At 43.3% G+C, this 57,671-nt stretch carries 47 protein-coding genes (2 of these 47 only partly in view); 33 read left to right on the forward strand and 14 right to left on the reverse strand.

Features of this window, described 5'->3' with window-relative positions; all coding sequences use genetic code 11:
* From R7O13_RS06030 to R7O13_RS06040, 3 genes are all read left to right on the forward strand, one after another.
* A protein-coding gene (locus R7O13_RS06030) for a TonB-dependent receptor (RefSeq protein WP_115386763.1) crosses the window boundary here: on the forward strand, positions 1–574 show its end. Its footprint begins 1,607 nt before the window's first position; the window shows 574 of its 2,181 coding nt (coding positions 1,608–2,181); its start codon lies beyond the left edge, outside the window; it ends in the stop codon at positions 572–574.
* A gap of 74 nt (positions 575–648) precedes the next feature.
* Positions 649–3,777 (forward strand): amino acid adenylation domain-containing protein, encoded by a 3,129-nt coding sequence (locus tag R7O13_RS06035; RefSeq protein ID WP_318303284.1) that lies wholly within the window; start codon positions 649–651, stop codon positions 3,775–3,777.
* Positions 3,774–4,532 carry a thioesterase II family protein gene (locus R7O13_RS06040; protein ID WP_235429172.1) on the forward strand — a complete coding sequence of 253 codons (759 nt, stop codon included), beginning with the start codon at positions 3,774–3,776 and terminating at the stop codon, positions 4,530–4,532. Before R7O13_RS06035 ends, R7O13_RS06040 begins: the two co-directional genes overlap by 4 nt.
* 89 nt (positions 4,533–4,621) lie before the next feature.
* Here R7O13_RS06040 and angU read toward each other — a convergent pair whose 3' ends face one another.
* Positions 4,622–5,947: an anguibactin biosynthesis histamine N-monooxygenase AngU gene (gene angU, locus R7O13_RS06045; RefSeq protein WP_047101766.1), complete on the reverse strand. Its 1,326-nt coding sequence runs from the start codon at positions 5,945–5,947 to the stop codon at positions 4,622–4,624.
* A 145-nt stretch (positions 5,948–6,092) separates the two neighbouring features.
* A complete protein-coding gene (locus R7O13_RS06050; protein WP_213885200.1) occupies positions 6,093–8,957 on the reverse strand; it encodes a condensation domain-containing protein in 2,865 nt (954 codons plus the stop codon).
* Between the two features lie 668 nt (positions 8,958–9,625).
* Between R7O13_RS06050 and R7O13_RS06055 the strand changes: the two genes are divergently transcribed.
* The 6 genes from R7O13_RS06055 (at position 9,626) to R7O13_RS06080 (ending at position 18,625) form a co-directional block, all read left to right on the forward strand.
* Positions 9,626–10,786 (forward strand): histidine decarboxylase, encoded by a 1,161-nt coding sequence (locus R7O13_RS06055; protein ID WP_318303286.1) that lies wholly within the window; start codon positions 9,626–9,628, stop codon positions 10,784–10,786.
* 119 nt (positions 10,787–10,905) lie between these two features.
* Positions 10,906–12,516 carry an ATP-binding cassette domain-containing protein gene (locus tag R7O13_RS06060; RefSeq protein ID WP_115386765.1) on the forward strand — a complete coding sequence of 537 codons (1,611 nt, stop codon included), beginning with the start codon at positions 10,906–10,908 and terminating at the stop codon, positions 12,514–12,516.
* Entirely contained in the window at positions 12,513–14,186 is a 1,674-nt protein-coding gene (locus R7O13_RS06065) for an ATP-binding cassette domain-containing protein (protein ID WP_258497808.1), read from the forward strand. Before R7O13_RS06060 ends, R7O13_RS06065 begins: the two co-directional genes overlap by 4 nt.
* A gap of 156 nt (positions 14,187–14,342) precedes the next feature.
* Positions 14,343–15,419: a 3-deoxy-7-phosphoheptulonate synthase gene (locus tag R7O13_RS06070; protein WP_047101776.1), complete on the forward strand. Its 1,077-nt coding sequence runs from the start codon at positions 14,343–14,345 to the stop codon at positions 15,417–15,419.
* Between the two features lie 395 nt (positions 15,420–15,814).
* Complete coding sequence (locus R7O13_RS06075; protein ID WP_318303534.1) at positions 15,815–17,002, forward strand: isochorismate synthase; 1,188 nt, start codon at positions 15,815–15,817, stop codon at positions 17,000–17,002.
* Between the two features lie 18 nt (positions 17,003–17,020).
* Entirely contained in the window at positions 17,021–18,625 is a 1,605-nt protein-coding gene (locus tag R7O13_RS06080) for a (2,3-dihydroxybenzoyl)adenylate synthase (RefSeq protein WP_047101857.1), read from the forward strand.
* A 35-nt stretch (positions 18,626–18,660) separates the two neighbouring features.
* On the opposite strand, the gene R7O13_RS06085 is transcribed toward R7O13_RS06080, so the two are convergent.
* From R7O13_RS06085 to R7O13_RS06095, 3 genes are all read right to left on the reverse strand, one after another.
* Entirely contained in the window at positions 18,661–19,548 is an 888-nt protein-coding gene (locus R7O13_RS06085) for an isochorismatase family protein (protein WP_047101780.1), read from the reverse strand.
* Between the two features lie 701 nt (positions 19,549–20,249).
* A complete protein-coding gene (locus tag R7O13_RS06090; RefSeq protein WP_139831997.1) occupies positions 20,250–20,591 on the reverse strand; it encodes an MFS transporter in 342 nt (113 codons plus the stop codon).
* 1,286 nt (positions 20,592–21,877) lie between these two features.
* Positions 21,878–22,666: an AraC family transcriptional regulator gene (locus R7O13_RS06095; RefSeq protein ID WP_005385013.1), complete on the reverse strand. Its 789-nt coding sequence runs from the start codon at positions 22,664–22,666 to the stop codon at positions 21,878–21,880.
* Positions 22,667–22,764: 98 nt separating this feature from the next.
* Here R7O13_RS06095 and R7O13_RS06100 point away from each other — a divergent pair, with 98 nt between their 5' ends.
* The 3 genes from R7O13_RS06100 (at position 22,765) to R7O13_RS06110 (ending at position 24,718) form a co-directional block, all read left to right on the forward strand.
* On the forward strand, positions 22,765–23,670 hold the full coding sequence (locus R7O13_RS06100) for a DMT family transporter (protein ID WP_047101784.1): 906 nt from the start codon (positions 22,765–22,767) through the stop codon (positions 23,668–23,670).
* Positions 23,671–23,815: 145 nt separating this feature from the next.
* On the forward strand, positions 23,816–24,301 hold the full coding sequence (locus tag R7O13_RS06105) for an acyl-CoA thioesterase (RefSeq protein WP_005375279.1): 486 nt from the start codon (positions 23,816–23,818) through the stop codon (positions 24,299–24,301).
* A 171-nt stretch (positions 24,302–24,472) separates the two neighbouring features.
* On the forward strand, positions 24,473–24,718 hold the full coding sequence (locus R7O13_RS06110; protein WP_005375277.1) for a hypothetical protein: 246 nt from the start codon (positions 24,473–24,475) through the stop codon (positions 24,716–24,718).
* A gap of 367 nt (positions 24,719–25,085) precedes the next feature.
* On the opposite strand, the gene malG is transcribed toward R7O13_RS06110, so the two are convergent.
* The 3 genes from malG to malE all read right to left on the reverse strand — a co-directional run bounded on the left by malG (position 25,086) and on the right by malE (position 28,821).
* Complete coding sequence (gene malG, locus R7O13_RS06115; protein WP_005375275.1) at positions 25,086–25,976, reverse strand: maltose ABC transporter permease MalG; 891 nt, start codon at positions 25,974–25,976, stop codon at positions 25,086–25,088.
* 12 nt (positions 25,977–25,988) lie between these two features.
* Positions 25,989–27,563, reverse strand: coding sequence for a maltose ABC transporter permease MalF (gene malF / locus R7O13_RS06120; protein WP_158173200.1), 1,575 nt, complete (start codon positions 27,561–27,563; stop codon positions 25,989–25,991).
* Between the two features lie 79 nt (positions 27,564–27,642).
* On the reverse strand, positions 27,643–28,821 hold the full coding sequence (malE, locus tag R7O13_RS06125; protein ID WP_005375272.1) for a maltose/maltodextrin ABC transporter substrate-binding protein MalE: 1,179 nt from the start codon (positions 28,819–28,821) through the stop codon (positions 27,643–27,645).
* Positions 28,822–29,493: 672 nt separating this feature from the next.
* Between malE and malK the strand changes: the two genes are divergently transcribed.
* From malK to R7O13_RS06210, 17 genes are all read left to right on the forward strand, one after another.
* Complete coding sequence (gene malK / locus R7O13_RS06130; RefSeq protein ID WP_005375271.1) at positions 29,494–30,612, forward strand: maltose/maltodextrin ABC transporter ATP-binding protein MalK; 1,119 nt, start codon at positions 29,494–29,496, stop codon at positions 30,610–30,612.
* Between the two features lie 422 nt (positions 30,613–31,034).
* Positions 31,035–32,435 carry an undecaprenyl-phosphate glucose phosphotransferase gene (locus tag R7O13_RS06135; RefSeq protein ID WP_033906767.1) on the forward strand — a complete coding sequence of 467 codons (1,401 nt, stop codon included), beginning with the start codon at positions 31,035–31,037 and terminating at the stop codon, positions 32,433–32,435.
* Between the two features lie 10 nt (positions 32,436–32,445).
* The gene (locus tag R7O13_RS06140) at positions 32,446–33,651 is read left to right on the forward strand and encodes an outer membrane beta-barrel protein (RefSeq protein WP_017635284.1); all 1,206 of its coding nucleotides are present in this window, start codon (positions 32,446–32,448) and stop codon (positions 33,649–33,651) included.
* Positions 33,652–33,663: 12 nt separating this feature from the next.
* On the forward strand, positions 33,664–34,197 hold the full coding sequence (locus R7O13_RS06145; protein ID WP_017635285.1) for a polysaccharide biosynthesis/export family protein: 534 nt from the start codon (positions 33,664–33,666) through the stop codon (positions 34,195–34,197).
* 15 nt (positions 34,198–34,212) lie between these two features.
* Entirely contained in the window at positions 34,213–36,393 is a 2,181-nt protein-coding gene (locus R7O13_RS06150; protein WP_225478242.1) for a GumC family protein, read from the forward strand.
* On the forward strand, positions 36,371–37,180 hold the full coding sequence (locus R7O13_RS06155; protein WP_005375261.1) for a putative capsular polysaccharide synthesis family protein: 810 nt from the start codon (positions 36,371–36,373) through the stop codon (positions 37,178–37,180). The genes R7O13_RS06150 and R7O13_RS06155 overlap by 23 nt, the downstream gene beginning before the upstream one ends.
* Positions 37,181–37,182: 2 nt before the next feature.
* Positions 37,183–38,235 (forward strand): glycosyltransferase, encoded by a 1,053-nt coding sequence (locus R7O13_RS06160; protein ID WP_318303292.1) that lies wholly within the window; start codon positions 37,183–37,185, stop codon positions 38,233–38,235.
* Positions 38,201–39,448: an O-antigen ligase family protein gene (locus tag R7O13_RS06165; protein ID WP_169628852.1), complete on the forward strand. Its 1,248-nt coding sequence runs from the start codon at positions 38,201–38,203 to the stop codon at positions 39,446–39,448. The genes R7O13_RS06160 and R7O13_RS06165 overlap by 35 nt, the downstream gene beginning before the upstream one ends.
* 15 nt (positions 39,449–39,463) lie before the next feature.
* Positions 39,464–40,297 (forward strand): putative capsular polysaccharide synthesis family protein, encoded by an 834-nt coding sequence (locus R7O13_RS06170; RefSeq protein WP_005375258.1) that lies wholly within the window; start codon positions 39,464–39,466, stop codon positions 40,295–40,297.
* Positions 40,294–41,325: a glycosyltransferase family 4 protein gene (locus R7O13_RS06175; RefSeq protein ID WP_005385852.1), complete on the forward strand. Its 1,032-nt coding sequence runs from the start codon at positions 40,294–40,296 to the stop codon at positions 41,323–41,325. Before R7O13_RS06170 ends, R7O13_RS06175 begins: the two co-directional genes overlap by 4 nt.
* A gap of 8 nt (positions 41,326–41,333) precedes the next feature.
* Positions 41,334–42,641 (forward strand): oligosaccharide flippase family protein, encoded by a 1,308-nt coding sequence (locus R7O13_RS06180; RefSeq protein WP_258469939.1) that lies wholly within the window; start codon positions 41,334–41,336, stop codon positions 42,639–42,641.
* A 2-nt stretch (positions 42,642–42,643) separates the two neighbouring features.
* Positions 42,644–43,039: a VanZ family protein gene (locus R7O13_RS06185; RefSeq protein ID WP_213903453.1), complete on the forward strand. Its 396-nt coding sequence runs from the start codon at positions 42,644–42,646 to the stop codon at positions 43,037–43,039.
* A 67-nt stretch (positions 43,040–43,106) separates the two neighbouring features.
* The gene (yqfB, locus tag R7O13_RS06190) at positions 43,107–43,427 is read left to right on the forward strand and encodes a N(4)-acetylcytidine aminohydrolase (protein WP_206953498.1); all 321 of its coding nucleotides are present in this window, start codon (positions 43,107–43,109) and stop codon (positions 43,425–43,427) included.
* Between the two features lie 50 nt (positions 43,428–43,477).
* The gene (locus R7O13_RS06195; RefSeq protein WP_017635293.1) at positions 43,478–44,077 is read left to right on the forward strand and encodes a TetR/AcrR family transcriptional regulator; all 600 of its coding nucleotides are present in this window, start codon (positions 43,478–43,480) and stop codon (positions 44,075–44,077) included.
* Positions 44,078–44,228: 151 nt separating this feature from the next.
* Positions 44,229–45,263 carry an NADP-dependent oxidoreductase gene (locus R7O13_RS06200; RefSeq protein ID WP_258624763.1) on the forward strand — a complete coding sequence of 345 codons (1,035 nt, stop codon included), beginning with the start codon at positions 44,229–44,231 and terminating at the stop codon, positions 45,261–45,263.
* 14 nt (positions 45,264–45,277) lie between these two features.
* Positions 45,278–45,895 (forward strand): glutathione S-transferase family protein, encoded by a 618-nt coding sequence (locus R7O13_RS06205; protein WP_222711954.1) that lies wholly within the window; start codon positions 45,278–45,280, stop codon positions 45,893–45,895.
* 290 nt (positions 45,896–46,185) lie between these two features.
* Positions 46,186–47,625 carry a catalase gene (locus tag R7O13_RS06210; protein ID WP_205391386.1) on the forward strand — a complete coding sequence of 480 codons (1,440 nt, stop codon included), beginning with the start codon at positions 46,186–46,188 and terminating at the stop codon, positions 47,623–47,625.
* A 194-nt stretch (positions 47,626–47,819) separates the two neighbouring features.
* On the opposite strand, the gene R7O13_RS06215 is transcribed toward R7O13_RS06210, so the two are convergent.
* The 4 genes from R7O13_RS06215 to norV form a co-directional block, all read right to left on the reverse strand.
* Positions 47,820–48,698, reverse strand: coding sequence for an NAD(P)-dependent oxidoreductase (locus tag R7O13_RS06215; protein WP_318303299.1), 879 nt, complete (start codon positions 48,696–48,698; stop codon positions 47,820–47,822).
* A 184-nt stretch (positions 48,699–48,882) separates the two neighbouring features.
* Positions 48,883–49,221: a DUF1971 domain-containing protein gene (locus tag R7O13_RS06220; RefSeq protein WP_005375231.1), complete on the reverse strand. Its 339-nt coding sequence runs from the start codon at positions 49,219–49,221 to the stop codon at positions 48,883–48,885.
* A 42-nt stretch (positions 49,222–49,263) separates the two neighbouring features.
* The gene (gene norW / locus R7O13_RS06225; protein ID WP_065275445.1) at positions 49,264–50,412 is read right to left on the reverse strand and encodes an NADH:flavorubredoxin reductase NorW; all 1,149 of its coding nucleotides are present in this window, start codon (positions 50,410–50,412) and stop codon (positions 49,264–49,266) included.
* Positions 50,413–50,420: 8 nt separating this feature from the next.
* Positions 50,421–51,923, reverse strand: coding sequence for an anaerobic nitric oxide reductase flavorubredoxin (gene norV / locus R7O13_RS06230; protein ID WP_412125713.1), 1,503 nt, complete (start codon positions 51,921–51,923; stop codon positions 50,421–50,423).
* Between the two features lie 190 nt (positions 51,924–52,113).
* On the opposite strand from norV, the gene norR reads away from it, so the two are divergent.
* The 4 genes from norR to azu all read left to right on the forward strand — a co-directional run bounded on the left by norR (position 52,114) and on the right by azu (position 56,271).
* Positions 52,114–53,646, forward strand: coding sequence for a nitric oxide reductase transcriptional regulator NorR (gene norR / locus R7O13_RS06235; RefSeq protein ID WP_318303301.1), 1,533 nt, complete (start codon positions 52,114–52,116; stop codon positions 53,644–53,646).
* A 398-nt stretch (positions 53,647–54,044) separates the two neighbouring features.
* Complete coding sequence (locus R7O13_RS06240; protein WP_318303303.1) at positions 54,045–54,563, forward strand: transcriptional regulator; 519 nt, start codon at positions 54,045–54,047, stop codon at positions 54,561–54,563.
* 269 nt (positions 54,564–54,832) lie between these two features.
* Positions 54,833–55,483, forward strand: a complete 651-nt coding sequence (locus R7O13_RS06245) for an HAD family phosphatase (RefSeq protein ID WP_308387850.1) — start codon at positions 54,833–54,835, stop codon at positions 55,481–55,483.
* Between the two features lie 335 nt (positions 55,484–55,818).
* Positions 55,819–56,271, forward strand: a complete 453-nt coding sequence (azu, locus tag R7O13_RS06250) for an azurin (protein WP_005375211.1) — start codon at positions 55,819–55,821, stop codon at positions 56,269–56,271.
* Positions 56,272–56,497: 226 nt separating this feature from the next.
* Here azu and R7O13_RS06255 read toward each other — a convergent pair whose 3' ends face one another.
* Both R7O13_RS06255 and R7O13_RS06260 read right to left on the reverse strand, forming a co-directional pair.
* Complete coding sequence (locus tag R7O13_RS06255; protein ID WP_053303838.1) at positions 56,498–56,848, reverse strand: ethanolamine utilization protein EutQ; 351 nt, start codon at positions 56,846–56,848, stop codon at positions 56,498–56,500.
* Positions 56,845–57,671, reverse strand: partial view of an NAD(P)/FAD-dependent oxidoreductase gene (locus R7O13_RS06260; RefSeq protein ID WP_005385877.1) — the 3' portion only. It continues 490 nt past the right edge of the window; 827 of the gene's 1,317 nt are visible here — the last part of the coding sequence; its start codon lies off the right edge, out of view — the gene reads right to left on this strand; it ends in the stop codon at positions 56,845–56,847. Before R7O13_RS06260 ends, R7O13_RS06255 begins: the two co-directional genes overlap by 4 nt.

A 57,671-nucleotide genomic window follows, 5' to 3' on the forward strand; every position in this document is an offset into this window, starting at 1 on the left:
CAAACAGACTGAAGCAGGCGTGAAGCTTGACCTGGACGGCTTTGCTCATACGTTCAGTTTATTTGAGATTAAAAAGCCAAATGGGTACCAAGATCCGGATACCAACATTTTTTCTTTCGGTGGTGAACAGCGCAATCGCGGTATTGAATGGGGGTTCTACGGCACACTATCAAAGGACTATACGCTCATCGGTGGTATCGCCTATACAGATGCAGAGATTACAAAAGCAACAGATGTGACAGAGGAGGGGAAACAAGCAACTAAGCTACCCGATTTACAAGCTAAACTCGCATTAGAATGGAACCTCCCTGCGATGCGTGATCTCACGCTTATCGGCCAAGCGAACTATATGTCTGAACAGTACATTGATGCACAAAACACTCAGGCATTACCTGCACAGACTATTCTTGATCTTGGCGCACGCTACAACTCAAAAATTGCTGAAACAAGCGTGGTTTGGCGCCTTAGCGTAAACAATGTACTGGATGAAGATTACTGGACAACCACCCACTATGCGGACCTAGCTCTAGGCGCACCACGCACAGTGATGCTGTCAGCTACTGCGGATTTCTAATCCCTCTCACCGCCCCCTTAGGCTTCCATCTTAGGGGGTTCACTCCTCCACTTGGCTATTTACGAGAATTCACAATGAACCAAAGCAAGTATTTATCTCCTAGCAATAACACAATATTGCCCTTAACTTCTTATCAAAGCTGGCAGTTATCGACCCAAAGGCAACGTAGTGAACAGCAAGCCATCACCAACTTTATCTATCAAGAATTCGAATACAATGATACATCAAAGGAAGCACTAGAACGTTGTCTCGTAACACTTATAAACCATCACCCTATGCTGCATGCCAGAGTCAGTGATGATTTTTACTTACATATTGCTAAAAATAACTACACTAAAGCGTTCAATGTGAACGAGTTAAGCGAGGTATCGGAAGAAGAAATAGAAAAGCAACTGGCACTTACTCGTACCGCGCTAATCAAAAGTAATTCACAAGCGATTCTCTGCATCTCAATTAGTCTATTGCCACTAAATAGAATTCGGCTTCATGCTCGCTTCAACTCTGTCGTTGTTGATACGCAAAGTGTTTCGATATTTTTTGAACAACTGGATCAAATGTTAGCAGGAAACCTACCCTCATTTTCCTGCCAAACAGAAGCTCTCACTGCACATCACGATTTGGTCACTAGCGAGTTAACAAGCATGACTTTTAGTTCTTCCGAATGGGAAGAACATATATTAAAACTACCTAAGTCCGTAAACCTCCCAACAGTTTGTGAACCAGACAAATTGTCTGAGACAGGCATAAGCAGACGAACTGTGAGTATTCCGTCTGAAAAGTGGCAACAGCTAGCAACAAGAAGCAAAAATCATAGCGTAACACCAGAGCTAACGCTGGCGACCATTTTTGCTGCAGTTTTATCTCAATGGGGGCATCAAGAGACTTTCATGTTAAGGTTTGATACTAGCCCCAAAAATAGAACAAAGGGGATTATCGGCCAATTCACGCAGCCTCTACTTGCCAACTTATCTGGTTTCGGTCATAGTTTTCTTTCTCTTGTTCGAGAAAACCAAAAACACTTCAAACACACGTACCCTCGTCAACTGAAACCTATTTTTTCACTTGTTCATCAGCTATCTCGGCTTTCAGACGCTCATCGCGCCCCCGCCAATATCGCTTTCTCTAGCCAGCTTACAGAAACCAATCGAAGAGAGTTGTGGGGGTGCCGCCAATCAGCCAATACTTGGCTATCGTTACATGCGGAGTTAAAGAAAGACGAACTTGTTCTGTATTGGGATAGCCATGATGCATTATTCCCAAAAAATATGATCCAAGAAATGTTGGTTAGCTACACAGGTCTCCTTGACTCTCTCAGTCAAAGAGACAGTGATTGGACACACTCCCTACCAATCTTGCTACCAGAAAATCAAATTTCTACTCGTAATGCGTTCAACTCATCTGAAGCCCACAAATTGCCAGAAGGCTTACTTCATCATGGTTTTTGGAAAAACGTTGAGACCTTCCCAAACGCAATAGCGGTTATTCATGGTCATGAGTCTCTCAGCTATCAGACTTTAGCAAGCTATGCGCAAAGCTGCGCAGGGGCGCTAGCAAAGGCTGGAGTTGCACCTGGGGATAGGGTTGCTGTGAGTATGAACAAAGGAGTCGGCCAAATCGTCGCTGTATTAGGCATATTATACGCTGGTGCTGTTTATGTGCCAGTTTCACTCGATCAGCCACAAGAAAGGCGCGAGGGTATTTACCAATGCGCTGGTATAAACGTAGTTCTTACAGATAAGTCTGATGCAAAGGACTCAATGCTATCTAGCCAATTATCGTATTTAGATTGGCAAGCAACAATTAAGAGCATACCAATGACCGCTTCACCAGAAATTGAGCCGAATAAGCCTGCTTATATTATCTATACCTCAGGCTCAACTGGCACACCGAAGGGAGTTGTCATCTCTCACCAAGGCGCCCTAAATACCTGTATAGCCCTCAATCAGCGTTACCAAATCAATAGCAATGATCGAGTATTAGCTCTTTCTGCTCTCCATTTTGATCTCTCTGTATATGACATTTTTGGTCTACTCTCTGCCGGAGGTGCAATAGTACTAGTGAATGAGTCTGAAAGAAGAGACCCAAGAGCTTGGTGTCGAGTCATAGAGAAGAATAACGTCACCATGTGGAACAGCGTACCTGCACTTTTCGATATGTTATTGACTTATGCGTCTAGCTTTAGGTCCTCTGCGCCTTCTGAACTGCGCTTAACAATGCTTTCTGGAGATTGGATCGGATTAGACTTACCAGACCGCTATCGTCAGTATCGACCTGACGGGAAATTTATCGCGATGGGAGGAGCCACTGAAGCATCAATATGGTCGAATGTCTTTGATGTCCAACATGTACCACCAGAATGGCGTTCTATTCCTTATGGCTACCCTCTTCCGCGACAACAATATCGTGTAGTTGATGACTTCGGACGCGATTGCCCAGATTGGGTTGCTGGAGAACTTTGGATTGGTGGAGATGGCGTCGCTCTTGGTTATTTTGACGATAAGCTAAAAACTCAAGCGCAGTTTTTACATATTGATGGCTGTGCTTGGTATAGAACTGGGGACATGGGTTGTTATTGGCCTGATGGCACCCTTGAGTTTTTGGGACGCAGAGATAAACAGGTAAAAATAGGTGGATATCGAATTGAACTGGGTGAAATCGAAGTTGCACTCAACAACATTCCCCAAGTACAACGTGCGATCGCCATCGCTGTAGGTAAGCAAGATAAGACTCTCGCAGCATTTATCGTCCTTGATCCTGAACAAGAAAACGCCAAGCGACTAGACACAAATGAAGTACAAAACCTACTGAGCGATCAACTACCTAACTATATGATTCCTCAAAGAATAGTGTTTCTAGACGCATTGCCGTTAACGGCAAACGGCAAAGTCGACCACAAAACTCTCTCTCAAATGACAAGCCGTAAAAAGAACAAATCGTCTGCTGTAGATCAACCACTTGTCACATCCAGTGAACATAAGTTAGCCGAAATTTGGCGCAAGGTACTCGGCGTGCATGAGTTCTGCAAGTCGAGTGATTTTTTCCAAATGGGAGGAGACGCCTACGCAGCAATTGAAGTACTTAAACATTGCCACCAAGCGGGTTATCCAATCAAATTATCTGTATTGTATCGCTATCCTTCGCTTGAAACTCTCGCTCTCATTATGGATAAGTGTAAATCAACAACGCCTCAAGGAATTTCATGATGAGTCCATTAATCGCGATTGCTTCTTCTGGCACGCATCAGGATACACACTATATTGTTTGCCCCTTTGCAGGCGGTGGCAGTGGCAGCTTTAGGGCTTGGCGGAATCTGAATCTATCCAAAGAATCCGTATCAATCATGCTTTACCCTGGCAGAGAAACCAGAATTGATGACGCTACTCTTGAAAGTATCGAATCATTAGCCGAAGAAATGGTTCAAGCCCTGTTGGCAAGCCGTATCCCCATAGAAAACACAATCATTGTTGGTCACAGTATGGGAGCGCAAGTCGCTTACGAGGCAAGCAGAAAACTCTTGCTCCAAGGTCACTCCCCTAGAGGTCTTATCATCTCTGGTTGCCAAGCACCTCATATTAAAGGTCGAAGACTACTCGGCGAATGTGATGATACAACCTTCATTACTAATCTAATCGAAATGGGAGGATGCGATATAAGTCTTGCTGATAACCCGCAATGGTGGCCAATATTTCTTCCTGCTTTACGAGCAGACTTTACCGCCACAGAGCAGTATCTTTTTTCATCACCACCACATAGAGATGCGCGGCTTTTTGTCCCCACTCTTTTGGTTTCGGGAGATAAAGATCAAGAAGCCTACTATTCAGAAGTGGAGGAATGGAAGCTTTGGTGCAATAACGTGATTGAGCATCTTGTTGTCAAAGGAGGCCATTTCTATGTTACTGAGCACCCAGAAATGATGCTTGATTGTTTGAGAGCCTTATCAATTGAAGTTGCAGAGTAATAGTTTACTTAACCAACTGGTCATCTTTAAGGTGGCCCATAAAGAGGACCTGCGTTTAAAATGCATGTCCTCTTTTTTGTCAAAGATCGCTAGTTTGCCACTGGAGTACCATAAGTCTGGAAAGCAGATTTTTCTGGCAGTCGATAAACGTTCTGCCCCAAAGCTTGGTTTACGATTGAAGCATTTCTGTATGCGCCAATACCTAGATCTGGTCCACCAACACCATGTTGGAAAGTCTCCGGGTTTTGAACAAAGACACGTCCAATACCTTGGTCACAACGCTGAGCAACAAAGTTAGGCTCAACTATCAAATCACCATATTCATCAGTGGCTAGCACCAAGCCTTTTAACTCGTCCAGCCATTTAGGCCACTGATGCGCATACCCAGTTGCACAAATAACTGCATTAGTATCAAGAGAAAAAGCTCGGTCTTGCTGTGATTGATAACACCTCACTTTGATTGACTGAGAGCGTTCGGTTACTTCGACCTCATTTACTTGGCTATTAGAGTACAAGCTTAATCCAGGCTCATGACCTCCAATGGATCGCTCATACAGAAGATCAAAAATCTCTGCGATAGTGTATCCACTTATGCCTTTATAGAGCTGCCCCTGCCCTTCAACGATTTGACGACGTTTTTCGCGAGAAAGAGTTTGAAAGTAGTCCATATATGCTGGTGTAAAGCACTCTTGTCCCAACTTAGACGCTTCCATGGGATGGAAACCAGCAGAACGAGTGACCCAGTTAATCCTTACTCCGGCATCAATTTGCTCAGGACTTAAATCACGATATAAGTTGAGTACGCATTCCGCGGCACTTTGCCCAGATCCTACTACCGTAACACTATTAAACTTTGCTAATTGCTCACGCATATGAGCAAACTCCGCAGAGTGTTGAATCAAAGTATGATTTGCATTTTTGGCCCAATTGGGCAACCAAGGAACAGTTCCAACACCTATCGCTAAATCTCGACTATACCTCGTCCTAACTTGCCCGCTGTTCAATTGACTTTGAATTACAAAACACTCGTGCTCTTCTGAGTATCTTACATCCACCACATTTTCACCATATGAGCAGTTTTCTAGCTGTCCTGCGGCCCATTGGCAATAATGGTTGTATTCGCTCCGTGGAACAAGAAAAGTTTCATAATAGTAAAACTGGTACAAGCGATCGTGTTGCTTAAGATAGTTTAAGTAACTCAGAGGATGAGTGGGATCTGCCATAGTGACAAGGTCGGCCAAAAAAGGAACTTGTAAGGTCGCTCCTGGAAGCAACATACCACTATGCCAATTAAACTCTTGCCTGCGCTCAATAAACTCAACGTCGAGCTCAGAATGATGAGAGCTCAAAGCGGCAAGCCCTAGGTTAAATGGCCCTATGCCAACACCAACGATATCTTTTATTGTTATATTCACTTTTTCTCCTTGATATGAGATAAAAATATTCTAACGTTCTAAAAACCTAAGCAGCAGGCTCAACTAGGTTCTTCTTACTAGTCTCCATCTTTCTTTGGTAAACTCATTTCACGTCTATAATTGAACAAAACGATCAGAGCGCAGCCTACAATCCTTGTTGCAGAGCGAGTGCTGTTACATCGTTTGCGTCTTTGCAACGTATGAGCTGCTTCACTGGCAACTCCACCGGCAAGGCTTTTTTTAGTTCGTTACTGATCTCTTTTAGATGATTAGGCCGAAGTCCCAACTGAGCGAAAAGCATATTTTCATCGATATCGTCGTCTGCTTTCCGACCAATAACTCTGCAGTAGATATCAAAAATAATCTGCTTTGTTGAATCAACAGTACTGGCTTCCTTGGGAGGTGAGTCCAATAGTTCTATGACTCTTGATTCATCAGGTGATAATTGTTTATTCAATACGACTTCAAATTTAGAAGTTTGAATCATGTGATTAAAAATCATGTCAATACGATCCAATATCAGTTTCACTAACTCATCCACAACCGCTTCACTGGCATAATCGATACTAAACATGATTGAGCCCCCTGCCTGTGCGACAAAGCGTACGTCGATAGCTACTTGGGGAGTTTGTGTTAAACCACGCTGAAGTGTCATCGGTGCATTGTCACTTAACGCAGGCCAAGACAAACCATTGGTGATGACGATAGGAAGTGTCGGCCCTGGCCTGCATCTATCAAATAACGTACGCGCTAAATCCACACCAGAAAATGAGAGGTGCTCTAGGCCTTCTAACATATCTGCTTGCAATGCCTGTGCTCGTTGAAGAAATTCGTTTTGACTAGTATCCCACTGCAAAGCAATAAAAGTCGATTCACTTGCATAAGATGTACTTATCATCGGTGATACTGGAACGGCCACACACAGCTTGCCATCACTGACAAGAGAAGACAGTGCTTCCATCGCAGCTGACATCATCACCGTATTCTTGTATAACCCGTGTTTCCCGCCTACTCGGACTAGCTTTTCCATTGTATCTTTACCAATTTCGAGACTCTGCCTCTTATATCTAGACGAAGAGATCGACTCGAGCGATTTATGCCAAGGGAAGCGCATTATCCCTTCAACAGTAGACAGTTTATTCATCCAATATTTTTCGTCCTTGGCGCGTTGAGTTATCACGTCTTCACCGTTAGGTTCATTATCAATGCGGGGAATGGATGGTGCCTCTCCCTCAAATAGTTCCACCAACAAAGATGCGATAGAGCGAGCATCAAGAATCAATGCATCAAAACGAGCAAAAACGTGAGTTTTAGCGTCAGGGAGAGTAAAAGTCGTGATATTCCATAACGGCTGTTCTAAATCAAAGATTTCATGGCTATATCTATATCTAAAACGTCCCAGTTCCTCCTCCACCATATCTGTTTTCAACTGACTTAAATCCACATGATTTAAGTTAAGTTGTGGGCATTTACTTACACGTAACTTGAGTGACTTGCTATCAATAAACTTCCTTAGGCTTGGATAGTTGGCCACCATTTTCGACAATCGACGACGAATACACACTGCTGAAAGCACACCTCGGTACTCCAACATCTCTTGCATTGCAACGCCTCCAAGAGGCATTTGTGTCGTCCTACCTAGTAAATAGGCTCGCTGCATCGGGGTCAGCTCTGCTGTTAAACACGTTTGGCAAATCAGTTTCGTTTGTAAGTTTTCCAACGGGGCAACCAATAAGCTCGGGTCAGAAATAACACTTTTCGTCAAAGCGACAAAGTGCTCGAACATCGGCGACGTCCATTCCTTTGGCAAGGCTTCGTGCCGAACATCCCAATTGATCATGATACCGCCATCAATACTCACAACCTGGGAGTCAAGCGCGACTTGAGAGCCTTGCGAAATAGTCCAGTTCATCTTGCCAAAATGCTTGTGGACTCGACGGGAGAATAGGTCACCACTAGGTAAATCAATTGCCGATGTAAAAACGATCGGTGCAAGCTGCGCACTGCCATGATGTACCGAAAGATCTCGCATTACATTCACACCATCATAACGACTATGCCCAAGTAGCGACGACATTTTAATAGCGACTAGGTGGCAAAAATCAATGAGAGTTTTAGAACCATTCATATCTACACTGAGAACGACAAAATTAACGAAGTCCCCTACTAAATCATTTGTGCCTTCAACAATTGGGGGACGCCAAAATGTAGGGACGTTAATTCTAAACGCGGTATCTCCGGTTGCTTTACCTAATGCTCTTGCAAACAAACCCAGCATCAGATTTGCGGGTGTTATCAAGTGTTGTCGGGCAACAGATAAAAGAGCTTTTCGCTGCTCAGGTTCAAGCCGAGCTGAATAATGATGGCTTTCAAATTGACTGGGATTGTAGTCTGGTAGTGGCAATGAAGGCGCTGGAGCAATACTTGCTAACTGAGATTTCCACCACTGCCTATCAGCCTTTCGTTGTAACTTTAGGTCTGGATCGGTTTTCGCTAAATCATGCCAAGTGAAAAAGGTCAAATGATCGATGAATTTTAAAGGAACGCCCTCGTAAAGCTTTGCAAAATCTTCAATTAAAATACGACAGCTATCTGGGTCTATAGCAATCATATCGGTATCGATATGTAATCGAAATGCACCATCTGATAGTAAACTCACGGAGAACTTTGCCGCTTGACCTTGAGTCAAATCAAGCATCTGATGGGCCCACTTATCTCTCTTACGACTCAATGCTTGATTCTGCTCATCTTTAGATAGCAGGCTAAAGTCGTCGATTTCTAACAGGCTATGGTTGGGCACATCTACGATAGAACCAAGGCCGAATTCATCAACTTTAAGTCTTAGCATTTCATGTCTGTGGTACAAACTTACTAGAGCTAAATTGAGCTTCTCTAAGTTGATGTTCTCGCCATCGAATTCGGTGTAAAGGTGGGATGCAACACCGCCAAGTTTGGCATTAGCTTCTCTTCCAAACCAACATGCGGCCTGCATTGGTGTTAAATCACTCATCAGCTTTCACTTTGTTGACAATTCATCGGTTAGGTGCCATTATTTTGCAAACGATAATCATTTGCAACAAAAAGCTTATTATTATTAATTAGATAAATTAAAAACGTTACTTGAGGCTATCTCTCAAGCAAAGCTAAAACAATAAGAATTTGGTCAATGTGACATAAGATGCAACGTTTATATAAACACATTGACTTTAAATAATTGGGAAGTGTCGACGCCAGTTTGTATCCGTAACGTCAACCATCCTCTGTTCGCTAAGACTTTTTCTCATACAACGAAACCGCTGTTGGTTATCTTGAAAAACTTACTTCTAAAGACAAAACGTAGCTCAACGGAAAAATTTGAAATATCAGAAAAATACTCGAAAAATATAATAATTCTTTGAAGGCCATTTACATTTCTATCAAAGAAAATAATAACAGAAAGTAATATAAAAACCGAAAAAATGATGGTATTAGACTGAAATTTTTCAAACTAAATACTAACTTTAAATAGTTTCAAGCTTAGACACATGAAACAACTAAGCTCCAAGTATTACCCGGTAGACAGTTTTAAAAATAAAATAGAGAAGGATTCTACTCAGGGTACGAATTACTCACAAAGTGTAAGTGTACATGGTAGTGACCTGTACCTTAGCCCATTAAAAAGACTCAACAGGCAACGTAATGAAACTATCCAATGAAGATCTAGATAGGCTCAATGAATTCTGGCTATACTGCATGGAAAATCAATACTTTAATGTAGGCTATCCTGAATCTGCAAGTTTTGATTACTCGATACTAGACAAGTTCATGAAATTCTCCATTAATAACTGTGGTGATTGGAGGGAAGAGAGTAATTACAAACTCAATTCATTTGAATTTGAGAAAGATGTGATACGTTTTTTTTCCCAACTATTTAAGATATCTCATCAAGAAAGCTGGGGGTATATCTCAAATGGAGGCACTGAAGGCAACTTATTTTCATGTTATTTAGCTCGCGAGCTATTTCCAACCGGCTATATTTATTATTCTGAAGAAACACATTACTCGGTCGATAAGATCGCTAAATTACTCAATATTAAATCTAGAAAAATCCCTTCATTGTCCAATGGGGAGATAGATTATCATCAACTTGTCAAACGAATAAAAAAAGACAAACAGAATAACCCTATTATTTTTGCCAATATAGGAACCACTATGCGTGGTGCAACAGATGATATTAAGCGCATTCAGCACGATATCGCAGCAATAGGTTTAGAGAGAGAGAACTACTATATTCACGCAGATGCCGCATTAAGTGGAATGATCATGCCATTTGTTGAAAAACCACATCCCCACTCCTTTGAAGATGGTATTGATTCAATCAGCGTCTCTGGCCATAAGATGATAGGCTCCCCGATCCCATGTGGAATCGTGCTTGCCAAGCGGCATATGGTTGATCAGATTTCAGTCGAGGTTGATTACATTTCTTCACGCGATCAAACCATCAGCGGCTCAAGAAACGGTCATAGTGCCCTATTCATGTGGACTGCAATCAAAAGTCATTCATTTTCAGACTGGCAAGACAAAGTACAGCTTTGCTTAGACATGGCTGCATATACAGTGCAGCGCTTCCAAGAAGCAGGGATAAATGCTTGGCGTAACAAAAATTCCAATACTGTTGTATTTCCTTGCCCATCAGAGCCCATCTGGCGAAAGCACTCATTAGCTAATTCTGGTGATGTCGCTCATATTATCACCATGCCACATCTAGATAGTACAGAGAAACTTGACACGTTGATTGAAGACGTCATTTTCGATCTGCTACCTGACTATGGCATTCGCAACGCCTGCGGCCAAAATTAGTTCAAAACATAATCCATCAACGTCCACTTCCATAGGCTTTATATGAAAAACGATAAGAGCTCAATATGCTCTACCACGTTCTCCTTATTTTCGCTTGATTGGCTAAGTAAGGTGACAAGATGATAAGTAAAATCAGCCAACATTACGTTACGCCTAGCTTAATGCCAGCCTTAAAGCCATCGATTAAAAAGCTTGCTTTGGGAACGTTTTGTGAAGTACTTGCCGCTGTGGCAAAAGTTGGTGCACTGCTATGTTTGATAAACCTTATCGATAGATTTGCAAACCAATGGATTTACGGTGCCATAGGACTTTGGGCGGCTAGCGCACTTGCCTCATCAGTGGGCTCGTGGTTAGTTCATGATGCCGAGTCGCAGTTTTCCACTCGATTACGTCGCCAAGTTGCTCAGCACTTGACGCGCTTGCCAAGCAAGACCATCTCTCAATATGGTGATAATCAACTGCGTCGCATAGTTTCCGAAGACATCAACACGCTTCACCACATGGTTGCGCATTTGCCTTCAGAACTCGTGACATTCATTGTAGTACCCGCAACTTCTATTTTTATCATGTTGAATCTCACAGGTCCGGTAGCGATGCTTACTCTGCTCCCTGGCCTAATTGCATCATTGTACTACCTACTCTTTTTACCTAGGTTCGCCGCTAAACATGGCACAGAGCGCATGACAATAATGGGTGATATCGTTACCGCAGTAAACGACTACACAAGAGGTATCCGAGTAAATCGAATTTACGGCACGCAAGCAGGAGCACTCGACAGCTATAATGATGCCACAAGACGCTTTACTCACGGCATAGTGAAATGGGTTGGTAGCGTTGCCCTTCCAGCTGCAATTGCTACAGCATTACTTCAAGCGGTTTCGACTTTCGCAATTGCCTATACCATTGGCTATGAATTAAGTCCCGTGGCAATGGCGTCGCTATTCTTTTTTGGTTTGGCCGTCGTATCACCCGCACTGAAGCTTGGCCATGGATTGGACTACGTTAACGCAGGAAAGAATGCTGCAAAGAACATCAGCGACTTTTTACAGCAACCACAAATAGAAAGTGGCAGTTTGAGCGCGGGAGAAAAACCGCTATCACTACAAGCATCAAATATCGTAGTGGCTAATGGAACTGTTAATATTATTGATAACTTCTCCCACAACTTCCCACGGGGTTCATTTACAGCCATCATGGGGCCTAGCGGAGCAGGCAAAAGTACGTTACTACGTCTATTAGCAGGTCAAGAAACACCTCTTTCAGGCTTCGTTACCTTAGGAGGCCATCAACTGTCTAAACTCTCTGAGATATCCCGATACTCCGCCATACGCTATGTACCTCAAGATATCGGTGTACTCAAAACTACCATTAGGCAGAATTTGAAACTATCAACGCCAAGTTCAAGTGACGACGAGCTGAACCAAGCACTGCAACAAGCTCAATTAAAGATTGACCTCAATTCTGATGCAAGCGTGCTTTCAGGAGGCGAGCAACAACGTGTCGCAATAGCTAACACATTTCTAACTCAAGCCAACGTTCTATTACTGGATGAACCAACCAGTGCTCTCGATAAAAATACGGCCTTCACTGTGATCAGAAATCTCGCGAAGTTTGCTAAAGCACAAGACAAGATATTGATCATAATTACTCACGACTCAGAACTCGCGAAACTTGCAGACACTACATTGATGCTCAACAGAAAGGCTCAACGACAGGATGAAGAAGTATGACGGCTCACAATACCCTCTATTCCAATTCGACAATTCCACAAAGTGCAAAGCACCGTCTATATCGAGTCGCTATAGGTTGGGGACTAGTTGCATTATTTGAGGCAACGGCTTACACATTTCTTGCAATATCTATTGTCGAACAAGCTCCACCAATGAACGTCATAATAGCTGCTGTTCTAACTGTGATAGTTACCGTTATTGTAACTCGTTCTGGATTTCTCTCTGGTGCGAAACTGGCTGGGGATCTTTATTCATCAGTAGGTCATTCGCTCAGTAAAGCAAAGTTAGCTTGGTTTAATGATCAGCATAGAACTCAGCTCACTCAACTAGCAGAACGAGGAATACCTGGCTTTATGGCCATTCCTGCTCATCAGCTACAAACATTTTTACACGCTCCAATGTTACCCATATTTTTAGTTATCGGTATCGGGGTTGTTGGAGGAGGTGAGATCGCACTACTCAGTGCCGTATTGTTACTAGTTGCAGTGCTCGTTCAGTACAAGGCGCAAAGATACCTAAGTCGCTCAGATAGCGACCGACATGACGCAGAGCTTCAAGCGACTAAATCAACACTTGAACTCATAGATCACCTTGAGTTACTTCGCTCAACAGCGGGGCCTGAGCGCTCAATCGAGCGTATTGAACAGAGTTGGCACGCACAAGAAGAAGCTCATTCAACCATTAATCGTAACGCTTCTATCGCAACCTTAGTATCAGGATTGGCAACGATTTTACCCCTTGCAGGTATCGCCATCTATCTCGTCTTAGAGCCGATTACTCAACCCTTATTAGTCTTGGCTTTATTGATATTGATTACCCGTGCAGCTGCACCTTTGGGTGAACTCGCGTTGGCAGGCTTTGCGATTAACGACGTAAAATCCTCAGTTAAAAATTACGCTCAGTTAACGAATGTCCCTGTTCTGCCTGAGCCTAATCCTCAATTTGCAACCTCCCCCAAAAACCATAAGTTCGAACTGAACCTTGTGGGCCATTTAGATCTCTTTGAAGATGCTAGCACGGAGATCAAACAAGGTGATACCGTCGTCATCAATGGAGTCAGTGGCAGTGGCAAAAGCACTTTACTGGGCCTGTTTCTAAGGTTTGATGATCCTGACCAAGGTCTTATTTCGCTCGGAGGGATAGATCTAAAGAATATCCCTTATGATGTGCTCACCCAGCATATAGCCTATGTTGCTCAAGATCCGGTCATTTATACTGGCACATTGGCGGATAACATTCGGTTAGGTAATCCCAATGCAAGTGATTATGAAGTTGAGAGCTTTGCAAGACACGCACAATTGGACGAACTTATTGACTCATCTCCTAAAAGAATACATCAAACAGTAGGACAAAGAGGCTCAGGGTTGTCAGGAGGTGAAAGACAGAGAGTCGCAATTGCGCGAGCTCTCATTAAAAAGGCGCCAATCCTCATTTTCGACGAAGCGACGGCAGCATTAGACGAAGCAACCGAAAAAAGTATTGCTCAACATATTCAAACATTGAACTCGACCGTGATTATTGTGACGCATAGCGATCAGAATATATGGTCGCCGACATTGGAACTCACAATTGAGAACGGAAGAGTCAAGGTTAAAAAGAACTGTGCCACTTCCTTAACAAGCAAAGATACATCGGCATACCAGGGGCTAAGTATAGCCATCGACACCTAAACATCCCAAAAATCAAAATCATTATAACGCTCCCCAACACTTATAGAGTTTATCTCTCGGGATTGATGCTGCTCTCCGCTCAACTATGGAGTCAGCATCATCACGATGAAACCATTTTGACTTTAATAAGTGATTGAAAATTTACGGATAGTACCTATGAATACTCTAAGAAACGTCATTAACATAAAGTCAGCGGCAACTTTACCAAGCCTAAAAAAAATATTAAATAAAACAAACTGTAGTCTACAGCTCCAAGAGTTCATCACTACGCAAAGGCAAGAGATTACCAATATTCTTTCTGGTGGCGATACTAGGCTGCTCGTTATCATGGGACCATGCTCAATACACGATCCGGTAGCCGCAATAGAATACGCACATCGATTAGCTGAAGAACAAAAACGCTATCAAAGCAGCTTGAAGCTTGTCATGCGCACCTATTTTGAAAAACCTAGGACTCGAGGTGGATGGAAAGGTTTTATTGTCGACCCAGATCTCAATGGTGATTTTAATTTGCATAAGGGTATTAATCAAAGTCGCAAACTTATGCAGTCAATTCTTGAGCTTGGAGTGCCAACTGCGCATGAGTTTCTCGATCCGAATATCGCACACTACATAGCAGACTTAGTGTGCTGGGGAGCCATTGGAGCTCGTACAACCGAATCGCAACCTCATCGGCAATTAGCTTCGGGGCTACTGTGTCCTATTGGCTTCAAAAACGGAACCGATGGAAATATAGACATATCAATAGATGCGATACATACGGCACAAGATTGCCATTCAGTGATTGCACAAACCTCTGACAACCAAACAATAGCAATAAAAACTCGGGGCAACAACAATTGCCATGTCATACTTCGCGGAGGGACTACTCCGAACTATTCCACTCAACATATAAAGCAGACCTCTTTTCAACTTACGCGTAGCAAACTTCCACTTAAACTAGTGGTTGACTGTAGTCATGGAAACAGTGAAAAGATAGCAAAAAACCAATTGGTAGTAGTGAAGGACATCGCCAACCAGATCTCATTGGGTGAAACAAATATCGCGGGGGTCATGTGCGAAAGCTTCTTGGTGGGAGGCAATCAAACAATCGATGCTGATCTGCTCACTTACGGACAGTCCATAACAGATGAGTGCTTAAGCTGGCAGGATTCTTTACTGTTTCTAGAGCACTTAAATAACGCTGTATTACAACATAAAAGTTCTCATTTAACCAAAACTGAACACTCCTAAATTCAATTAACTATTTGCAACGTGTTAATAGTACAAATAGTTATTGATTGGCTTGTTTCATACACAAACGCTGCCCGTAAATCCCCCCATGTAACCAAATGCAAACGATATAATTATTGTTAAAATAAGGACGATAATGCTATGCAAGGACAGAATGATAACAATTATCATTTGATATTGATTATCAATATCAATTATACTTCTTCCTGTTCATTTACTTAAGTAGTTGCTCCCTAATTCTATTTGGCAAAGACACCCAATCTGCATTGTCATGACTATTGGGCAATAGCCTCACTCCTAATCAAATATTCCTCTATTAGAGGAACACTTGTTCTAATAAAGGCAATTAGAGGTACAAGTTGATGACTTCCATTACATTAGTGAATTAATAAGGACTGTTTATGAAACGAGAAGTAGTAGGCTTTTCCAAAATGGCCAACGAGATGTTGGATAAAGAACTCAAAAATTCCCCGTTCTTTTTCTCATCTCCACAAAACTCGATGCTTTGTGTCGGTATCAAAACAAGCTTGACTCGCGCCATACCTTTCTCGAAACTGGCAAGCACCGCTGAAGAATTACTAGAAAGAGCTAAAACACCAGAAAACGACAACCCGGTGTTATTTGCTACCGTTCCATTCGATGAAAATACACCTACCCGACTTTGCATTCCTAAAACGCTTTATGTTTCAAGCAGTAACCGCGGCCAGAACAATGATAAAAGTGCACCACAAATAGCAAAAGTCGTCTCACCACCAACTGGGGATGAGTATAAAAATGGCGTTTCACATTTACTTGAGCTTTTTAACACCACTGAGCTGTCAAAAGTTGTGCTTTCTCGCTCGGTGAAAATAACTACCAATAAAAACATTAACCCATGTTCGCTTATACGTAACTTACTGTCCATAAACACCGACGGCTATACGTTTTGCTCCCAAATATCGGAGAGTTCTAAACTGATGGGCGCAAGCCCTGAGTTACTTGTCTCTAAAAAAGGGCATCACGTGGTGTCCAATCCGCTAGCGGGATCGCGACCTAAATCGTCTTGCGAGATCGAAAATAAAGCAGCATATGCTTCTTTGTTAGATACACAGAAAGATCTCAATGAACACAGCTTCGTGGTTGAAGAAGTAGAAAAGGTACTTAACCAGTATTGTCACAACCTATACACCCCTATGGTTCCCTCTGTAATCGAAACAGAAACCATGCTGCACTTGTCTACTCTGCTACAAGGGCAAGCTAACGAACCTAATGTCAACTCGTTAAAAATCGCCGCGGACCTCCATCCAACTCCAGCGGTATGCGGATACCCTAGACAAACAGCTTATGCTGCTATCAAAGAAATTGAAAAGTTCGAGCGAGGCTATTTCACTGGAATGGTCGGATGGTGTGATGCAAGAGGTAACGGTGAATGGGTAGTAACTATTCGATGTGCTGAAGTCAGCCAACGAGCTATGTCGCTTTATGCTGGTGCAGGGATAGTTCATGAGTCCTCCCCGCAAAGTGAGCTTGACGAAACTGGCGCCAAGATGAACACCATTTTACGCGCTGCAGGAATACAAGTTGATGACCGACTCACAGTATAAGGGAAGAGGCAAATAATGATGAACCATGAATACACACCTTGGCCAGATGACATAAGCAGTAAATATCGAGACCTAGGATATTGGCAAGATCAAACTTTGTATGACCATCTCCATACTATCGCGTCTTCTTCACCCGACGCGCTTGCAATCTGTTGTGGAGACAACACCTATAGCTACAAAGAGTTATTGGAACGAATCCATCAACTAGCAGGAGGGTTCATCAAGTTAGGTCTTCAGCCTGGCGATAATGTCGTTTTACAAATCAATAATACGGCTGAATTTTATTTCTCGTTTTTCGCTCTAACCTTCAAAGGGATCAAGCCCGTTCTCGCTCTGCCTGCACATCGCTATTTAGAGTTGAGCTATTTTTGCGATCACGCAAGAGCAAGAGCCTATATATTTTCCGAGCATGCATCAGGAGAAACCGCGCAAAACATCGCTTCTCAACTACTTGAGAACTGCACTACTGTAGACTTCGCAATTACGACTGGGGAAGCTGGGAAAGGGCATGTTCACTCACTTAAAAATTTGATTGCGGAGCCCTGTGCAAAGCAAACTACTACTGCAGATAACGTTGCCTTTTTTCAATTGTCAGGAGGGACAACAGGTACACCAAAGCTAATTCCAAGAACCCATAATGACTACGCTTATAGTATTTTGGGAAGTAACAGTATCTGTCAATTTAATCAAGACACTCGCTATTTGTGCACGCTACCAGCCGCTCATAACTTTCCATTAAGCTCTCCCGGTGCTTTAGGAACACTATTTGCTGGAGGTTGCGTAATACTCAGCCTAGATGGCTCACCTGAACTCAACTTTTCTTTGATTGAACAGCACAAAGTCAATACATGCGCCCTCGTCCCTCCCCTAGCCTTACTGTGGATGCAATACGCACAGAGTGCGACACAAGATATTTCGAGTTTAAATCTCATTCAAGTAGGTGGAGCAAAGCTTAGCGAGAGTGCTGCTCGGAAACTTCCATCTGCTCTTGGATGTAATTTGCAGCAAGTATTTGGAATGGCCGAAGGACTAGTTAACTATACCCGCCTAGACGACCCTGTCGACGTCATAACAAGAACACAAGGCCGTCCTATATCGGAACATGATGAAATACTAATCGTTGATGAAGAGGGAACTCCGGTTTCACTCGGAGAAGAAGGACTATTGATGACCCGAGGCCCTTACACAATAAGAGGTTATTACAAAGCTCCGGAGCATAACCAACACTCGTTTACCGTAGACGGTTTTTATGCCACGGGAGATCTTGTCCGCCAAACCGCCGAAGGTAATATCATTGTAACAGGAAGAGAAAAAGATCAAATTAACAGAGGTGGAGAAAAAATCGCCACTGAAGAAATTGAGAATATATTACTTAAACATGATGATATTCATGATGCCGCTTTAATAGGCGTTCCTGATAAATGTTTAGGAGAAAAAAGTTGCGCTGTAATCGTCTGCAATACGAGCGCTAACCTTAAGCCCGTTGCGATTAAGAAATTTTTATACTCACAAGGAGTTGCAGAATATAAAATCCCTGATTACATCAAGTTTTGCCAACAATTGCCGAAAACCTCTGTCGGTAAAATCAATAAAAAGGCTTTAAGAGCAGAATATAGCACTTAGGTGCATCCCCTTGCATCGCTGCAGGGGGATCTCATTTATATTACTGCACCTTGAGCTTGAACTTGAGCTGCTTCCCACCAGTCTCTAATGGTATTTTTTGCCACCATTTCAGAAAGCGCGATATCTAAACCTTGCTTTTTCCAACGACTATGCAACGTCATTACACGAATGGAGTCTAACCCGAGAAAGATAAGATTTTCGTCTACATCTACTTCATCTAAATCAACTTCAAGAATATCCGCAACCTCCTTTCTCATTATTTCAAGACTGAGAGCGCTAGAAGGCAAAGAGATGTCTGAACTGACGCTTGTGACAAAGTCATCGACAGATTTAATACAGCCACTTCGACCAGAAATGTATTTAAGCGTGTACATATGATCTTCTTTCGAAAAGTCTGCAATCGCGTTACCAATAACAAATGGTTTGACATCTAGCATAAAGGCATCGAGTGCTGTTGAGAGGACTCCGATATGGCCATAAACCCCAACAATAATAAGTTGGTCTCTTTGCTCCTCTCTCATCCATTGAAGTAATGGCGTTTTCTTAAACGCGCTATAGCGCCACTTGGTGTATTGAATATCACCAGATTGCGGCGATACTTCTGGCACTATCTCCGTATCTTGAGTTAGGCCTGAGCCCCAAAAATCCGTTAGGAGTGCCCTTTCTTTTGGGTCTTGATTAGCAGGCTGAGCCGTATAAACAACAGGGATGCCTGCGGCTCTAGCATTCTCTGTAACTTTTTTAACATTTTGTATAAGTTCAGGAATAGGAGACAATCTTGTATCAAAAAAGTTGAGGAAGTAAGCCTGTAAATCATGAACTAAGACAACCGACTTCTTAGGCTCTATCACCCAATCCACTTTATTGACGGGAAATGATTCTGGTTGAAGTACTTGGTATGGGGCGATCTTGGGAATGGCCATCTCACTATCCTTATTAAGAATTATCACATTAAACCCATGAGCATTTACATATTAGCTCAAACATTTATTGAAAATGAAAATCATTAACATTTAATATAAACAAATGAGAATATGAAATCAATTGATTGTTGCTGTTCTTTGGAATAGCTATATCAATAAAAAGAGCTTTGCTAACGTTATTGCGTTGTCATTTCCACCAAAATTATGCAAAGAGGCTCCCACCTCACCTTCTAATCAAGTGTTAACTTAATGATGTTCATCGTTTAGTGAGAAAGATGAACATAGAAAAGTAATTTTGGAAATAGTGACCGACAGCCATTCTCAAAGCAGAAGATGCTAGTATTCCGTTTAAAGGGTCAGCCATAAATAATACAGTATCTTCGGCGTGATATTTTACACATGGCGAAAAATGTCCAGTGATATGGGCTAGCCAGATAATACACTCAAAGTATTGGAAGAAGATGCGCGGCTAAAAGTTGCTGATTTAAAAGGAGGGAGATACTGAAAGACCCAAAACATCAATGATAAACGTAGAATTCCGAGTATAACACAATAAGTATTTAAGGTATCTAAACTCAGATAACCTGTTGATTAATAATCATTAATTAAGAACCTCAGTAATAGACTTCCACCTATCAAACTCATAAACGGTGAGCTAGATACCTCATACTCTAGTAATGACTGTCTATATAGGGATACTTCTAGCGACCACTTGGCGTGAAAACAACTAACAACACAGTAGTTGCCACACTGAGCACACCAGCACAGAACATCACAATTCCAAATCCAGCTGCCATCACGTTCCGATAAGCTAAGAGCCACCCTTCTTGATTTGAAGGAAGCTCATTTCTGACTATTGCACTTTGAGCAGTCCCAACAGCATTTAGCATATTGTTGGAACTGACCACCTCCGACATCTGTTGAATTGCATAGATGCTCATGATACTACCTAATACCGTAATACCCAGTGTCGTGCCTATCTGACGCAAAGCGTTCATGGTTGCCGATGCAATCCCGGCACATTCTGCGGGAGCATACCCCATGACCATCATACCCGTCGCAAGAACAGAGATCCTATCCCGAGGCCAAGAGCAGTCAGAATACTACCGACAATAAGGTAAGGCGTGTAGGCAGTAAACAGTGACATTGAGCATAGAGAAATACCAATTAAAGCGTATCCGCCAACCAATAGTTTTCTAGTGAAATACGTTGTGTCATGTGGCCGAAGATCAATGATGTTACCCCCATTACCACAAATTGAGGCATCAGATGCCACCCAGCTTCAGTGGCGTATCGCCTTGCGCTTGTTGTAGATACAGTGACAGAAAGAAAAGACTTGCATAGGCCGAAAATCCTAACGCGAAAGAAGCCACGTTTGCTACGGCCAGAGATATGTTGCGAAAAAGAAGAATAGGAAACAGTGACCTCAATTAAGCTTTCTGGTCTTTTCAACCTCACGTTCATCCATCATATCTATTTCCGTGATGATAAATTCGTATATACTCCCCCTCCCTTAGTTGATCTTTAATCAAGTTTATGTGTTGTTTCATTGTGTATATTGCAACTTCATTTAGTTAAAGGACACAACTGTATAGCCGAAGTGGATTCTTAAACAACACATTAAGCTTCAGGCGATATCTATCTCGAGATTTTATTCAATTCCCTTATCATCGCGTAATTTTCGCTACCTTTATTTAGCCTAGACCTTTCAGACTTAGTGCCTTTAATTCAATATGGAACGGCCTCTGAAAAAATTTTTGTAGAAGTCTCCTTTATGCCAGTACTTGTTTGAACTAAAGAATTCTTGACAATTAGCCATTAATATATACTTTCCTAAAAGACTATCCCTTCTCTTCACATCACTGAGCGTCGTAGCACACTTTAAAGACTCTGCTCTGTCATAAGTACCATAATCTAATATCTATATCCTCTTTAAGCGTACTTAAGTAATAGGTTTATGCCCTGGGCTAAGACCTCTTCGGCATAAAACTAAGTTCACCAGTGAATGTATTCGCTCCAAGCTTCACGCACTAAATTAGTCCCATCGAATGGGGTAAATAAATTTTCAAAAAATGTAGGCTGGTTATTTTGTTCTGTTACCCAAATCATGAGAGCGTCAGCCCTCCATTGTTAAACAAGTAGTGAAAGATGGAGAAATAACATCTTTGAAGTGAAAGATAGATTAAATAGCTCAAAATTCATGATATCGTTTTCCAACTCATGAACTTGCCCTGTTGCGTTCGCGAGATGATTTCTTAGCTTAGTCGAACATTGTAAAATCACTCTAGATTTCAGTTGATGTATCGGCTTAAATTACATAATCGCTCAGCTATAACAATCGATTCTTGTATTGCTCCGGTGTCATGCCGGAGTATTTCTTGAACATCGCGATAAAAGGGCTAGCTTGGTTATAACCTAACGTCAGAGCGACTTCTTTTACGGTCTGCCCTTTACGCAGCAACTCCATAGAATGTAAATATCGCACACGTAAGCGCCACTCAGTAAAGCTCATTCCTAACTCACTCTGGCAATGTCTCGCTAACGTGCGTTCTGTGGTATGCACTTTTGCCGCCCACTCCGCCAAACTGATCTCATCCGTCGGCGATTCTTCTACTGCTTTTAAAATCGGTTCAAGATACTTATTGTCGGTAGTCGGTAAAAAGTGATGTTCGACTTCTTGCTTTGCAAGCTGGTCCAATAACACTTGTACCAAGCGCTTGTCTTCATCAGTTTGCGCCACATTAATGTCTCGCTGACGAAAGTCCTCAATAATAGATGACACGATTGGAGTCACTTTGATCAAGCTCGTTTTAGTTGGAAAATGCGCCGTCAATTCAGGGGCAATATTCAAAGAACAATATTCGATTGGCTTACGGTTGTAGCTAGTGTGACGAATTCCGGCGGGAACCCAAATAGCAAGATGTGGAGGTGCTAGAAATCTTGTGTCTTCTGCATCCATCTCCAGAATCCCACCGCTGATCAGTTGCACTTGCCCCCAAGGGTGGCTATGAATTCGTGTTTCTGTATTAGAGAGAAACGCTTCGAAATTCATAAATACATCTGATGGCGCACGATCGATTGATAAGGAGGGATGAAGATTTCTGGCGCTCTTTTTCAAAATTGTCTTCCTATCGCTTACGATGTCTTTTAAGAGATACTTTTTATTATAAAGACCTGCCAGACTAGCGCCATCAATAATTGTGCTATAGGGTTCTCATGATTTATTTACTTCCGTTTTTCACCGTTATGATTTGGGGTGGTAACTCAATTGTGAACAAGATGGCTGCGAGCGCCATTGAACCAAGTGCGATGAGTTTCTACCGTTGGTTTGTCGCAATGGTACTCCTAACGCCATTTTGCCTGCCTGCAATCATCAAACAACGACACATTATTCGACCTTACTTAGCTAAGTTGGCGTTTCTTGCGTTACTTGGTATGGTTCTCAACCAGTCACTTGGATACTATGCCGGTTTAACAACAACGGCCTCTAATATGGCCCTGATCACCTCTTTAGTTCCTTTGATCAGCGTGTTTTTAAGTGTCCCATTGCTCGGTAAATCTATATCAATGTTAAGTATCGTCGGTGGTGTCATTTCGCTCGGCGGCTTGGCATTTATGCTTGGTCACGGTGATATCACTTACTTTTTACATCAAGACTTAACGCAAGGTGACAGCTTAATGCTCGTTGCTGCCATGGTATACGCGGCTTATTGTGTTCTGCTAAAACGCTGGAAAATGCCATTCAGTAGTTTGACTCTGGTTTACATGCAGGGCTTCTTTTCTGTTTTGATGCTCACACCACTTTGGCTCTCTAGTGAGCAACTGTTACCAAGCCAAGACGCGCTACCATTAATCGCTTATGCTGGTATTGCTGCTTCCATTTTCGCGCCGCTGATGTGGGTCAAAGCGATTGATTCAATTGGTGCTGATTCAAGTGCTATGTTCATGAACCTAATGCCTGTGGTTTCCGTCATACTTGCTTCAACACTAATTGGTGAGAAAATTTACGCTTACCATATTATTGGTGGGTTGTTAGTCATCTCTGGCGTTATCCTGTCGCAAATAAAAGTAAGACAGAGAAAACTATTGTCCAATTCTGAGATTGCCTCTACCGCCAATTAACATCTACACCTCAAGCCACAGAAATACGCTGTGGCTTGTCACTTCCAGCGTTCGAATAAAAGTTAATATTTTGTTTCATTCGCTATTCCCGAAAATTCATCTTGCTGCTAAATTGGGAAAACAATAACCCATCAAGGAAAGACAGATGAGCAGTGGTCAAAGAGACATTACCCTTCGCTTTTTAGCAGAACCCAGCGACGTCAATTTCGGCGGAAAAGTGCACGGCGGCGCCGTAATGAAATGGATCGACTTGGCAGCGTACGCCTGTTCTGCAGCGTGGAGTGGTAAATATTGCATTACCGCATATGCTGGCGGCATTCGGTTTGTTGCGCCGATTCATGTCGGCAACTTAGTCGAAGTTAGCGCGAAAGTCATTTATACCGGACGAAGCTCAATGCACATTGCGATTGACGTGCAAGCCAGTGATCCAAAGCAAATGAAAAACAGACTCACCACTCACTGTATCGTTATCATGGTTGCTGTAGATGAAAACGGAAAACCAACCGATGTACCGAAATGGATTCCAGAGTCAGATGAAGACAAAGCCTTAGAGCAATCCGCTATCCGTCTTATGAACATGCGTAAAGAGATTGGGGAAGAAATGGAAGCACACGTTAAATATCTCAAGTAACTGGCATCCGTTAAGAACGCTATTAAGTACCTCAACGTTACCCAGACCCAGAGTGTGGAGCAACATCATGGTTTTGCCATTTGTTTCACGCTCGCCCTTCTCTGTCATAAATCCTTCACCTAGCTTTGCTTAAATCCATCCATTATTTTAGAGTTGGATAGAGTTTGGATCTTGAGACTAAAAGAAACGACCTTAAGTGAAGAGACGTTGACCAATTTAAAAGCGGTCGAGTACCAGTGGGTGAGAACCATGTACGTCGAGGGGTATAACGAAACAGAAATTAATCATTACATTCAAACTTGCTTTGGCGGTGACGTTACCTTTGCTAATCTATTTCGTCGCGTCGCACTGCAGCAAGAAAGCTTGTACACGCTGCTTCAATACGTTGGATGCGCACCTTCCAGCCGAGAGTTTTAATCTCTTCCTTCCCTACCTCAATTTAGCTTTTTACTAAGCTCTAGTTATTTATGTGAAGTGCTACGCAGGGCATTATTCAAGCCCTGTGTAATCCATTGCAAAGCCGCTAATCTCTATCTACTTATTGCAAAATTGCCTTTAACAGGCATAAAAAAACCTGAGTCTAAACTCAGGTTATGGTTACAAAAACTGTTAGTGATTGAATCGTAAGGAACTAAGCTAACAGCCAGCTATGCGTAACGCCAATAAAAGCCAAGATATTACTGATCGGCGGCCAAACCAAAATTGTAATATCCGTGCTAAATATAAGGGCGACCATGTGGTCGCCCTTTTCTAGTTATTCTTGTCAATCTCAGACCACTTGAGATTATCCTTTCACACCACCAGCGGTTAGACCACCAACCAACCAGCGTTGAGCAAGTAAGAATACTGCAGTGATTGGCACTGCTGATAGAACTGCAGCAGCAGCAAAGTCACCCCACAAGTAGTTTTGTGGATATAGGTATTGCTGCATACCTACTGCAAGTGTGTACGAGTCTACATCAGAAAGTAGTAGTGATGCTACAGGAACTTCACCAATTACCATGATGAACGACAAGATGAATACTACCGCTAGGATTGGCACTGACAGTGGCAGTAATACCAAACGGAACGCTTGCCATGGTGTCGCACCATCCAGTGCTGCCGCTTCTTCCAGAGATGAATCGATACTTTCAAAGTAACCTTTAATCGTCCAAACGTGCAGTGCGATACCACCTAAGTAAGCGAAGATCAGACCGCCGTGCGTATTCAAACCAAGGAAAGGAATGTACTGACCCAGTTTGTCGAACAACGCGTATAGAGCAACCAATGCCAATACCGCAGGGAACATTTGGAAGATCATCATCGCTTTAAGGATGGTGTTCTTACCCTTGAACTTCATACGAGCAAACGCGTAAGCCGATGTTGTAGACAGCGCCACAATCAAGATTGCAGAGATGCCACCCACTTTTACCGAGTTCCACAGCCATGTCATTACTGGGAATGGTGGCGGTGTAACTGTACCGTCTGGATTAGTCACCGAGAAACCTAATGCCAATTTCCAGTGATCAAGTGTTGGGTTGTCTGGGATCAGGCTACCCGTTGCAAAGTTACCTTCACGGAATGAAATCGCGATGATCATCAGTAAAGGGAAAATAATCAGTGCCAAGAATGCCCACATTGCAATATGAGTCGCCCAAACACGATACTTTAATGACTTACCTTGTACCATTGCCATTGTAATTTCTCCTTAGTCCTGAGCTACTTTAGTTACGCGTAGGTTGATAAGTGCCAATGCGCCAACCAATAGGAAGATAAGCGTTGCTACCGCACTTGCTAGACCGAAGTCTTGACCACCAGCACCTTCGAATGCGATTCGGTAGGTGTAACTTACTAGCAGGTCGGTGTAACCCGCAGGCTCTGATGTACCAATCATGTTTGGACCACCGCCAGTCAACAACTGGATAAGTACGAAGTTGTTGAAGTTAAATGCAAAACTCGCGATCAACAATGGTGTTAACGGCTTCAACATCATTGGTAGTGTGATACGTGTGAAGTTGGTGATGAAGTTCGCACCATCGATAGCTGATGCTTCATAAAGATCATCAGGAATCGCTTTTAGTAAGCCCATACACAAAATCATCATGTAAGGGAAACCAAGCCAAGTGTTCACAATTAAGATCATGGTTTTCGCCATGAACGGGTCAGAGAACCAAGCCGGGCTAATGCCGAATAAGCCTTCCAACAACATGTTGATCTCACCAAAGCTTTGGTTAAACAAACCTTTAAAGATCAAGATAGAAATAAACGCCGGAACTGCATAAGGCAGGATTAGCAACAAACGGTAAACTGAGCGACCTTTAAGTGCTTCCCACTGAACCACACTGGCAAGGACAAGACCAATAACAAGCGTAAATAATACGGTTAGCGCAGAGAAAACAATGGTCCAGATAAAGATACTGATAAACGGCTCTTTGATACCATCATCTTTCCAAACACGCTCAAAGTTGTGGGTACCAATGTTCACCACGAAACCTGGTGACACTGTGCTACCAACAAATTGACCGTTTTCATCGACAGGCTGGTAGTAACCTACTTCCATATTTGGACGTAGCGTTTCTTCAGTCCGGTTGTTGTAAAGCGTTTCACCATCTTCTTGTAATGTGTACAAAGGTACAACTGCAGCAAATTTGCGCAGCCCACTCATGCGGATATCATCACCACTTGGCAAATGTAAATCGACACTGCTCAACGCACTGCGGTTCTTAACAATCGCCTTGATTGATTCTTTTTCACCCGTTACTTCTTCAATTGGTGAAAGATCAAACTCCGATGCTGAAAGGTTATCAAGCTGAAAAGTCGGGCTTGCAAGTAGCTCACCATCTTTTTCAACCACAAGTTGATGGCCTTGCTCCGTTTTATACAAAGTGAACGGGTAGCTATCACCACTTTGGTAAGTTCGGTCCAAAAGTACGTTCTGAGCGCGATCAAAAGAGAGTTGGTTTTTCGCGCTATAGTTGGTAAACGCCAAACCTATGGTGTACGCCAAAGGAAAAAGAATGAAAAGGATCATCCCTGCTATACCAGGGTAGATGTAACGGTGTGCGTACGTCTTTTTACTACCAAAGATGAACAACGCTAAAGCGGTAAGAATGAGCGTAAGTAGTGCAAACGCAATCTCACCGCGAGAATACATAAGGATTGTTGCGTAGCCATTGATGATGCCGACTGTGCCTAAAAGTGACCATTTCATGAACACTTTTTTGCTGCTCGGAAGGCTGGCTTCTGGTGCTGTCATAGCATTTGTACCTTGAACTGACTGCATAGGGAACCTGCTAGCGAATATAGAATAAATATAGAAAAGTAAGGAGGAGTTGCCTCCTCCTTAAAAAGGTCTTACTTAATTATTTAGTCATTTGTTTTTCTGCATCTGCAAGAGCTGCATCGACAGTTTGACGACCGTCAACTACGTTGATGATTGCGTTCTTAGCCGCACCCCAGAATGCGTTCATTTGAGGGATATTTGGCATGATTTCGCCGTTCATCGCATTGTCCATTGTTGCTGCGATACGAGTATCTGAATCTAGCTCACGTTGGAACGAGTTAAGTGCTACCGCACCTAGAGGCTTATCGTTGTTAACCATACGTAGGCCATCGTTTGTTAGTAGGTAGTTCTCAATGAACTCAACCGCTAGGTCTTTGTTTGGAGACGCAGTGCTGATACCAGCCGTTAGAACACCAACGAATGGCTTAGAAGATTGACCTTGGAACTTAGGTAGCGTAGTCACGCCGTAGTTAACGCCAGACTTCTCAATGTTGCCCCAAGACCATGGACCGTTGATCGTCATCGCTGTTTTGCCTTGGTTGAACGCAGATTCAGACACGGAGTAATCCATATCCGCAGAGATTACGCCTTTATCAACTAAGCCTTTTACGAAGCTCATTGCGTCTTTAACGCCTTCTTTCGCGATACCAGCGTCTTTAACATCGTAACCTTCAGAAGTGTATTTGAACGCGTAGCCGCCATCAGCCGCCATTAGTGGCCAAGTGAAGTACGGTTCTTTTAGGTTCCACATGATTGCAGACTTGCCATCTTTTTTAAGTTTTGCATCTAATGCTGCAACCTCTTCCCAAGACTTTGGTGGGTTTGGAACTAGGTCTTTGTTGTAGATTAGAGATAGAGACTCAACCGCAACTGGATAGCCGATCAATTTGCCGTCGTAACGTACTGCATCCCAAGCGAAATCAACGATACCTTCTTGAATATTCTTAGAAGGTTTAATTTCTGCTAGCAGGCCAGCTTCTGCGTAACCACCGAAACGGTCGTGAGCCCAGAATACGATATCAGGACCGTCGCCAGTCGCTGCAGTTTGAGGGAATTTGTCTTGAAGGCCATCTGGGTGAGCCACAGTCACTTTAATGCCTGTGTCTTCTTCAAATTTCTTACCAACTTCAGCAAGGCCGTTGTAGCCTTTATCACCGTTGATCCAGATAGTAAGTTGTCCTTCTTCGATGGCAGCATTAGCACCAAAAGAACCCAAAGCAACAAGAGTACCTAGTGCTACAGCGCTTAACTTTTTCATGTTCGTATCCTTTTTATATTTTTGATGTAGGGCTAGTCCATTGAGGTTCAGCCGTATTTCGACATATATCATCTGAAATAATCCAATATGTCTCATCCTCCTAATCCCTACGCCCTTACAATTATGACGTATTTTCGTGATCTAAATCGCCAAGGGTAAGAGACTCAAATCACAAAATGGATAGTTCCTGTGATCGGTTTCAACTTTAGGTGGTGCAATAATGTGATTTCCGACCAACTGCTTTCTTCCTCCTCCTTTTTTACTCCTCCCTTTCTACTCCCCCTACAATTATTTCTATTAGGAGGATGTCGCACTACGCACAATCTTAGAAACTGCAGTCATCCAAGAGTGGATGGTAAGAACCCTTTCCCAGCAGTGCCTACGTATTAGGAAAAAGATTTGCTGGTTTTGCATTGCCAGACGAGTGGAATGTCATTATTAGTGTTGTTTGTGGTAATTATTTCACGGGGGAGACAATACGAATAATGTGGGGGAGAGAAACTCGTACTTGGCTATGATGGGTAGCACTTCTATTCAGGACATTTTATTGAAGTGCTACCCTACTTTTCTTACCAACCGCAAGAACTTACCGATTCCTACTGTTACTGCTCGCTAGATAATTCATATAATGATGAGCGGTGAATAATAAAAAATTGATCGAGGACGAGCTACATGGCGAGTGTCACGTTAAAAAATGTTTGTAAAGCGTATGGCGACGTACTGATTTCTAAGAACGTAGACCTAACAATCAACGAAGGTGAATTTGTTGTTTTCGTAGGTCCATCAGGTTGTGGTAAATCTACCCTTTTACGTTGTATTGCCGGTCTTGAAGACATTACTTCAGGTGATTTGTATATTGGTGACCAGCGCATGAATGACGTCGAACCATCCAAACGTGGTGTTGGTATGGTATTCCAGTCTTACGCTCTTTACCCGCACCTTAACTTATATGACAACATGTCATTTGGCTTGAAACTAGCAAAAGCAGACAAAGCAGAAATCGACAAGCGTGTTGAACAAGCAGCAGAAATCCTACAACTAGGCCACTTGCTTGAGCGCCAACCAAAAGCACTTTCTGGTGGACAGCGTCAACGTGTGGCGATTGGCCGAACATTGGTATCGCAGCCAAATGTATTCCTTCTAGACGAGCCACTATCAAACTTGGATGCGGCACTGCGTGTAAACATGCGTGCACAAATCACGAAACTTCAGCGCCAACTTGGTTGTACCATGATCTACGTAACGCACGATCAGGTAGAAGCGATGACAATGGCAGATAAAATCGTTGTACTAGACGGCGGTTATGTATCGCAAGTTGGTAAGCCGCTTGAGCTTTACCATTACCCACAAAACCGCTTTGTAGCTGGCTTTATCGGTTCTCCGAAAATGAACTTCATGAGCGTATTCATTGATGAAGTAGAAGCAGAGCGCGTCAAAGTTCAACTATCTAACGGCGTATCTTTCTGGATTCCGGTGGATGGTACAACAGTTAACCGCGGCGACCGAATGTCCTTAGGCATTCGCCCTGAGCACCTATTATCCGCTTCTGAAGCTGATGCAAGTATTCACGGTGAAGTGATGATTGTTGAGAAGCTAGGTAACGAAACTCAAGTATACCTAAACCTAGAAGGTGCGGACGCCGACGTTATTTTCCGTCAGCCTGACACGCTTGCAGTCGACACTGGCGATAAAATCGAGATCGGTATTCCAGCTCATCGTTGTCACCTGTTCCACAGTGATGGTCGCGCATGCCGCCGCCTATACAAAGAAAACGGCGTAGAAGTCGAATAATTCATTCGTCCTTACTCAAAAAAATCCCTCTCACTTGAGAGGGATTTTTTTATCTTAATAAATATCAGCAATTCGATACTAAATCATTAATCGTTAACGAATCAAATCACCCGTTTCTTCTACCCTCACATAAACCATTGTCTTTGTACTGATACTTCATTTTTAATACTTTTCCTCATTCCTCATAAGTAAGTACCAGCTTTTTCCTAACCCGCCAAACTTAGCCAAAGGGCTAAATATCATTCTTATTTCCACTTACCTCAACAACGCAAATTTTTACACTTATCAACGAAATTACACGTGACAAAAAACTCAGCAGCATTCAACAGAATGCTCTGTGCACCAACTACTAATAACGTTCACGACACGGCAATTGGGGAAGACACCCAAGGGCGGTAGCGTGTCAGAAGGGAAACTGAGTCATGAAACAAAAAGGACTTATCCGCTCTCATGAGATGGAGTTTGCTTTTTTATACCGCATCTCAGATCTTGCTGTCATCGTCTCTTTTATGCTGCTTTTAGTGTTCAAAGACATGAATACTGCGATGGGGAAAGATTACGTCATATTGGCTTTCGTTGGAGGCATCTCCTTTCTATTTATGGCAGAAAGCGGCAATCTGTATCGCTCTTGGCGAACCAGTTCGTTTAAAGAGCAGATGTTTATTGTCTGTGTTGCTTGGGCGGTGACTTCTGCACTTATCTTTATTGTGCTGTATTTTTCTGAAGTCCATACCTTATTTGATAACACAATTTTAGCGCTGTGGTTTGCGATTACGCCCGCTCTGCTTTTAGCATGGCGAGTAACATTCCGTACCGGATTAGCCTATTTGAGAAAAAAAGGATTCAACACTCGCACTGCGATCATCATCGGCCAAACTCCTCACGGCATTACCCTAGCTAACGAAATTCAAAACCACACAGAACACGGCGTGCTTTTTGATGGCTTTTACGACGAACGATCTTCCGACAGATTGCCAAATTCTGATTATCCTATTAAAGGAGCTGTTGACCACGCCCTTGAGCGAGCTAAAAAAGGGGAAGTAGATTACGTCTATATCGCAATGCCAATGCACGCAAAAGAGCGCATTGCGTCACTTCTTAACCAATTCTCAGATACCACCGCAAATACGTATCTGATTCCCGACTTCTTCACTTATAACCTTTTACATTCTCGTTGGGCGCAGATCGGCCAAGTTCAAACACTAAGTGTCTTTGATACACCTTTTGCTGGAATTTCTTCTTGGGTAAAAAGGTTTGAAGACATCTTGTTTTCGAGCATTATTTTGGTCTTAATCGCCCCTATTCTATTCGTCATTGCAATTGGCATTAAGGCAACTTCTAAAGGCCCTGTCATCTTTAAACAACATCGGTACGGTCTTGATGGGCGCAAGATTGAAGTCTGGAAGTTCCGTTCAATGACAACCATGGATCAAGGTTCCAACGTGAAACAGGCGACAAAGAACGACCCACGCATTACGCCTTTTGGTGGTTTTTTGCGTCGCACCTCTTTGGACGAACTGCCTCAATTTATCAATGTACTGCAAGGGACCATGTCTATTGTTGGTCCACGCCCTCATGCCGTGGCGCACAATGAAGAATACCGTCAGATCGTGGATCGCTACATGCTACGTCACAAAGTAAAACCAGGCATTACTGGCTGGGCGCAAATTAATGGCTATCGCGGCGAAACCGACACCTTAGAAAAAATGGAAAAGAGAGTCGAGTTTGATTTGGATTACATCCACCATTGGTCGGTTTGGATGGACATCAAAATCATCTTTATGACCGTTTTCAAAGGCTTCACTGGTGCTAACGCTTACTAAGGTTAAGATTATGAAGAAACTGACAATGGCAATAGCATTAAGTCTGTTTTCTACTGACTTGCTCGCAGAACCGATGGCTTACCAAACCGAGTCTGGTATAGAGTTGATTCCCCTCGTAAAAACTTTCTACGAGGGAGATGACAACATCAATAAAGCGGAAAAATCCGGCAATGTAGAATCGGTCAATATTTGGGGTATAGAACCAAGCTTACTAGCACGTATAGAACGGAATCGCTATCGCGCAGATATTTTATATAAGTTAAAAGCTGGCTTTTCATCTGACGATCGCAACGACTTCGACGACCACACTTTTCAGTTTTCCAACTTTTTCGAATTTAATCATCGTCATCGTTTAGTGGTTGATTACCGTTTTCGCGCCCAGCATGAAGTTCGAGGAGAAGACATTACCGAAGGTAATGGTAGCGCAATCGACTCACCAATAGAGTTCAACCGTAACGATGTAAAAACCAATTATGTCTTTGGATCTAACGGTGCCAAAGGCAGACTCGAATTCGGTTTAGGCTATAGTGATAAAACCTATCAAAACTATCGTGACGGCTTGCCTGGGCGCCCAAACGCTAAAACTAAATACAACGATTTTCGAGCTCCCAATGCACATTTGGAGTTCTATTTAAGAGCTACGCCAAGAACCTATTGGTTAGTCGGAACAAACCAAATCGTAACCGAGTATCAGCACCGAAATTCTGCGCAGCCATCGAAAGATAACAACACCAGTTTCTATTACACCGGTGCCGAATGGGAAGTCACAGGAAAAACCAAAGGCATCGCTCGACTCGGTTATCAAATCAAAGATTTTGACAGCGCTCAACGAGAGACATTTAAAGGCTTTAGTTGGGATATCGGCTTTGAATGGTTGCCTCAAGAACAAACTCTAGTCAGCGTGAAAACCACTCAAGCGGCGGTTAACCCCGATCAAGATGGCGATTACAACCTACAAACTCGTTACCGACTGAACCTGAAGCACGATTGGAATAGTTACCTTGCAACTCGCTTAGGTGCTGTTTATCAACAAGATGATTACACGGGAATCTCCAGAAACGACGATCGGTACACTCTATCTTTTGGTATCGATTATCAGATCAAACGTTGGATACAACTGCAAGCCGATTGGCAATACCAAGATAAAAACTCTAGCCGATCGGATTATAGCTTCGAACAAAATATTTGGACTTTAAGCGCACAGTTTTCTCTGTAAAAAGGATTATTAATGAAGGCATTCATCAAATTCATAAGTGTAGCGTTGTTGCTATTTAGCACTTTGGTCAACGCTGACTCAAACGAGGAAGATTACTTACTCGATACTGGCGATACCATTTCCGTGCAGGTCTATGGTGAAGAAGATCTTACGATTAAAAATATTCTAATAACGTCAGATGGCTACTTTGATTACCCCTACCTTGGCCGAATTAAAGCAATCAAAAAAACACCAAAACAACTCAAGTACGAAATAGAAACGGGCTTAAAAGGCGATTATCTCATCAATCCAAAAGTGATGGTCACCATCAATAACTTTCGTCTGTTTTACGTTAATGGCGAAGTTAGGAAACCAGGTGGATTTGAGTACCGTCCAGGGTTAACCATAGAGAAGGCCATCGCTCTAGCAGGCGGCTTGACCGACAGAGCCTCACGCAAAGGCATTAACCTCACCAAGCATAAAACGGGTCAAACGATGGAAGGGGTCAGTATGCACCGCAACGTTGAACCTGGTGACATTGTATTTATTGACCAGAGCTTCTTTTAAGTGACAGGGAATCAAATGAACGGGACTCATCCAAATAATCTCCAGATGAACAAAGTAGAACTGATTCGTTTTGGCCATCACTTCAAAGCGATTAAAAAGAATTGGCTAAGCATCGCAGCATTCACGCTTCTGTTCTCATTAACTTGTACTTGGTATATCTACTCCAAAGCATCGATATACCAAGCTACAGCTACGCTACTCATCCAAGAGGAGCAAAAAAGCGCCCTTTCAATCGAGGAAGTATATGGCGTCGACACGACAAAAAAAGAGTACTTTCAAACGCAAATCGCCATTTTAAAATCGAATCATATTGCAGATAAGGTCATTAGAGAGCTGAACCTCACCCAATTACCTGAATTCACAAGCTCAGGGGGGTTAAATAAAAAAATCGACCAAATAAAGTCGATTCCTTTTGTTCAAGACCTACTGAATGTGGCACCAAGCCCAAAAGAAACCGCCCAGTTTTCAGAGTCCTATTATCAGGCACTTCAAGCTTTCAGAAGTAAACTCGATATTGAGCCAGTACGTAACACCCAATTAGTCAGAATTCGCTTTCGTTCTACCGATCCTAAGCTTGCGACGACAATCGCCAACGCGGTCGGCCAAGCCTACATTGACGCAAATTTTGAAGCCAAATTGGTCGTTACACAAAATGCGGCTACTTGGTTGACAAATAACTCTCAAAAATTGGAGGAGCGATTACGTAACTCGGAGCAAGCGCTGCAAGAATTCTTGTTAAAAGAAGGGTTGATCGATATAAACGGTATTGATGAAATTTACGCAAATGAGCTAGAAGAACTCACTCGCAAGCTGAATATCGCTGTTAATAAGCGTATTGAAGCGCAGACGTTAATCCAACTGTTACGACGTAAATCTTCGCAAAGTTTAGACAGCTTGTTGTCAATTGATGAATTCGCTAATCAAGCGCAAATCCGCGATCTAAAATTGTCGGAAGCACAGGCAGCCAAAAATCTCTCTGAACTGGCACAGCGCTACGGACCTAAGCATGATCGAATGATTCAGGCGAAAGCACAGCTTGCTGAAATTCAATCAAGAACCCAGCAACTCATCCGGGACATTTCCTTCAGTAAGCAACAAGACCTTCTTGCTGCAAAAGCGCAAGAGGACATGCTTCGAGCAGAACTCGATAACAAAAAGTCAGACTTCCAATCGTTAGGGTCACAAAAAGCGCGTTACGAACAGTTAAAACGCGAGGTTGAATCCAATAAGGCACTCTATGAAGCGTTCTTAAATCGTGAGAAAGAGACCAACGCCACCAGCGACTACAAGAATGTCACGGCTCGCTTTACTGATAAAGCCATCATTCCTCTATTCCCGGTGGCACCACAACGAATCAAACTGGTACTGATTGCCACCTTTTTTGGCTTTGCCATTGCTTGCGCTCTGGTCATCATCTTAGAAACGATGCGAGAAGTTATCCGAAGCACAACCGATGTGCAGGAAAAACTTGGTGTTACGTGTTTAGGTGTGATTCCTATGGTCAAAAAACGCAATTTGCGTAAAAACGGCGTCAGTTATACCGCGTATTTAGATGATGAAGAAAAGCTATTTAGTGAAGCTTGCCGCTCCGTCAGAACCTCGCTTCTGCTCAGATTAACCAACACGAAGCAAAAGATATTGCCCTTTACCTCTGCTATTCCAGAAGAAGGAAAAACATCGACCAGTATCAATATGGCGGTGTCGTTTTCAAAAATGGAAAAGGTGTTGATCATCGACTGCGATTTACGTCGACCTTCCATCGCAAAGCGATTCGGTATTGCTGAATCAAGCCCTGGCTTAACGCATATCCTGACGATGGATACGCCAATCAAAGATTGTGTTACACATATAAAAGAAGCCAACTTAGATGTATTACCGGCCGGCCTAATTCCGCCAAACCCACAGGAATTACTGGCTTCTGATCGCTTTAAAAAGTTGCTCGAACATTTTCAAAATAAGTATGACCGGATCATTATCGATACACCACCCCTACTGTCAGTGAGTGACGCACTTATTCTTGGTCAGTATGCCAATGGTCTGATCACCGTCATTCGCTCAGAATCAACAAAATCATCACTGGTTAACCTTGCGTTATCTAAACAAATACAACACTCAGTTCCATCTCTTGGCGTCTTAATCACACAAGCCAAGGCCAAGGAAGGAGAGACGCTTTATGTCCAGAAATACGCCTACTAACGTAAACCTATCTTGGTACCAAACGTTGAAAAGCCAAGAACAGCCGGTATTGATCTATCAAATGGGCAAAGTAGGTTCGAGTGCATTAGAGCATTCCATTCCTAACTCGATTCACTTGCACGACCTTATGACCGTCGATGCGCAAAAACAAATATCCCCCGTTAGAGCGCAATTGCATAAGCCTCAGATCAATGCGTTAAAGCGACGACTAAAGCGTATAACGATGAGCCATATGTTAAAGCGCAAGAAAAAAGTTCGAATTATCTCGCTGGTGCGTGAACCGATCGGACGAAATGTCTCAATGTTCTTTCAAGCACTTCCTTTTTGGATGGCGGACAAATATCTAAAGGATGACAGCGCAATACGTACCGAACGACCGCAATTACTCCAAGAAGCATTTGATAAGCACATGAATCATCAATATGCGCTGCAGTGGTTTGACAACGAGATCAAACAACTAACAGGGATTGATGTGTTTAACGAGTCTTTTAATCACGAAGTAGGCTATCAAACATACCATAACAATAACTTCTCACTGTTGGTCATTCGAAGTGACAAGCTAACGAAGGCTAACTCCGCAGTTGAAGACTTTTTAGGTTACCCCGTGGATGTTGTTTATGAAAATCAATCAGACAACAAATGGTACTCGCCACTAATGAAAGAATTCAAAACGCAATTTCAACCTACACCCGAGTACGTTGAAGAAATGCTGAATTCTAAATTGACGAAGCACTTTTTTTCAAATGCAGAAATCACCGACCTTAAACAGCAATATCTGACCAATTAATCATGAAAACAAAGATTCTACATATTATTAATGATCTTTCTCAGAACGGCGGTGCTCAGAAGTTCTTAGTCGACCTTGTTTTAGAACATAAGCCTGAATACGAAATCAAAATTTTGGTCTTGTGTGATGAAAATGATTACTTACCAATGCTATCTGCCCAAGGTATAGAGTGTTTTAACTGGCGCACATTGTCATTGAGTGAGAAATTCTCTTTGCTGCGTTGGCCGGATGTCGTTCACGGGCACCTCTACCCTTCCATTTACCTAGCGCTATTGGCGGTAGGTAAAAAACGAATCCAGACTGAGCACTGTTCTTATAACCGTCGACGTGACTATCCGCTGTTTAAGTTCATGGAATACGTCTTGTATTGGGGCCACGACTTGACGGTCAGTATTAGTGAAAAAGTACAAGATGAACTGGTGAAGTTCATGCCTCGCTACCAACACAAATATCACGTGGTGCACAATGGCGTTGATTTAAAAAAGTTTTCTATGACACCAAGATTCGCCAGCCACCTAATCGACAAACCAGTTATCAAGATTGGAATGGTGGGCCGACTTCACCAACATAAAGATCATGAAACGCTTATCCAAGCACTTATCCATTTACCAAGACGATACGAACTCCACCTTGCGGGAGATGGAGAAAAAAAATCGTCACTGCAAGCATTGGCAACAAAAATCAACGTCGCGCAACGTGTTCACTTTCATGGCGTAGTTTCTGACGTTCCAGCCTTTTTGAACGACATGGATATTTACGTGCAATCGTCGCACGTCGAAGGCTTTGGCTTGGCGGCGGTTGAGGCCATGGCAGCAGGCTTACCCGTATTATCATCGGACGTACCTGGTTTGGATGACGTCACCGGACGTGCCGAATATTTATTTCAAGTTGGTAACGCCACTGAACTGAGCCAAAAAGTTCTCCAGCTGTGTGAAAGTGTTGAGCGGTATGACGCTGCAAGTCAATACTCAGTCAATAGGGCCTCTCTCTACACCATCGATAAATTTCGTGAAGGTTACTATGGAATCTACCAGCAGCTTTGCGCCAACAAATAGTTCCGTGCCATCGAGCCATCGCGCCTCATTGCTTGCAGCATGCCTATTAGCATTGTTCTTTATTCCTATGAAGTTTCGTGCTGGAGGAATAGCGCTAGCCCCATCTGACATCGCAAGCCTTTTGTCCATTGGTTTTACTGCATTAGTGGTATTGGAAGGAAAAGCTGAAAAACTCATGCATCCCTGTATGGGGTTCCTCATATTGTTCACTGGGTATGTGTTCATAAATGGTCTGCTAAATCGCGTCCCTTTAATGCCGCTAGTTATAGAAACTGTGCAATGGTTAGCGATTTTGTGCCTACTGAGCCTAATGTACGCCTATGGCGTGTTTGATGACGAACGGGTAATGGTTTATTTCACGTATCTGTTGTTTTTCATCTGTACGCTCGTTGCCTTATGGCACTTTGCTCAGGGCTATCAAAGCGGGTTTAAGTTACTCGGGGTAAGTAAATACGGGTTCGGTGTACTGTGCTCGCTACTGTACCTTTATCGAGATAAAATTCGCGCTTTCCACCTTTTGATGCTCGTAGCTTTAGTATTACTGGTGTTGTCACAAGAAAGAAAAGCGCTACTTGGTTTTTGTCTGCTTTTCTTCTTTGACCAACTGCTCGTAAAAAACTTAATGAGAAAATCGCTCAGCGAAACGTACACGTGGACAATTTTATTAGCTTTGAGCTTCATTGTGTTTACTGCCGTCACAACCACACTCTACGTTGGGTTTGAAACGCTAGCAGACACATTGGAAATAACCCAAGAAGACGTCTTATTTGCCAACCAAAGTGAAGCCCGCTGGGTATCGAATCTTCATAGAAAACTTTTACTTGCCAATGGGCTAGATATTTTACTTCAACACCCAGTGTTAGGTGTCGGCGCGAAAATGTTACCCAACTTTATGATCAGTTACTTTAACTATGATGAGCTGGCGATCTACACCCACAACTTTGTGTTAGATACCGCAATTGAATACGGATTGCTTGGTATCGGTCTGCTGTTTGGTGGTTATTTTCTTTTTATTCGCTTTTGCTTCCGCAGCCTTAATGAAAACAGAAAAAGCCTATTACTTGCGATATACGCCCTCATCATGGTGTTTTTCGTTGCGGTAAACACCACCATAATTTTAATACTCTTGTTACCCGTCATGATCAGCATGAGCAACGACTCACGGGCCATTGCTCATACTTTTCCGGTAAACCATCACCACGAATATGAATAATCAAGGATAGGATAGATGAAGTATTCAATCTCTCGACAATTTGAAAAGAACCGAGAACTCCAAGCTGATAATTTTGTTTTAGTTTACCAAATGGGCAAAGTTGGCTCCTCATCAATTGAGCACACGCTAGGGGAGAAAAATATCCCGAGCTATCACATCCACACCTTTGATGATCACGAAGAATTTCACATGTATCACAATAAAAAAGACGTGAGTAAATTCTTCGACTTCCGAAACCGCGCACTCTATCGCTTAGTGCTCAAGCAGCGAAAACGTATCTTACAAAAACGAGAACAGATTAAAATCGTTACGCTGGTCCGCGATCCAATCGCAACTGTCTTTTCTCGCTTCTTTCAAGATCTCCATTTGCAATTTATCGAAGGCAAAAAGAACGATGCAATTCACCGAGATATGGAAGTCACGTATCAGCACCTCGAGCATTGTTTTGATAACTATATCAATCTCAACTATTTTGCGGACTGGTTCGACAACGAGTTAAAGCGTAATTTCAATATCGATGTGATGCGCCAAGAGCTGGACAACACTCAACCTTTCTTCACATTCCAGAACGATCAGGCCAACGTCATGCTAATCAAATGCGAACAGCTCAGTTCTCTTGATAAAGAAATCGGTGAGTTTCTTGAGTTGCAAGACTTCGTGCTGAAAAACAGCAACGAAGCGAAAAACAAGTGGTACTCCAATATCCACCAACACTTTAAGAATCACTACGACTTCTCAAAACTGTTCTATATGTACGATCTTCCCTTGTATCGCCACGTTTATTCAGAGCAAGAGCGTGATGCTTTTAAACACAAATGGATGCAAACACCAGGGACAAAATCATCATGAAGAAAGTGCTCCATGTTACAGAAGCATTTGGAGGTGGCGTTCAAACCGCCCTCTATAGTTATGTTCACTCATCCAGAGACGAGCCTTATCAGCATTTCTTGCTAGCCAGAGCCCGAGAAAACGACTTGACCAATGAGAACAACCACCACATTTTCGTACAGACAAAGTGGGTAGAAGGCGGCTTGCTTCAATTTATTCGCGATGCAAACCACATGATTGCATCACTTGGCCCCGACGTCGTGCATTTGCACTCGAGTAAAGCAGGATTTCTCGGCCGATTTCTAAAGCTTGGCAAGGCACGCTTGGTTTACACACCGCACTGTTATGCCTTCGAACGTGAAGATATCTCAGAGCTTGCACGCCAGATCTATAAAGCACTAGAGAAAGTAAAACTGAGCAAAATTGATGTGGTTGCAGGCTGTAGCCAACGAGAGTGTGACCTAGCCATTAGCATTGGTGCGAAACGTGCCGAACTGCTCAATAACTACGTGTCTTATCAAAGTGAAGATCGTATAGAGCGAAACAAGCAAGAAGCGCTGAAGCTCGTTGTACTTGGTCGTGTCGCGCCCCAAAAAGATCCTCAGTTTCTTATCAGCACATTGCAGTTCCTTAATCGGTATGCGCTTAACCGCCCGATAGAGATCACATGGATAGGTGGCGGTGACCACGTACTCGAACAGAAATTACGCACTGAAAATGTGGATGTAACGGGCATGCTGCCTCGCGATGAGGTAGTTGAAAAGCTCAAGGGTTCAGACCTTTATCTACATACTGCAGCATGGGAAGGGATGCCGTTAACCATTCTAGAAGCATCCAAGTTACATCTTCCTATGGTTATTCGGACCATCGGCGCAACCAAAGATCTCAACTACCCGTTTTTAGCGCTCACACCTGAAGAAATGGCCAAGCAGATCGCGCATTGTGTCAATCATTATGAAGAGATCGATTTTCGCCAATATACAGCAGAATTAAACGATGCCTTCAGTGAAGAAAAACAGCGCCTCGCACTCAATAATATTTACGGTTAAATGCCCCTATGTTTCACACTGTTCAACAAAAATTACTGTTGATGCCCAGCGGTAAAAAAAGCTTGTTATCTACTGGATTAAAAACCGCAATCACGCGTGTGTTGAGTGCGCTATTTGCTTTTTTACTGACTCTGATTGTATCGAAGACCAGTGACGCTTCGACGGCCGGTCAATTTTTCTTTTTATTCAACCTAGTCTCGCTACTCGCTATCGTTTCTCAGCTAGGTTTTGATGTCTCGTTAGTTCGTTACAATGCGATCGCTTTTAATAACAAAGAGAAGCTTGAACAAAGCCAAAACTATAAAACCGCACTTTATCGAAGTATGGCATTTTGCTTGCTCGCCATAGGCGTTTTGTTGGCAGGGTTTAATCTGTTTCCAGAGCAGCTAAACCAGACTCAATCACCAATGTATGCGATTATTTTATGCTTGCTTTGCATACCTTTCTTGGTGCTTGCGCAAACCAACAGTCGGGTGCTTCAAGCATGTAGAAAAGTCGTATCATCTCTGTTTGCGTTGCAGCTTGGGGTAAGCATGTTGATGGTCATTTTTGTCTTTGCCCTAGACTATATCGGTCAGCAAAATATCAACAATCTAATGACCGCACTGCTTTTAGCGAGCATAGGTGTCGCGGTCATATCTAGTGCCAATTGGCTTGGCTCAGATCAATATCAAACATCGGCTTTCGTACTAAACAAAAAAATGGTCTCTTCTGCCAAGCAAGTCTGGGTTGGCAGTATCTTCACGAATGTTCTTCAATGGGGAAGCCTTGTTATTGCGGGCTTTTTTATCTCAACAGCGGAAATCGGTTTGTTAGCCGCAGCCCAACGCACATCACTACTGATTGGCTTCGTGCTGATTACCATTAACTTTGTGGTCGCCCCGATGTTTGCCTCTCTCTACAAAGAGCGTCAAATGCTCAAACTGCAGAATCTGAGCCGCTTGGCGTGCCGAGCCAATGTTGGTTTAGCGATTGTACCCGTAATTATTTGCACCCTCTTCCCCGAGTTTGTAATGAAGTTTTTTGGTGAGGAGTTTCTCGCCGCGGCGCCACTATTAGTCGTCCTTTCTCTGGGGCAGTTAGTCAATGTTGCGACTGGTTCAGTAGGGTTTTTATTATTAATGAGCGGTCATGAGAGAACCATGAAATACATTACAATTTCCTCCGGTACGGTGTCCATCTGCCTACTTGTTACGCTTTGCCAAATGTTTGGGGTGATTGGTGCAGCGTGGGCAATGGCAATTGGCATGGCTATCCAGAATTTAGCTGCACTGTACTTTGTAAAACGTTACTTAGGCTTCTTTCCAATAGGTTAATTATGGCTTTAATACTGGCACGCACGAGCTTTTTTTTAGTCCTGATGCTAACCGCTTCACTCTCTTTGTGGAAAAGCTCTGACCTACACCATACTGCTTACCTACAAATGGAAACCTACTTAGGCGGATCAAGTACGCTTCACTTTACTTTCAGTTTATTGATCGGCTTTTTATCGGTCTTCACGTTCCCTTCTCTGGTGAGCTCGAATAAAACCGACGTTTTTGGGATTCGTCTTTTGCTACTGCTGTTGGCTATCGTTTCAATGGAAGAAATGAGCCAACTTTTTATTCCAAATCGATCATTTAGTTTTGATGATCTCAGCACCAACTGGATAGGCGTAATCTCAGGTTACTTTAGTGCCAAGTTAATTCGCTTCATCCGCACTCGATCGTTCTAGTAATACAGGAATCTCTGGGGGATTTGGGTATATAATTACGCCAAACAACCAGACTAACGAGTACATCATGCCATCTCATCCAACCAAGATAACTTTTTTTGAATTCTTAACCCCGTTGATCACGTCAGGCAAAAAGACGATAACGATTCGAGATGAATCAGAAAGCCATTACGTTCCCAATACAGAAGTCGAAGTTTTTACCTTAGAAACGAATCGTAAAGTCTGCGATATCAAGATACGTTCTGTAGAACCACTTCACTTTGAAGATATTAATGAGTTTCATGCAGAACAAGAAGCCATCGAACTACCAAAACTCAAGCAGTTAATTCGAGAAATCTACCCAAATACCGACACGCTATTTGTTATTGAGTATGAGCTGATTAAATAACCCACAACAAAGGCTAGACGACTGGTCTAATTCATTCTATAGTACACTTCATGAACGCAAAGACGAATGACACACGCCAACATATTCTCGACGTCGGATACGAGTTGATCGTAAACCGAGGGTTCACGAGTGTTGGTCTTTCAGAGCTATTAAAAAAGGCCGCAGTGCCAAAAGGCTCGTTTTATCATTACTTCAAGTCCAAAGAACAATTTGGTGAAGCGATGATTCAAGACTACTTTACTAAGTATTTTGAGCGTTTAAACGCACGCTTTACCAATACTGAACTGAGTGGCTACCAACGCCTAATGAGCTATTTCGAAGAAATGGTCAAAGTAGAAGACGACGTGTGTAATGCGAACAAATGTTTATTGGTTAAGTTAAGTGCAGAAGTCTCCGATCTCTCAGAGTCAATGCGCTTGGCATTACGCCAAGGAGCAGACAAAACCATTCAAGCGATAGCGGATTGCATTGACATCGGCATTAAAGATGGCTCAATCCCCAATGGTGACAGTGCGTTATTAGCAAGGCAGATATACTACCTTTGGAATGGCGCTAGCTTGCTGAACAAACTTTATCAAGATCAGGCAGCATTGACGCAAAGTCTGACCTATACTCAACACTTACTGCAGAATACGCGCACTTGCCCATAACGGGCGGCGTGGAAGCAGAATGAACACCCTACACACGTTTCACTGTCAGAAAAAGCGTCAGTGTTAACACAGTAAACCTTCCCGCTTTACATAAGCGGGATATTTTGAAACAAATACTAGACGACCGGTCTAATCAACAAGTGAGATAGATATGACTAACGCAACAAATCGCAGAATCGTACTCGCGTCACGTCCCCATGGTGCACCGACACAAGAAAACTTTCGTTTAGAAGAGGTAACGAAACCGACTCCGAAAGAGGGTGAAATGCTATTGAGAACGGTTTATTTATCTCTAGATCCATACATGCGTGGTCGCATGAGTGATGCCGAATCATACGCTGACCCTGTTGCAATTGATGACGTAATGGTCGGTGGTACAGTTTGTCAGGTAGAAACATCAAACCACCCAGATTACGAAGCAGGTGAATGGGTTCTTGCCTACACTGTTGGCTGGCAAGACTACGCTATCTCAACTGGTGAGATGGTCATTAAACTTGGTAAAGAACCGCGAAATCCTTCTTACGCGCTAGGCGTTGCAGGAATGCCTGGCTTTACCGCGTACATGGGTTTACTCGACATTGGTCAGCCAAAACCAGGGGAAACCATCGTGGTAGCAGCTGCTACGGGGCCTGTAGGCGCAACAGTTGGTCAAATTGGTAAAATCAAAGGTTGCCGAGTTGTTGGTATAGCAGGCGGAGAAGAAAAATGCCGTTACGCTAAAGAGGTGCTTGGCTTCGATGAGTGTATTGATCACAGAGCTGAAGACTTTGCAGAACAACTGAGAAATGCCTGTGACAAAGGTATCGATGTTTACTTCGAAAACGTAGGTGGCAAAGTATTCGAGGCTGTAATGCCACTTCTGAATACAAACGCGCGTATCCCACTTTGTGGTTTGATTTCTCAGTACAACGCGACAGAGCTGCCTGAAGGTACCGACCACCTTCCATTACTAATGGGTAAGCTCCTGACCAAACGAATCAAGGTGCAAGGCTTCATCATTTTTGATGATTACGGACATCGTTACGGTGAATTTGCGCAAGATATTAATCAATGGTTGGCAGAAGGAAAGATCCAATACCGCGAACATCTAGTACAAGGACTGGATAATGCGCCAGAAGCATTCATCGGTCTGTTGGAAGGTAAGAATTTCGGCAAACTTGTAGTACAGATTAACGACCCATTATAAAAAGGGATATGTAAATGATTAAACTTCACCACCTCAATCAGTCTCGTTCAAAGCGCATCATTTGGTTACTTGAAGAGCTAGATGTAAATTACGAAATTGTACCCTATGTCCGTGATTCCGTGACCTTCATGGCACCGCCAGAACTAAAAAGTGTTCACCCATTAGGAAAGTCACCAGTTCTTGAAGATAACGGCGAGATTATCATTGAGTCAGGTGCAATGACCGAATATTTGATTGAGAAATACAGTGACGGAGCCTTTGCTCCTGAGCGCGGTACAAAAGCACACACAGAATATTTGCAATGGATGCACTTTGCAGAAAGCTCCGCAATTTTACCTATGCTGCTAAAAATCTTCGTAAGCAAAGAGCCAAATGAAACTCAGTTTTTATCAGGCTATGCCGACAAGGAAGCAATGAATGTACTAGGCTACTTCGAGCAATCCTTAGAAGGCAAAACTTACCTAGTAGAAGAGCGTCTGACTGGCGCTGACATCATGATGTCTTTCATTGTCGAATTGGTTCAAAAGTTTGGTTTAGTTAATCACTTCCCTAATATTGAACGTTATGGGAAACAGCTCGCGACACACCCAGCATTTGCAAAAGCTGAACAACTTGAAGTGGAGTACTCTTAATTACTTCCCCCCTTTCGCCCCTTTGATGACACGTAAAACTTCATTTAAGGGGCGATATTACTAGCATCGCAGACACGCTAACTGGATAGCGCTCCCCCCAGTCAATCGCATTCGAGAACGTCGATTGTTATGTCAATCAAGCTAATGTAGTAAATTTCTGATTCTAATATAGTTTCGACCATAGTCACCATCTATTGAATTGATAAGCAATATCAGTTTTCTCCCCCAGCTTTTCCGTAATAACCTCCTCTACAGTTTCTAAGGTATTGAGCCCTGGAGGGGGAAGAAAAATGACAAACAAGAAATTGACTACAGCAGCAGGTTGCCCTGTCGCACATAACCAAAACGTTATGACTGCAGGTCCTCGTGGCCCTCAACTATTACAAGACGTTTGGTTCCTTGAAAAATTGGCACACTTTGACCGCGAAGTGATCCCTGAGCGTCGTATGCACGCAAAAGGTTCTGGTGCTTACGGTACGTTCACAGTAACGCACGACATCACAAAGTACACGCGCGCTAAGATCTTCTCTGACATCGGCAAAAAAACAGAACTATTCGCTCGCTTCACTACCGTAGCTGGTGAGCGCGGTGCAGCAGACGCAGAACGTGACATCCGTGGTTTCGCACTAAAATTCTACACTGAAGAAGGTAACTGGGACTTGGTTGGTAACAACACACCAGTATTCTTCCTACGTGACCCACTAAAATTCCCAGACCTAAACCACGCAGTAAAACGCGACCCTCGCACTAACATGCGTAGCTCTACCAACAACTGGGATTTCTGGACATCACTACCAGAAGCATTCCACCAAGTGACTATCGTAATGAGTGACCGTGGTATCCCCGCTTCTTACCGTCATATGCATGGTTTTGGTAGCCACACATTCAGCTTCATCAACGCAGAAAACGAGCGTTACTGGGTGAAATTCCACTTCAAAACTCAGCAAGGCATCAAAAACCTAACTGACCAAGAAGCAGAAGCAATCGTAGGTAAAGACCGCGAAAGCCATCACCGTGACCTTTACGAAGCGATTGAGCGTCAAGACTTCCCTAAATGGAAGATGTACGTACAGATCATGCCTGAGCTAGAAGCGGATGAAGTCAACTTCAACCCATTCGACCTAACACGTATATGGTCTCAAAAAGACTACCCACTGATCCCAGTTGGCGAGTTCGAACTGAACCGTAACCCAGAAAACTTCTACGCAGAAGTTGAGCAATCAGCGTTCAACCCAGCTGCAGTCGTACCTGGTATCGGCTTCTCTCCAGATAAAATGCTACAAGGTCGTCTGTTCGCTTACGGCGATGCTCAGCGTTACCGTCTAGGTGTGAACCATCATCAAATCCCAGTGAACGCACCTCGTTGCCCTGTTCACAGCTACCACCGTGATGGCGCAATGCGCGTTGATGGCAACTTTGGTTCAACACTGGGTTACGAGCCAAACTACAAACAAGAATGGGCAGAGCAACCAGATTACTCTGAGCCACCTCTACGCATCAATGGCAACGCTGATCACTACGATCATCGTGTAGACGAAGACTACTTCAGCCAAGCGGGTGACCTATTCCGTCTGATGAGCGAAGAGCAACGTCAAACTCTGTTCGATAACACAGCTCGCGCAATGGACGGTGTGCCAGAGTTCATCCAACAGCGCCACGTTCAACACGCATACGAAGCGGACGAAGCGTACGGCAAAGGTCTTGAAATTGCACTAGGCTTAAACAAGTAAGCGAACGCTGCAATCATTACACTGTGTGATTTAAAGACGAAAAAAGGAGGTACTCTACAGCACCTCCTGATTTCAAATCACTAATCCTTAATCACAAGTCACAAAACATGCTCAAGGTGATTCATTATGATTAACTTAGATTTCTTTAAGCTCTTTGATACCAAAGAACTGTTTATCTATTACTGATTCATCAACTACTGATTTTTAGCTACCGCTTTGATCAGTACTGATGTATCCATGCGACCTAAACCATCACGTTGAAGGTCTGCGTATTGCTCATCCACTTTCTTAGTCAGTGGAAGTTCTAGACCCACTCGCTCAGCTTCTTGCAGACAGAAACCTAAGTCTTTGCGCATCCAATCAATAGCGAAGCCAAAATCGAACTTGTCTTCAGCCATCGTATTTGCGCGGTTTTCCATCTGCCAAGAACCTGCAGCGCCATGCTTAAGTGTTTCTACAACTTGAGCAATGCCCAAGCCTGATTTTTGTGCCAGCAGCAAAGCTTCACTCAGGCCTTGTAAAACGCCACCAATACAGATTTGGTTTACCATCTTACAGCGTTGACCCTGACCGTTTTCACCCAGTAGCGTCATCTGCTTCGCGTACACATCCATCGCCGGAGACACACGGTCAAAAATGCTTTGTTCACCACCACACATGATGGTTAGAACACCATTTTCTGCGCCCGCTTGACCACCAGAAACTGGCGCATCAATGAAGTGATTACCATACTTAACACACGCTTCAGCCAACTCAACCGCTAGGTCTGCAGAAGTCGTTGTGTGGTCCACTAACACTGCATCCGCTTTCAAGCCAACCAGAATGCCTTCTTCACCGTAAACAACGCTACGAACGTCATCATCATTACCCACACAGGTAAAAACAATGTCACAGCCTTCTGCCGCTTCACGTGGTGTTTCACAAGCCACGCCTTGGTATTCTTCAGCCCATTTGTCGGCTTTCGCTTTTGTGCGGTTGTATACTTTGGTTTCAAAGCCCGCTTTACTTAGGTAACCAGCCATTGGGTATCCCATCACACCCAGACCAATAAATGCTACTCGTTGTTTTTCCATTGCACGCTTCCCTTAGTTCACCTGACTGAAATGTTTCGTAACATGCTACTAAAGAATTGAAATCATTACTCGTGATTTCTCTTTCCACGGTCTCAATGATCCAGTATTTCAGTTCGTTTATTGCGCCTTCTACACCCCTTTACTTGACGATTAGCATAACAGTCAAAGCACTTAAAAAGGTTTACTACTGCTTAGCGTGGAACATCGCTTGCCCACTCTTATCTTTGTTCGACCAGAAATTGATGTTGAACTGAGCATCATCGCTCATCTCAATACGGTGCCAGTACTGCGGTGGGCTTGTAGCAAACTGGCCTGCATTAATCACCACCACTACTTCTGCTTCTGTGGCATTTTCATCAGCAAAGCCGTAGTAAGTCACTTGCCCTTCCATGACGCACAGCTGTCCAAACACTCCCTCAGCGGTATTATGATGAGTCAGTAGCGCTGGTGGCACATTGTCTTTAGTGAAGAAAGGCGTTGAACGTTGAACAGTCCAGTCTTTAGGAATTCTTAGATGCGACATAATGATACCCTCTCTAATTACAATTTTTTTCGTTAAAATCGGTTAAGCCTGAGCGGCTTGAGACAACTCTCGGAGTAGTGGAAATGCTTGCGTAACTTGTTCTCCCGTCACGACGAAGCCCATGAGTCGGCTATTTTCATCTTCTGCTTTCGCGGCAATGCCAGTTTGAGAAATCTGCACGCTCCAGTTCGTCACCGAGCTAAAATCGCCTGCCAATTGAATTGGGTAGCTCGGCGTTTTGACCTTTACCATCATAGGCGGTAGTTTCAACTCTGCTTCTTGCTCCAGTAGTTGTTTCCCTAAAACATTGGCACTTAGCACGATCGGTTGGAGATAAGGCATCATTCGACCTTGGATCTCAGCACAATCGCCTAATGCAAATACATTGGCTGCTGATGTCTGTAATCGGGCATCTACCTCGATGCCTTTATTGACACTCAACCCACAAGCCTTCGCTAACCAAGTGTTAGCACGTAAACCCGCCGCTGAAATCACTACATCGGCTTCGATTGCTTTACCTTTGCTCAAGCTTGCCACCAGCGAATCATCTGAACGATTGATCGCAACTACACCAGTCTCCAAGGCAAGTTGAATACCTTGCTGCTTAAGTTGGTTTTCGAGCGGCAATGCGACGAATTCAGGAATCAAGTTAGCGAGCAAACGGGAATTTGGCTCAACCACCGTAACCGCTTTACCACTGGTTGCGAGATCCATGGCGATCTCGACGCCGATCAAACCACCACCCATTACTAGAATTCGTTCCGCGCGGCTAATTTGCTCTTCCGCTAATTGATATTCTTGTAGCGAGTTCAGCGTTATCACCTCAGGTGCTGCACCACCAGATATTGGCGGCACAAAGGCTTTCGCGCCTGTCGCAAACACCAGTTTGGAATAAGGATAGGTTTGGCCGTTGGCGACCACTTGCTGAGCTTGCACGTCGACATGCTCAACCTTGGTATGGGCGAACAGTTCGATGTTGTGTTCCTGTGCAAACGCCTCACCACTTTTAACTACCAAGTCTCGGGCAGTTTGCTTGTTACTGAATACATGACTCAAATCGGGCTTGTTGTATTCCGCGCCATCATCAGCAGTAAACACTTGCAGCGGAATATGTGCGTCCATTCGACGCACTGTTTTCACCAATTGGTAAGCCGCAAAGCCGCTACCAATAATCACAATAGGTGCTTGCATATTCCCTCCTAACCGTTGTATTCAACGAAAACGTCTTTACCCAAGTGACATTCTGGGCACAAGAAGTAATCTGGCACTTCAGACCATGCAGTACCCGGTTCAACGCCTTGATTAGGCTCGCCTTTAGCTGGGTCGTATACCCAATTACAAACGGTGCAAACCATGCATTGGCAATCTGCAGGATGCGCCTCGGCACTAGGGTTGCTAGGAGCAGCATCGACTACCGCTTGTGTTGCTACTTGTGCTGCGGGTTGTGATTGAACTTGTGGTGCAGACGTAGCAATCGCCGGAGAAATAACAGGACTTGTCAGGTCATGCTTCGCCCACAACTTCGCGATGTTCTGACCATGTTCGCGACATTCACGCATCGCATTACCATCTGGTCGCCATTTGGTTTTCAAACCCACTGCGGTTTCAAAGCCTGCGTCAGTCAATCGAGCATGGATACGATCCACCGCGCCACCATTCCACCCGTAGCTACCGAATGCAGCGGCTTTCTTCGCTTTAAAGCGCAGACCGGTAATTTCTTCTAGCATACCTGCGATCTTCGGCATCATGACGTTGTTCATGGTAGACGAACCAACCAAGATGCCTTTTGAGCGGAATACGTTGGCGAGAATTTCATTCTTATCATGCTTAGAAACATTAAAGACTTTGACCGCTACACCAGGATCGACATCGTGAATGCCTTGCGCGATTGCATCGGCCATCATTCGGGTGTTATTTGACATAGAATCGTAGAAAATCGTAATGCGATCTTCTTGATAATTGTCTGCCCACGCCAAGTATTGCTCGATGATTTGAACTGGATTATCGCGCCATACAATACCGTGTGACGTAGCGATCATGTCGACAGGTAAATTAAAGCTCAGCACTTCTTTGATTTTTGCAGTTACCAAGCTGCTGAATGGCGTTAGGATGTTTGAGTAGTAACGCAAGCACTGTTCCATCAACTCATTTTGATCCACTTCATCATTGAATAAGCGTTCATCGCAGTAGTGCTGACCAAATGCGTCGTTACTGAATAACACTGCATCGCCAGTTAGGTAGGTCATCATGCTGTCCGGCCAATGCAGCATCGGCGCTTCCACGAACACCAATTGCTTACCGTTACCAATATCAATGCTATCGCCCGTTTTTACGGTTTTGAAGTTCCACTCAGGATGGTGGTGATGACCCACAATCGAACCAATCGCCGCTTCTGTACAGTAAATTGGTGTGTTCGGAATCTTCTCCATCAATGCAGACAATGCGCCCGAGTGATCTTCTTCTGCATGGTTTACCACGATAAAGTCGATAGACTTAAGGTCGATTTCCATCTCTAAATTTTGGATGAATTGTTGACTGAATCGATGATCGACCGTATCAATCAGTACGGTTTTCTCTTCACGAATTAGATAACTGTTGTAGCTGGTACCTTTTGTCATTTTGTATTCTGTACCATGGAAGTCCTGAACTTCCCAATCGCGCTGACCTACCCAATGAATGTTGTTTTTTACGTGAATTGTCATAATTACTACCTTGAATGACGAAATAAATAAGAAGAACTGACTTTTATATTGCATCGGGCATGCCAACTTTTTACTTCCTTTATTTTCAACAATTTAAAACAAAACCAACAATAAGGACTGTCATTAAGACACAGTTGAAAATTGTCATTAAGACACTACAATAGTCATATTGACACAATTGGTATTGGTTATGACTTCTTTAATCGCGCAGTGGCTACACATCACACAAGACCTTAACTCAGCACTCACTCAGCAAGCTCGTTTTGATACGTTGTTAACCACGATTCGAGAGGTATTAAAGTGTGACTCTTCTGCCCTTCTTTTGTATGAAGATCAGCACTTTAAGCCATTAGCGATCAATGGTTTGGCAGAAGAAGTGCTGGGACGCCGTTTCTCCATTGAGCAGCACCCAAGGTTAGAAGCCATTGCCCGAGCTGGCGACATCGTGCGCTTTCCCTCTGACAGCGACTTACCTGATCCTTACGACGGCTTGATTCCAAACCACGATGACAAACTGCATGTCCATTCCTGCATTGGTTTACCTTTGCTGATCGACGATCAGCTCATTGGTGCTATTACGATTGACGCCTTCGACCCCAACCAATTTGATGGGTTGCGTAACCAAGAATTACGTTTTGTTAGTGCATTAGCCGCAGGTGGCTTACATACAGCTCTACTGTTAGAGCAACTAGAAACTCAAGCGAGCCTGCCACGTGATTCTTACGCCGAAAAACGCACCTTGAGCAACGAAATCATTGGCAACTCTCAGGGGATGAAGAATCTTCAAGAACAAATAGATGCAGTCGCCGATACCGAGTTGTCTGTACTGATCATGGGTGAGACTGGCGTGGGTAAAGAGTTGGTCGCCAGTGCTATTCACCATCGCTCCAATCGTTCCAGCAATACCTTGGTTTACCTCAACTGTGCGGCACTGCCGGAGTCCGTAGCAGAGAGCGAACTGTTTGGGCACATCAAAGGCGCATTTACGGGCGCAATCAGTAATCGTAAGGGTAAATTCGAACAAGCAGATGGCGGCACGCTGTTTTTGGATGAAGTCGGTGAACTGTCATTAGAGCTACAAGCCAAGTTACTTCGAGCCCTACAATACGGCGACATCCAACGAGTGGGTGACGACCGTCATATCCGAGTCAATACACGCATTGTCGCCGCCACCAACCGTATTTTGCATGAAGAAGTCACCGCTGGGCGTTTTCGAGCCGACTTATATCATCGTTTAAGTGTCTTCCCGCTTCATGTTCCACCTCTTCGTGAACGTGAAGACGATGTGGTGTTACTCGCAGGCTTTTTTGCCGAACGCTTAAGAAGCAAATTGGGCTTGAATAGCATTCGTTTGTCTCCCACTTTGGTGCAGGCACTCAAAGACTATTCATGGCCAGGCAACGTGCGAGAGCTTGAACATGTCATTAAACGTGCTGGTGTTTTGGCAAAAGCGCGTACCCACGCCATGGACATTGAGTTAGTTGAGCAAGATTTTGATATTCGAACGCCGAATCAGAACATCAAGAACGTTGAAGAAACGGAACAAAACTCTCGGCTTGAGCTACCAGAAGGCGGATTAAAACCTGCCACAGACGCCTTCCAAAAAGCGATGATTGTTCGAGTTCTGGAAGAGAACCAAGGCAACTGGGCAGCAACGGCACGTCAGCTTGAATTAGATAACGGCAATTTGCACCGATTAGCAAAACGGCTGGGGATAAAATAGACACTAACGAATATCACCGAATATGGCATATTCATCGCCAAATAATGTGCCTGATGCCCAACCGCTCACTCAGCCCACTATAAGTAGTGAGCTGAGTGCTCAGATAGAATAGCCACCTAAGTTTGACGGTATTTTCTTCTAAATTTTATTGTCTTGAACCAGCTCACAGATTTAATAACCCTTAACAATAAACATAATAATAGTTAAGGTATTTTTATGAGCCAGATCTAATAAAATTAAATATATAGTATTTATTTTAAGAATTTAAACTTTCAAAGTTCATCATAATAAATACAACCTCTATATATACACTTTACCTTCAAAAAACATCAAAATATAATCTCTTCGATAAAAACACTTAAATGAATTTAACTGTATAAAAGTGAGGAGAATAAAATATGGGATATGGGGCGACAGTATATTCATTAGATACTGAAAAGGTTTTTAACGTATTAAAGAATGAGTGTAATCCAGAGCTAGAAAAAGCCATCATGGAAAGGTGTCAAGACTCCTTTAAAGTGATTAATGAAATGCTGGAAAGTAGTGGCGAAAGCATCCGAGCTGAAGAGCTTCTTATGCAGATGCTGTCTGAAGAGATAAAATACAGTCACTTGGGTTACGCCTATGCTTACTTGCTTGAAGCTATATGTAAGATAACTGGTTATTACTTGTCCAATAACTCTTGGTATCCATGCGATGTAAACGATTTCTGCGATATCCCATTCACTAACACCGATTATCCTATAAAATTCCCATTCCCTGACGATTTCCCAGTTGTTTTTATGATAAAAAATCAAGATATTCACCAAGATAACGTTGACTTCGGAGGCTTATCAGAGCAACAAATATCTGAAGTCAAGAGCTGGTACACTCATGCAGTCGTAAACAATCGTGACTTGGTATTATTTTATTATTAATTTTAACTATTAATAAATTATCCAATAGTTAAAATTAAAATAGAATATTAATAAAACTCTAGCTTATATTAAGATAGAGTTTTATCTATTTAACTGAAATTTTTATAATTTTAAAAATATTATATTTCACACCTAATTTATAGACTCTGTGTATAGTGTGTTCAGAGGCAATGTGAACTCATAGGATCAAAATCAAGTTCTAATTTTTAGAAGAAAAACCGATCTGCTTGTGTCAAAATGCGCCATCCCAACCAAAAAGTCTTAATGTAATGAACTACCAAGCTGCTATTTTTGATATGGATGGTTTGCTCCTTGATACTGAGCGCGTCTGTATGCATATTTTCCAAGAAGCATGTGAAGCCCAGAACCTACCCTTCTATAAAGATGTTTACCTTTCTATCATTGGTCGCAATGCAGCGGGCATTGAAGTGATTTTTCGTCAAGCTTATGGAGATGATCTTGACCGCTTACACCAAGAGTGGCGCGACCGTTACGACGCTGTGGTTAAGCACCAAGCGATACCGGTAAAAGAAGGGGTGATTGAGCTGCTTGAGTGGTTGAAAAACCAAGGGTTGCCAATTGCAGTCGCCACTTCTACAGCAAAAGAAGTGGCACAGAAGAAGTTGGAGTTAGCGGGCCTAAGCAAGTATTTCGACAACTTAACGACGGGCTGTGAAGTGTCACACGGCAAACCTGATCCAGAGATCTACCTGCTTGCAGCAAGTCGTCTAAGCGTAGATCCAACCAAATGTCTCGCCTTTGAAGATTCAAATAATGGCGTACGTGCTGCGGTAGCAGCGAACATGATCACTTATCAAATCCCTGATTTGGTTGAGCCTTGTGACGAAATAAAGCAATTAGGCCATACTGTCGCACCTTCACTGCATGATGTGTTGCACACGTTAAAGCAAACTCGCTAGGTCTACTTGTCGTCTGTTCTCTAGAAGCTCAGCAATTTAGCTGAGCTTCTTTCTCGAAACCTCTCCAATACCGTAAAACCAAACAATTCTGCCACCCGTTTAGAGAGATTATTTTCACCTTAACTCTGGCTAATCACGACTTTTGATTTAACTCACGCAATCGCATGAAATAAGGCATTTGAGTGATCAAATAGCGGAACTGACCAGTACAAGCTTGCAACAAAACGTCAATATACCGATTGAAGCACGTTTTTGGAGTGAAAATTGGCTGATAATGAGAACTATTGGATAAGATCAATCCAAGTCAGCCTAAAATATAAAATGGAGAGTGTTATATGTCTTTACGTTTATTAGCAACAACCTTCGCATTAGTAGGAATGAGCTTTGGTGCCCAAGCCAGTGCCGAGTGTGAAGTGTCATTAGATGCTAACGATATGATGCAGTTTTCTACTAAAACATTGAGCGTACCAGCCACTTGTAAAGAGGTAAAACTGACGCTGAATCACACAGGTAAGATGCCAGCGCAATCGATGGGTCACAACGTGGTCATCTCTGACACAGCCAACCTACAAGCAGTCGGTACTGATGGCATGGCAGCTGGAGCAGAAAATAACTACGTAAAACCAAATGATGATCGCGTCTACGCTCACACAAAAGTAATTGGTGGCGGTGAAAGCACCAGCATTACGTTCAGTACTGAGAAAATGAAAGCCGGCGGTGACTATTCATTCTTCTGTTCGTTCCCGGGTCACTGGGCAATCATGCAGGGTAAATTTGAGCTAAAATAAAAGATTCAGCCAAGCCAAAAGAAGACTCATTATAGGGAAGCCAAGGCTTCCCTTTTTGATAGATAAAATAGCAATTGAGAAAGGTCTAACACGTCTGGAAACGTGACCAAGAAACATAGCAAGTAAGAAACCCTTGCTCCACTGAGATTAAGTTCTTTTACGAAAACTCATGGGTAAAAATCGGTTTTTTGTTTTGCCTTTCCGAGACACTACTAAATGATAAAAGTCATTCAATACCATGTAACTCTTTCCAGTTTCCTGGATGAACCACATAGCCGAACAGAGCATGCCCACCATAAACCAATTCAGTTCCTTCCGGTATCCAAAGCATCTGACCTGGGTGCACAAAATGTGTTTCACCATTTGCGGTCAGCTCGAAACAGCCTTCAATCACGAAAATAACTTCATCATAAAGCACTGTCCAAGCCACTTTAGCGCCTTCCCATTTAGCAAAGCCTACGCCAATGTTTGGTGAAATTTCTGGGCTTAACGCCCTAGCAACATACGCCATTCCCGGCGTATCACCACGAACATTGAAATCTAAATTTTTACTATCAACAAGTTTGACTTGCTTCATAATTCACTCCGGCTTTGCCATTTTGCTAATTGGATACGCGTTTTTACTCCCAAACCTAAAAAAGGCTCTGGCGGATTCAAACAAGGCATTCCTGTCACTTGCTGTATGTCATCTAATGATTTAGATGTCGCACCAACGACATAGTCAGCTAACAGTGTTCCAGAAATGGTTCCCCACGCAGCACCAACACCATTGTCACAAGCGCTGGCATAAACACCTTCATCTAATTGACCGAAAAAGTTAGTAAAGTTACGAGAGATGGCATACACCCCACCCCATGTGTGAGTAAATGGTACGTCGGCCAGCTCGGGATAACGCGCCAGAAAGACCTGACGATGATCGTCGCGAATTTGTTCTCTGACTTTATCGTTCATGCTTGAGCCATATTTCGGCACGTGTTTGTAAGTATTGCGGATCAAAATACGTCGATCGGCGGTCATACGTAACGTCGTTCCCGCATGATCAGCTGGAGTTAACCCCCAATTCAGCTCACCTCCGTATCGTTGCATTTCTGCGTCGGTCAATGGACGCGTCCAGCTTGCAAACGTCATCACTGGAAGTAGTCTGTTTTTAAGATAACCAAACTCCCGAGTAAAAATGCTGGTCCCAAGCAACAGTTCAGGGGTTTCAACAGAGCCACTATCTCCATGTAATACCCAGCAACCGTTTTCTTTACTGAGCTTGCGGATTGGCGAGTTCTCTAACACCTCGACGTTCTCTGGAAGGCTTTCCCCTAGCCCACGCACCAAAGCAGCTGGTTGCATTAAATAACCACCTGGCGTGTAAATTGCGCGGCTGTAGTAGTTGGTTCCCAAGACTTTCG

This window comes from Vibrio sp. Y176 (assembly GCF_033438945.1).

Coding starts and splice junctions, on each gene's coding strand:
- R7O13_RS06165 (WP_169628852.1), top strand. CDS start 38,201: ATGGAATCTACCAGCAGCTTTGCGCCAACAAATAGTTCCGTGCCATCG.
- R7O13_RS06080 (WP_047101857.1), top strand. CDS start 17,021: ATGAACCATGAATACACACCTTGGCCAGATGACATAAGCAGTAAATAT.
- R7O13_RS06255 (WP_053303838.1), bottom strand. CDS start 56,848: ATGAAGCAAGTCAAACTTGTTGATAGTAAAAATTTAGATTTCAATGTT.
- R7O13_RS06175 (WP_005385852.1), top strand. CDS start 40,294: ATGAAGAAAGTGCTCCATGTTACAGAAGCATTTGGAGGTGGCGTTCAA.
- R7O13_RS06215 (WP_318303299.1), bottom strand. CDS start 48,698: ATGGAAAAACAACGAGTAGCATTTATTGGTCTGGGTGTGATGGGATAC.
- R7O13_RS06060 (WP_115386765.1), top strand. CDS start 10,906: ATGATAAGTAAAATCAGCCAACATTACGTTACGCCTAGCTTAATGCCA.
- R7O13_RS06050 (WP_213885200.1), bottom strand. CDS start 8,957: ATGAGTGATTTAACACCAATGCAGGCCGCATGTTGGTTTGGAAGAGAA.
- R7O13_RS06085 (WP_047101780.1), bottom strand. CDS start 19,548: ATGGCCATTCCCAAGATCGCCCCATACCAAGTACTTCAACCAGAATCA.
- R7O13_RS06140 (WP_017635284.1), top strand. CDS start 32,446: ATGAAGAAACTGACAATGGCAATAGCATTAAGTCTGTTTTCTACTGAC.
- R7O13_RS06150 (WP_225478242.1), top strand. CDS start 34,213: ATGAACGGGACTCATCCAAATAATCTCCAGATGAACAAAGTAGAACTG.
- R7O13_RS06035 (WP_318303284.1), top strand. CDS start 649: ATGAACCAAAGCAAGTATTTATCTCCTAGCAATAACACAATATTGCCC.
- R7O13_RS06070 (WP_047101776.1), top strand. CDS start 14,343: ATGAATACTCTAAGAAACGTCATTAACATAAAGTCAGCGGCAACTTTA.
- R7O13_RS06180 (WP_258469939.1), top strand. CDS start 41,334: ATGTTTCACACTGTTCAACAAAAATTACTGTTGATGCCCAGCGGTAAA.
- norW (WP_065275445.1), bottom strand. CDS start 50,412: ATGCAAGCACCTATTGTGATTATTGGTAGCGGCTTTGCGGCTTACCAA.
- azu (WP_005375211.1), top strand. CDS start 55,819: ATGTCTTTACGTTTATTAGCAACAACCTTCGCATTAGTAGGAATGAGC.
- malF (WP_158173200.1), bottom strand. CDS start 27,563: ATGCAGTCAGTTCAAGGTACAAATGCTATGACAGCACCAGAAGCCAGC.
- R7O13_RS06240 (WP_318303303.1), top strand. CDS start 54,045: ATGGGATATGGGGCGACAGTATATTCATTAGATACTGAAAAGGTTTTT.
- R7O13_RS06210 (WP_205391386.1), top strand. CDS start 46,186: ATGACAAACAAGAAATTGACTACAGCAGCAGGTTGCCCTGTCGCACAT.
- R7O13_RS06185 (WP_213903453.1), top strand. CDS start 42,644: ATGGCTTTAATACTGGCACGCACGAGCTTTTTTTTAGTCCTGATGCTA.
- R7O13_RS06220 (WP_005375231.1), bottom strand. CDS start 49,221: ATGTCGCATCTAAGAATTCCTAAAGACTGGACTGTTCAACGTTCAACG.
- R7O13_RS06195 (WP_017635293.1), top strand. CDS start 43,478: ATGAACGCAAAGACGAATGACACACGCCAACATATTCTCGACGTCGGA.
- R7O13_RS06200 (WP_258624763.1), top strand. CDS start 44,229: ATGACTAACGCAACAAATCGCAGAATCGTACTCGCGTCACGTCCCCAT.
- R7O13_RS06100 (WP_047101784.1), top strand. CDS start 22,765: ATGATTTATTTACTTCCGTTTTTCACCGTTATGATTTGGGGTGGTAAC.
- R7O13_RS06105 (WP_005375279.1), top strand. CDS start 23,816: ATGAGCAGTGGTCAAAGAGACATTACCCTTCGCTTTTTAGCAGAACCC.
- yqfB (WP_206953498.1), top strand. CDS start 43,107: ATGCCATCTCATCCAACCAAGATAACTTTTTTTGAATTCTTAACCCCG.
- R7O13_RS06065 (WP_258497808.1), top strand. CDS start 12,513: ATGACGGCTCACAATACCCTCTATTCCAATTCGACAATTCCACAAAGT.
- R7O13_RS06160 (WP_318303292.1), top strand. CDS start 37,183: ATGAAAACAAAGATTCTACATATTATTAATGATCTTTCTCAGAACGGC.
- R7O13_RS06055 (WP_318303286.1), top strand. CDS start 9,626: ATGAAACTATCCAATGAAGATCTAGATAGGCTCAATGAATTCTGGCTA.
- R7O13_RS06155 (WP_005375261.1), top strand. CDS start 36,371: ATGTCCAGAAATACGCCTACTAACGTAAACCTATCTTGGTACCAAACG.
- R7O13_RS06205 (WP_222711954.1), top strand. CDS start 45,278: ATGATTAAACTTCACCACCTCAATCAGTCTCGTTCAAAGCGCATCATT.
- norV (WP_412125713.1), bottom strand. CDS start 51,923: ATGACAATTCACGTAAAAAACAACATTCATTGGGTAGGTCAGCGCGAT.
- malG (WP_005375275.1), bottom strand. CDS start 25,976: ATGGCAATGGTACAAGGTAAGTCATTAAAGTATCGTGTTTGGGCGACT.
- R7O13_RS06245 (WP_308387850.1), top strand. CDS start 54,833: ATGAACTACCAAGCTGCTATTTTTGATATGGATGGTTTGCTCCTTGAT.
- R7O13_RS06145 (WP_017635285.1), top strand. CDS start 33,664: ATGAAGGCATTCATCAAATTCATAAGTGTAGCGTTGTTGCTATTTAGC.
- R7O13_RS06090 (WP_139831997.1), bottom strand. CDS start 20,591: ATGGGGTATGCTCCCGCAGAATGTGCCGGGATTGCATCGGCAACCATG.
- R7O13_RS06170 (WP_005375258.1), top strand. CDS start 39,464: ATGAAGTATTCAATCTCTCGACAATTTGAAAAGAACCGAGAACTCCAA.
- malE (WP_005375272.1), bottom strand. CDS start 28,821: ATGAAAAAGTTAAGCGCTGTAGCACTAGGTACTCTTGTTGCTTTGGGT.
- R7O13_RS06040 (WP_235429172.1), top strand. CDS start 3,774: ATGATGAGTCCATTAATCGCGATTGCTTCTTCTGGCACGCATCAGGAT.
- R7O13_RS06135 (WP_033906767.1), top strand. CDS start 31,035: ATGAAACAAAAAGGACTTATCCGCTCTCATGAGATGGAGTTTGCTTTT.
- norR (WP_318303301.1), top strand. CDS start 52,114: ATGACTTCTTTAATCGCGCAGTGGCTACACATCACACAAGACCTTAAC.
- malK (WP_005375271.1), top strand. CDS start 29,494: ATGGCGAGTGTCACGTTAAAAAATGTTTGTAAAGCGTATGGCGACGTA.